47 protein-coding genes and 2 pseudogenes (1 of these 49 running past the window's edge) are annotated in these 55,946 nt (G+C 71.8%); 21 read left to right on the top strand and 28 right to left on the bottom strand.

What is annotated here, in order from left to right; genetic code table 11:
- A protein-coding gene (locus tag ACIPSJ_RS39910) for a YceI family protein (protein ID WP_355725662.1) crosses the window boundary here: on the top strand, positions 1–694 show its 3' portion. 221 nt of this gene lie to the left of the window's left edge; 694 of the gene's 915 nt are visible here — the last part of the coding sequence; its start codon lies beyond the left edge, outside the window; its stop codon occupies positions 692–694.
- A gap of 223 nt (positions 695–917) precedes the next feature.
- A complete protein-coding gene (locus tag ACIPSJ_RS39905) occupies positions 918–3,203 on the top strand; it encodes a nitrate- and nitrite sensing domain-containing protein (protein WP_401353190.1) in 2,286 nt (761 codons plus the stop codon).
- 40 nt (positions 3,204–3,243) lie between these two features.
- On the opposite strand, the gene ACIPSJ_RS39900 is transcribed toward ACIPSJ_RS39905, so the two are convergent.
- Together ACIPSJ_RS39900 and ACIPSJ_RS39895 are read right to left on the bottom strand one after the other, a co-directional pair.
- Complete coding sequence (locus tag ACIPSJ_RS39900; protein ID WP_401353188.1) at positions 3,244–4,416, bottom strand: AI-2E family transporter; 1,173 nt, start codon at positions 4,414–4,416, stop codon at positions 3,244–3,246.
- 87 nt (positions 4,417–4,503) lie between these two features.
- The gene (locus ACIPSJ_RS39895; RefSeq protein ID WP_401353186.1) at positions 4,504–5,307 is read right to left on the bottom strand and encodes a serine hydrolase; all 804 of its coding nucleotides are present in this window, start codon (positions 5,305–5,307) and stop codon (positions 4,504–4,506) included.
- Positions 5,308–5,566: 259 nt separating this feature from the next.
- Between ACIPSJ_RS39895 and ACIPSJ_RS39890 the strand changes: the two genes are divergently transcribed.
- The gene (locus ACIPSJ_RS39890; protein WP_359226050.1) at positions 5,567–7,021 is read left to right on the top strand and encodes a cytosine permease; all 1,455 of its coding nucleotides are present in this window, start codon (positions 5,567–5,569) and stop codon (positions 7,019–7,021) included.
- A 16-nt stretch (positions 7,022–7,037) separates the two neighbouring features.
- Here the strand turns inward: ACIPSJ_RS39890 and ACIPSJ_RS39885 are convergent, their stop codons facing one another.
- Positions 7,038–7,607: a chloramphenicol phosphotransferase CPT family protein gene (locus ACIPSJ_RS39885; protein ID WP_401353184.1), complete on the bottom strand. Its 570-nt coding sequence runs from the start codon at positions 7,605–7,607 to the stop codon at positions 7,038–7,040.
- A gap of 91 nt (positions 7,608–7,698) precedes the next feature.
- Here ACIPSJ_RS39885 and ACIPSJ_RS39880 point away from each other — a divergent pair, with 91 nt between their 5' ends.
- The 3 genes from ACIPSJ_RS39880 (at position 7,699) to ACIPSJ_RS39870 (ending at position 11,382) form a co-directional block, all read left to right on the top strand.
- The gene (locus tag ACIPSJ_RS39880) at positions 7,699–8,424 is read left to right on the top strand and encodes a response regulator transcription factor (RefSeq protein ID WP_359226046.1); all 726 of its coding nucleotides are present in this window, start codon (positions 7,699–7,701) and stop codon (positions 8,422–8,424) included.
- Positions 8,421–9,914: a sensor histidine kinase gene (locus ACIPSJ_RS39875; RefSeq protein ID WP_401353181.1), complete on the top strand. Its 1,494-nt coding sequence runs from the start codon at positions 8,421–8,423 to the stop codon at positions 9,912–9,914. Before ACIPSJ_RS39880 ends, ACIPSJ_RS39875 begins: the two co-directional genes overlap by 4 nt.
- A gap of 145 nt (positions 9,915–10,059) precedes the next feature.
- Positions 10,060–11,382 (top strand): DUF3500 domain-containing protein, encoded by a 1,323-nt coding sequence (locus ACIPSJ_RS39870; RefSeq protein ID WP_401353179.1) that lies wholly within the window; start codon positions 10,060–10,062, stop codon positions 11,380–11,382.
- Here the strand turns inward: ACIPSJ_RS39870 and ACIPSJ_RS39865 are convergent.
- Genes ACIPSJ_RS39865 through ACIPSJ_RS39850 form a run of 4 tightly spaced genes read right to left on the bottom strand, consistent with a single transcriptional unit; the run spans position 11,365 to position 16,853 of the window.
- A complete protein-coding gene (locus ACIPSJ_RS39865; protein WP_401353177.1) occupies positions 11,365–13,749 on the bottom strand; it encodes a bifunctional salicylyl-CoA 5-hydroxylase/oxidoreductase in 2,385 nt (794 codons plus the stop codon). The genes ACIPSJ_RS39870 and ACIPSJ_RS39865 overlap by 18 nt on opposite strands.
- A gap of 11 nt (positions 13,750–13,760) precedes the next feature.
- Positions 13,761–15,401 carry an AMP-binding protein gene (locus ACIPSJ_RS39860; RefSeq protein WP_401353175.1) on the bottom strand — a complete coding sequence of 547 codons (1,641 nt, stop codon included), beginning with the start codon at positions 15,399–15,401 and terminating at the stop codon, positions 13,761–13,763.
- Positions 15,402–15,447: 46 nt separating this feature from the next.
- Positions 15,448–16,347 (bottom strand): acyl-CoA thioesterase, encoded by a 900-nt coding sequence (locus tag ACIPSJ_RS39855; RefSeq protein ID WP_401353174.1) that lies wholly within the window; start codon positions 16,345–16,347, stop codon positions 15,448–15,450.
- Positions 16,344–16,853, bottom strand: a complete 510-nt coding sequence (locus ACIPSJ_RS39850) for a cupin domain-containing protein (RefSeq protein WP_401353172.1) — start codon at positions 16,851–16,853, stop codon at positions 16,344–16,346. The genes ACIPSJ_RS39855 and ACIPSJ_RS39850 overlap by 4 nt, the downstream gene beginning before the upstream one ends.
- A 156-nt stretch (positions 16,854–17,009) precedes the next feature.
- On the opposite strand from ACIPSJ_RS39850, the gene ACIPSJ_RS39845 reads away from it, so the two are divergent.
- The gene (locus tag ACIPSJ_RS39845; RefSeq protein ID WP_359226035.1) at positions 17,010–17,423 is read left to right on the top strand and encodes a RidA family protein; all 414 of its coding nucleotides are present in this window, start codon (positions 17,010–17,012) and stop codon (positions 17,421–17,423) included.
- On the opposite strand, the gene ACIPSJ_RS39840 is transcribed toward ACIPSJ_RS39845, so the two are convergent.
- On the bottom strand, positions 17,420–18,280 hold the full coding sequence (locus ACIPSJ_RS39840; protein WP_401353169.1) for a PaaX family transcriptional regulator C-terminal domain-containing protein: 861 nt from the start codon (positions 18,278–18,280) through the stop codon (positions 17,420–17,422). The two genes, ACIPSJ_RS39845 and ACIPSJ_RS39840, sit on opposite strands and share 4 nt — an antisense overlap.
- A gap of 274 nt (positions 18,281–18,554) precedes the next feature.
- Between ACIPSJ_RS39840 and ACIPSJ_RS39835 the strand changes: the two genes are divergently transcribed.
- The gene (locus tag ACIPSJ_RS39835) at positions 18,555–19,160 is read left to right on the top strand and encodes a GPP34 family phosphoprotein (protein WP_401353167.1); all 606 of its coding nucleotides are present in this window, start codon (positions 18,555–18,557) and stop codon (positions 19,158–19,160) included.
- A gap of 58 nt (positions 19,161–19,218) precedes the next feature.
- On the opposite strand, the gene ACIPSJ_RS39830 is transcribed toward ACIPSJ_RS39835, so the two are convergent.
- On the bottom strand, positions 19,219–19,887 hold the full coding sequence (locus ACIPSJ_RS39830) for a hypothetical protein (RefSeq protein ID WP_359226030.1): 669 nt from the start codon (positions 19,885–19,887) through the stop codon (positions 19,219–19,221).
- Positions 19,888–20,041: 154 nt separating this feature from the next.
- Between ACIPSJ_RS39830 and ACIPSJ_RS39825 the strand changes: the two genes are divergently transcribed.
- Positions 20,042–20,335: a hypothetical protein gene (locus ACIPSJ_RS39825; RefSeq protein WP_401353165.1), complete on the top strand. Its 294-nt coding sequence runs from the start codon at positions 20,042–20,044 to the stop codon at positions 20,333–20,335.
- Between the two features lie 58 nt (positions 20,336–20,393).
- On the top strand, positions 20,394–21,041 hold the full coding sequence (locus ACIPSJ_RS39820) for a hypothetical protein (protein ID WP_359226028.1): 648 nt from the start codon (positions 20,394–20,396) through the stop codon (positions 21,039–21,041).
- Between the two features lie 210 nt (positions 21,042–21,251).
- Here ACIPSJ_RS39820 and ACIPSJ_RS39815 read toward each other — a convergent pair whose 3' ends face one another.
- The 3 genes from ACIPSJ_RS39815 to ACIPSJ_RS39805 all read right to left on the bottom strand — a co-directional run bounded on the left by ACIPSJ_RS39815 (position 21,252) and on the right by ACIPSJ_RS39805 (position 28,003).
- The gene (locus ACIPSJ_RS39815; protein ID WP_401354036.1) at positions 21,252–25,655 is read right to left on the bottom strand and encodes an FtsK/SpoIIIE domain-containing protein; all 4,404 of its coding nucleotides are present in this window, start codon (positions 25,653–25,655) and stop codon (positions 21,252–21,254) included.
- A 75-nt stretch (positions 25,656–25,730) separates the two neighbouring features.
- Positions 25,731–26,024 carry a WXG100 family type VII secretion target gene (locus tag ACIPSJ_RS39810; RefSeq protein WP_359214592.1) on the bottom strand — a complete coding sequence of 98 codons (294 nt, stop codon included), beginning with the start codon at positions 26,022–26,024 and terminating at the stop codon, positions 25,731–25,733.
- 80 nt (positions 26,025–26,104) lie between these two features.
- The gene (locus ACIPSJ_RS39805; protein ID WP_401353162.1) at positions 26,105–28,003 is read right to left on the bottom strand and encodes a putative T7SS-secreted protein; all 1,899 of its coding nucleotides are present in this window, start codon (positions 28,001–28,003) and stop codon (positions 26,105–26,107) included.
- A gap of 163 nt (positions 28,004–28,166) precedes the next feature.
- On the opposite strand from ACIPSJ_RS39805, the gene ACIPSJ_RS39800 reads away from it, so the two are divergent.
- Positions 28,167–29,576 (top strand): hypothetical protein, encoded by a 1,410-nt coding sequence (locus tag ACIPSJ_RS39800; protein WP_401353160.1) that lies wholly within the window; start codon positions 28,167–28,169, stop codon positions 29,574–29,576.
- Here ACIPSJ_RS39800 and ACIPSJ_RS39795 read toward each other — a convergent pair.
- The 3 genes and pseudogenes from ACIPSJ_RS39795 to ACIPSJ_RS39785 all read right to left on the bottom strand — a co-directional run.
- A complete protein-coding gene (locus ACIPSJ_RS39795) occupies positions 29,560–30,123 on the bottom strand; it encodes a sigma-70 family RNA polymerase sigma factor (protein ID WP_401353158.1) in 564 nt (187 codons plus the stop codon). The two genes, ACIPSJ_RS39800 and ACIPSJ_RS39795, sit on opposite strands and share 17 nt — an antisense overlap.
- Positions 30,124–30,219: 96 nt before the next feature.
- The gene (locus tag ACIPSJ_RS39790; protein WP_401354034.1) at positions 30,220–33,102 is read right to left on the bottom strand and encodes an AfsR/SARP family transcriptional regulator; all 2,883 of its coding nucleotides are present in this window, start codon (positions 33,100–33,102) and stop codon (positions 30,220–30,222) included.
- Positions 33,103–33,354: 252 nt separating this feature from the next.
- A pseudogene (locus ACIPSJ_RS39785) lies at positions 33,355–33,591 on the bottom strand (SDR family oxidoreductase); the annotation flags it as partial.
- Positions 33,592–33,836: 245 nt separating this feature from the next.
- Between ACIPSJ_RS39785 and ACIPSJ_RS39780 the strand changes: the two are divergent.
- Positions 33,837–34,778: a D-2-hydroxyacid dehydrogenase family protein gene (locus tag ACIPSJ_RS39780; RefSeq protein ID WP_401353156.1), complete on the top strand. Its 942-nt coding sequence runs from the start codon at positions 33,837–33,839 to the stop codon at positions 34,776–34,778.
- An 84-nt stretch (positions 34,779–34,862) separates the two neighbouring features.
- Here ACIPSJ_RS39780 and ACIPSJ_RS39775 read toward each other — a convergent pair whose 3' ends face one another.
- The 6 genes from ACIPSJ_RS39775 to ACIPSJ_RS39750 form a co-directional block, all read right to left on the bottom strand.
- Positions 34,863–36,107, bottom strand: coding sequence for a ThuA domain-containing protein (locus tag ACIPSJ_RS39775; RefSeq protein ID WP_401353154.1), 1,245 nt, complete (start codon positions 36,105–36,107; stop codon positions 34,863–34,865).
- 119 nt (positions 36,108–36,226) lie between these two features.
- Positions 36,227–37,096, bottom strand: coding sequence for a carbohydrate ABC transporter permease (locus ACIPSJ_RS39770; protein WP_401353152.1), 870 nt, complete (start codon positions 37,094–37,096; stop codon positions 36,227–36,229).
- Complete coding sequence (locus ACIPSJ_RS39765) at positions 37,093–38,052, bottom strand: carbohydrate ABC transporter permease (protein ID WP_401353150.1); 960 nt, start codon at positions 38,050–38,052, stop codon at positions 37,093–37,095. The genes ACIPSJ_RS39770 and ACIPSJ_RS39765 overlap by 4 nt, the downstream gene beginning before the upstream one ends.
- Positions 38,046–39,449: an extracellular solute-binding protein gene (locus ACIPSJ_RS39760; protein ID WP_401353148.1), complete on the bottom strand. Its 1,404-nt coding sequence runs from the start codon at positions 39,447–39,449 to the stop codon at positions 38,046–38,048. The genes ACIPSJ_RS39765 and ACIPSJ_RS39760 overlap by 7 nt, the downstream gene beginning before the upstream one ends.
- A complete protein-coding gene (locus ACIPSJ_RS39755; protein WP_401353146.1) occupies positions 39,446–40,435 on the bottom strand; it encodes a GNAT family N-acetyltransferase in 990 nt (329 codons plus the stop codon). Before ACIPSJ_RS39755 ends, ACIPSJ_RS39760 begins: the two co-directional genes overlap by 4 nt.
- A 32-nt stretch (positions 40,436–40,467) precedes the next feature.
- Positions 40,468–41,664: an exo-beta-N-acetylmuramidase NamZ domain-containing protein gene (locus tag ACIPSJ_RS39750; RefSeq protein ID WP_401353144.1), complete on the bottom strand. Its 1,197-nt coding sequence runs from the start codon at positions 41,662–41,664 to the stop codon at positions 40,468–40,470.
- A gap of 251 nt (positions 41,665–41,915) precedes the next feature.
- Here ACIPSJ_RS39750 and ACIPSJ_RS39745 point away from each other — a divergent pair, with 251 nt between their 5' ends.
- From ACIPSJ_RS39745 to ACIPSJ_RS39730, 4 genes are all read left to right on the top strand, one after another.
- The gene (locus ACIPSJ_RS39745; protein WP_355722011.1) at positions 41,916–42,104 is read left to right on the top strand and encodes a hypothetical protein; all 189 of its coding nucleotides are present in this window, start codon (positions 41,916–41,918) and stop codon (positions 42,102–42,104) included.
- Positions 42,105–42,280: 176 nt separating this feature from the next.
- Positions 42,281–42,595, top strand: coding sequence for a hypothetical protein (locus tag ACIPSJ_RS39740; RefSeq protein ID WP_401353142.1), 315 nt, complete (start codon positions 42,281–42,283; stop codon positions 42,593–42,595).
- Positions 42,596–42,686: 91 nt separating this feature from the next.
- Positions 42,687–43,289, top strand: a complete 603-nt coding sequence (locus ACIPSJ_RS39735; RefSeq protein ID WP_401353140.1) for a cupin domain-containing protein — start codon at positions 42,687–42,689, stop codon at positions 43,287–43,289.
- A 126-nt stretch (positions 43,290–43,415) separates the two neighbouring features.
- Positions 43,416–43,844 (top strand): VOC family protein, encoded by a 429-nt coding sequence (locus ACIPSJ_RS39730; protein ID WP_401353138.1) that lies wholly within the window; start codon positions 43,416–43,418, stop codon positions 43,842–43,844.
- Positions 43,845–43,862: 18 nt separating this feature from the next.
- Here ACIPSJ_RS39730 and ACIPSJ_RS39725 read toward each other — a convergent pair whose 3' ends face one another.
- Entirely contained in the window at positions 43,863–44,840 is a 978-nt protein-coding gene (locus ACIPSJ_RS39725; protein WP_401353136.1) for a zinc-binding alcohol dehydrogenase family protein, read from the bottom strand.
- Positions 44,841–44,931: 91 nt separating this feature from the next.
- Between ACIPSJ_RS39725 and ACIPSJ_RS39720 the strand changes: the two genes are divergently transcribed.
- The gene (locus ACIPSJ_RS39720; RefSeq protein WP_355722026.1) at positions 44,932–45,276 is read left to right on the top strand and encodes a helix-turn-helix transcriptional regulator; all 345 of its coding nucleotides are present in this window, start codon (positions 44,932–44,934) and stop codon (positions 45,274–45,276) included.
- A gap of 200 nt (positions 45,277–45,476) precedes the next feature.
- Positions 45,477–45,776, top strand: coding sequence for a hypothetical protein (locus ACIPSJ_RS39715; RefSeq protein WP_401353134.1), 300 nt, complete (start codon positions 45,477–45,479; stop codon positions 45,774–45,776).
- Between the two features lie 126 nt (positions 45,777–45,902).
- Here ACIPSJ_RS39715 and ACIPSJ_RS39710 read toward each other — a convergent pair whose 3' ends face one another.
- The 4 genes from ACIPSJ_RS39710 to ACIPSJ_RS39695 are packed head-to-tail and all read right to left on the bottom strand — an operon-like array spanning position 45,903 to position 49,883.
- Positions 45,903–46,562 (bottom strand): hypothetical protein, encoded by a 660-nt coding sequence (locus ACIPSJ_RS39710; RefSeq protein ID WP_401353132.1) that lies wholly within the window; start codon positions 46,560–46,562, stop codon positions 45,903–45,905.
- Complete coding sequence (locus ACIPSJ_RS39705; RefSeq protein ID WP_401353130.1) at positions 46,559–47,773, bottom strand: hypothetical protein; 1,215 nt, start codon at positions 47,771–47,773, stop codon at positions 46,559–46,561. The genes ACIPSJ_RS39710 and ACIPSJ_RS39705 overlap by 4 nt, the downstream gene beginning before the upstream one ends.
- Before the next feature lie 20 nt (positions 47,774–47,793).
- Positions 47,794–48,222, bottom strand: a complete 429-nt coding sequence (locus tag ACIPSJ_RS39700) for a hypothetical protein (RefSeq protein ID WP_401353128.1) — start codon at positions 48,220–48,222, stop codon at positions 47,794–47,796.
- Between the two features lie 38 nt (positions 48,223–48,260).
- Entirely contained in the window at positions 48,261–49,883 is a 1,623-nt protein-coding gene (locus ACIPSJ_RS39695; protein ID WP_401353126.1) for a hypothetical protein, read from the bottom strand.
- Between the two features lie 145 nt (positions 49,884–50,028).
- Here ACIPSJ_RS39695 and ACIPSJ_RS39690 point away from each other — a divergent pair, with 145 nt between their 5' ends.
- Positions 50,029–51,264 (top strand): sensor histidine kinase, encoded by a 1,236-nt coding sequence (locus ACIPSJ_RS39690; RefSeq protein WP_401353124.1) that lies wholly within the window; start codon positions 50,029–50,031, stop codon positions 51,262–51,264.
- Positions 51,261–51,992 carry a response regulator gene (locus tag ACIPSJ_RS39685; protein ID WP_401353122.1) on the top strand — a complete coding sequence of 244 codons (732 nt, stop codon included), beginning with the start codon at positions 51,261–51,263 and terminating at the stop codon, positions 51,990–51,992. The genes ACIPSJ_RS39690 and ACIPSJ_RS39685 overlap by 4 nt, the downstream gene beginning before the upstream one ends.
- On the opposite strand, the gene ACIPSJ_RS39680 is transcribed toward ACIPSJ_RS39685, so the two are convergent.
- Together ACIPSJ_RS39680 and ACIPSJ_RS39675 are read right to left on the bottom strand one after the other, a co-directional pair.
- Entirely contained in the window at positions 51,881–53,038 is a 1,158-nt protein-coding gene (locus tag ACIPSJ_RS39680) for a hypothetical protein (protein WP_401353120.1), read from the bottom strand. The genes ACIPSJ_RS39685 and ACIPSJ_RS39680 overlap by 112 nt on opposite strands.
- Before the next feature lie 285 nt (positions 53,039–53,323).
- Positions 53,324–53,809, bottom strand: coding sequence for a DUF4265 domain-containing protein (locus ACIPSJ_RS39675; RefSeq protein WP_401353118.1), 486 nt, complete (start codon positions 53,807–53,809; stop codon positions 53,324–53,326).
- Positions 53,810–54,878: 1,069 nt separating this feature from the next.
- On the opposite strand from ACIPSJ_RS39675, the pseudogene ACIPSJ_RS39670 reads away from it, so the two are divergent.
- Positions 54,879–55,199: pseudogene (locus ACIPSJ_RS39670) on the top strand (hypothetical protein); the annotation flags it as partial.
- Positions 55,200–55,946: the final 747 nt, after the last annotated feature.

Here is a 55,946-nt window from a genome sequence, read left to right as displayed (position 1 = left end):
GCTGCCGCCCGGGCGTTACAGCATGCTGATCATCGCCGAGGGGCTGGACCCGCACCGGGAGACGGTCGAGATCGTCGCCGACAGCTGCCCGGCGCCCGCGGGGATCCGGCTGCAGCCGGCCCGGCAGCTGCCGCTGCCGCCGACCGGCGGCTGGGTCTTCGATCCGCCGCACACCGCGATCCGGTTCATCGCCAAGCATGTCGGCATGGCCCATGTGCACGGCCGTTTCGAGCGGTTCGACGGTGCGATCGACGTCGCCCCGGACATGAGCCGGTCGACGGTCCGGGTGCGCATCGACGCGTCGAGCATCACCACCGGGAACACCACCCGCGACAACCACCTGCGGTCCGGCGACTTCCTGGACGTCGAGCGGTACCCGTACATCGACTTCGTCAGCACGCGCTTCGCCTACCGGGGCGGCAGCAAGTGGACGCTGCTGGGCACCCTGACGATGCACGGCGTCAGCCGCTCGGTGTCGCTCGACACCACCTATCTGGGCACGGTCAACGGCGGGTACGGCGAGGAGCTGCGCTGTGCCGCGCTCGCCACGGCGGAGCTGCACCGGGAGGACTACACCCTCAACTGGCGGTCGATGCTGGCCCGCGGCATCGCGGTGGTGGGCCCGACGGTGCAGCTGGAGCTGGACGTCCAGGCGATGTACCGCTCGTCGGACACGCCGACGCCGCCGGAGTAAGCGCTGACCGTTCGTCCCGTCGGACGCGTCACCAGGTATCGGTCTTCCGCCCGATGGTCCGTGCGTTGACCACCGATGGTTTTCGTTGAGATTTGCACCACTTGAGAGAAACCGCTTCACTCAAACACCAGCCGAAATCGATCGCTGGGTGTTAGAACTTGGCCACTGAACGTCGGGCTGCGCACAGCCCTGCACACCATTCCTGTTGTGAAATGGGACGATCTTGTCCAAGCTCAGACCCCTGACCGGCAATTGGCGCGTCGCACGACGCCTCCAGGCCATTCTGCTCATCCCCGTGCTCGTCGCCCTCGCCCTGGGCGGCGTCCGGGTGAAGAACTCGATCGACACCCTGCGCGACGCCAACGACGCCGTGCACGTCGCGGAGTTGGTGCAGGCGGCCAACGCCTACGCCAGTGACGCGATCAACGAGCGGGACGTGTCGGTCATCCCGCTGCTGGAGGGCAAGCGCGACGCGCCGGCCGTGCTGGCGGCACGCAAGGTCACCGACGCGGACGCGGCGGCCTTCGACCGGGCGGTGGAGCGCGCGCCCAGAACGGCGGGCCTGACCAGGCGGATCGAGCTGGTGCGGGCGGGCGAGAAGCAGTTGCCCGCGGTGCGGGCCGACGCGTTCTCGTCCAAGCTCACGGGCGTGCAGACGGAGGAGAGCTACCATGCCGTCCAGCACCCGCTGATGGAGATCTCCAACGAGCTGGGCTTCGGCAGCAGCAACCAGGCGAGCTTCGGGCGCACCCTGTACGCCATGTCCCTGACCCAGGCCGCCGAGTCCCTGGTGCGTTCCATCGGCACGCATCTGCTGGTCGAGGACCGCGCCGCCCTCTCGGAGGGCGAGCTGCAGAACCAGCTGGGCTCGTTCAGCTCCTACGCCTACCTGGAGCAGGTGGGACTGCAGGAGTACGCGGGCGCCGGCACCGCCGGTGACATGACCCGGCTGCGGGCGGCGCTGACGGCCGCCCAGAAGAAGGGCGTGGAGCAGACGACCAAGGCCGCCGAGCAGGCCAAGGCGGCGGGCGCGACGTTCGTGGTCCCGCCGAGCCGCGCCAAGATGATCAGCGAGATCGCCAGTGGGAAGTCGACCGAGGAGCTGGCGGCCGAGGGCATCACGCCCGAGTCGTTCTTCGCCGCGCACGCGCTGGTCTTCGACGCCTACCGGAGTATCGAGGTCCGCCTCACCGACACGGCGCTCGCCGACGCCCGGAAGGTCGCCGACGACGCCCGCCGGGACGCGATCGTCAACGGCTCGCTCGCCCTCGGCGCGGTCCTGGTGGCGGTGCTGCTCGCGGCCTGGGTGGCCCGCTCGATGAGCCGGGGCATGCGCCGGCTGAGCGCCTCGGCGATCGCGATCGCCGAGCAGCGGCTGCCGGCCGTGATCACCCAGCTGTCCCAGGCCGTGCCCGGCCAGGTGGACACCAAGGTCGCGCCGATCCCGATCACCACCACCGACGAGATCGGGGAGGTGGCCCGCGCCTTCGACCATGTGCACCGGGAGGCGGTCCGGCTGGCGGCCGAACAGGCCCTGCTGCGCGGCAACATCAACACGATCTTCACCAACCTGTCCCGCCGCAACCAGTCGCTGATCGAGCGTCAGCTCGCCCTGATCACCGACCTGGAGGAGCGCGAGGCCGACCCCGAGCAGCTGTCGAACCTGTTCCGGCTGGACCACCTCGCCACCCGTGTGCGCCGCAACGGCGAGAACCTCCTGGTGCTCGGCGGTGAACGGCCCACCCAGCAGTGGGACCGTCCGCTGCCCCTCGTCGACGTGCTGCGGGCGGCGGCCTCCGAGGTGGAGCAGTACGAGCGGATCGAGATGGCGGGCATCCCGGAGGCCGAGATCCACGGCCGTGCCGTCACCGACCTGGTACATCTGCTCGCCGAGCTCCTGGAGAACGCGACAGCCTTCTCCTCGCCGCGCTCGGCGGTCCGGGTCACCGCGACCCGGCTGCCCGACACCCGGATCATGATCGAGATCCACGACAAGGGCATCGGCCTGGCGCCCGAGGACTTCGCCCTGATCAACCACAAGCTGGCGAACCCGCCGACCGCCGATGCCGACGTCTACCAGCACATGGGCCTGTTCGTGGTGGGCCGGCTGGCCGACCGGCACGGCGTCCGGGTCCAGCTGCGCCCCGCCGCCGGGGAGTCCGGGACGACCTCGCTGGTGATGCTCCCCGGCACCATCACCTGGCACAGCGACACCGAGGCGGACGCCGACACGCTGGCCCTGGCGACGCTCAAGGCGCGCGGCGCGCCCGGGCTCGCGGACCTGCTCGCGAGCGGGCCGACCGACCCGTTCGGCGCGCACGAGGCCTGGGACGACGGATTCACGACGACCGGCTCCCGCCCACCGTCGCCGTCCGACTTCCCCGCGCCCTCGCCCTCCGGCTCCGCCGCGCCGTCCGGCTTTCCTCCCGTGCAGCCGGGTCCGCCCCAGGCATCCCCTCTGCCCCGTCGCACTCCGCGGCGCGGTCGTCGCCCGGCCAAGGACGGCTGAGCCCGGGATCGCCGGAGCGCGGGAGCCAGAGAGTCCTGGATCACGGCGGTGGCGCCGGGCGCAGGGCCCGCACCACCGCCCAGATGACGGAGATGAACGGTACGGCCACCACGGCGCCGATCACCCCCGCGACGATGCTGCCCGCGATGACGGAGACGGCGACGACGAGGGGGTGCAGGCGGACCGCCCAGCTCATCACGAGGGGGTGCAGCACATGCCCCTCGAGCTGGCCGATGACGACGATGAGCACCAGGACGGCGGCGGCCGTGAGCGGGCCCCGCCCGGCCAGCGCCACCACGGTGGCCACGCCCAGCGCCACCGGCGAGCCCACCAGCGGGACGAAGGCCGCGAAGAACTCCAGCAGGGTCAGCGGCAGCGCGAGCGGCACCCGCAGCACCACCAGGGCGATGCCGACCAGCACGGCGTTGGCGGCGGCCACGATGATGATCCCGCGGGTGTAGCCGGCGAAGGTCCGCCAGGCGGCGTGCCCCGCCCGGTCCCACGCGGACCGGGCGCCGGCGGGCAGCAGCTCGCGGCTCGTCCAGGCCCACAGCCGTTCCCCGGAGTTGATGAAGAAGACCGAGGCGAAGAGCGCGAGCGCGCCCCCGGTGATCAGCTCGACGAGTGTGCCGAAGCCGCTGAGCGCCCTGCTGGCCAGGTTGGAGCGGTGGGACTGGATGTAGTCGACGATCTGCTGCTGGAGGTGCGACAGGGCGCCCGGGCCGAGCCGGAAGGGCGGGCGCTGGAGCCAGACCTCGATGCGATGGATGCCGCCGCGGAACTCGTCGGCCAGGGTGGCGGACTCCTGGGCGACCGCGTTGCCCACCAGGGCCAGCAGCCCGAAGAACAGGCAGATGCTGCCGACCAGGCTCACCGCCACGGACACCGGCCTCGGCAGCCACCGGCCCAGCAGGTCGGCCGGGGGACGCAGCACCGAGGTGATCACCAGGGCCAGGAACAGGGCGACGGCGATCAGCTGGAAGCGGCCGAGGACGATGAAGACGCCGTAGACGACGATGCCGACGGCGAGCAGCCGCCAGGCGTAGGCGGCGGCGATCCGCAGGGCGGGGACGACGACCGCGGAGGCGGTGGCGCGCGGGGCGCTGGCCCGCTTCGGGATCCGTCCCGCGCGTGCGCTCCGGGTGCCGGGCGCCGTGTCACGCGTCCGGTGCGCCCGGCCCCGCCCGGCCGCCGGACCGCCCGCACCCGCCACTCTGCCTCCCGCTGCCGGCCTCCGTCGCCCTTGAGAGCACGTTAGGGGCAATTCGGGCAGCGGGCGGGGTGCACTGCGCCAAGGGGGTCAGTGGGCCGCCGTCGCGGAGACGGCCGTACGGGCGGCCCGTTCCACCAGCTGCACGCCGTCCGGCATGGTCGTGCTGCCGTTGGAGAGGACCGCGACGAGGTAGTGGTGGCCGCCGGCCGTGACGCGTCCGACGCTGTTGACGTCCCAGCGCTTGGTGGTGGTGCGCATGAGCCAGCCGTTCTTCAGCGCCCATCCGGAGTCGGCGGCGGCCGAGACGCCCCAGGACTGGTCGGCGGAGATCTCGGTCATCAGGGTGGTGATACGGGTGCGGGCGGCCGTGTCGAGGGGCGTGCCGCCGGTGCCGAAGACCGCGCTCAGCAGCCGTATCTGATCGGCCGCGGTGGTCCGGGTGAGCCCCCAGCGGCCGCCGAGGCCGCCCGTGGTCTCGGTGAGTCCGAGTCGCTTGTTGGCCGACTCCAGGCCGGACGCCTGGCCGATGGCCTCCCACAGGGCGCTGGCCGCGTCGTTGTCGCTGTCGCGGATCATCACCTCGGCCTGGGCGCTCTCCCGCGCGGTGAGCGCGCGGTGGTGGTCGTGCGCGTGCAGCAGCAGCGCGGCGAGGATGTCGACCTTGACGATGCTGGCCGTGTCGTACGGCGCGTCGTCGCCGTAGACGACGGGCTCCTTGCCGGTGCCGTCGAGGTCGAGCACGGCGGCGGTCACGCGCGCGGCGTCCGGCGCCTGCACGGTGGTGCGGAAGTCCGCGGCGGCCGGGCCGGTGCCGGCCGCCAGGGCCGCCGGCGCGGCTCCGGCGAGCAGGGACACCACCGCGGCCACGACGGAGAGAGTGCGGTTGAGCATGCCAGGGGGCCTCGGCAGTTCTACTGGAAGGGACAAGGGACACGGAGGGGACACAGAACTGCGAACGTAGACAAAACGCGCGCCCGGCGACATGACGACCGCCACGAAGGGCCCGCTTTGTGAGCAGGGCAACAGAGACGGACACGGTCCGGTGGCCGGAACCTTCCGCTGTCCGGAAGCAGAATTCCGCATGCCTCATCGGGGCCCGTACGGGGGAAGAATGTGACCAGAGTGGCGGGACCGGCCCCTGGGAGGTGCCATGAGCACATCGGCGGAACCGCGGGTGAGCGGTCTGGAGGTCCGGTCCATCGACTACGTGCCGCTGGACGAGCGGCACGGCAAGCTGTGGCACCTGGGCCCGCTGTGGTTCATGTCCAACGCGCAGATCGCCACCCTGGCCGTGGGACTGATCAGCATCACGGAGGGCGGCAATCTGATCTGGTCGCTGCTGGCGATCGTGGCGGGCACGCTGATCGGCACGTTCTTCATGGCGTTCCACTCGGCGCAGGGGCCGCAGCTGGGCCTGCCGCAGATGATCCAGTCGCGCCCCCAGTTCGGTTACGTCGGGGCGCTGCTGGTGTGGCTGTTCGCGTATGTGCAGTACGCCGGCTTCAACGTGTTCAACACCATCCTGGCCGGTGAGGCCCTGAACACCACGATCCACGGCGGCGTGAAGCTGTGGGTGGTCGTGGTCACCGCGATCGCGCTGGTCGTGGCGCTGGTCGGCTACGACATCATCCACAAGGCCGAGCGGTACCTGACCTACACCTTCCTGGTCGTCTTCGGGATCTTCACCGTCGGCGTACTGCTCACCCTGCACTACCCGGCGGGCTCCTTCGATCTCGGCGCCTTCAGGGCCACCCCGTTCCTGGCCCAGTTCGGCGTGGTCGCCGGCTACCAGATCAGCTGGGCCATCTACGTCTCGGACTACTCGCGCTACCTGCCGCCGGACGTCACGGTCCGCAAGACCTTCTACTGGACCTACTTCGGCTCGGCGCTCGGCGGTATCTGGCTGATGGTGCTGGGCACCCTGCTGGCGGGGTGGGCGGGCGACAGCTTCGACACGATCCCGTCGATCAACGCCGCCGGCGACAAGGTCTTCGACGGTTTCGGCGCGATCGTCCTGCTGTTCTCGGCCCTGGGCCTGATCTCCGTCACCGCGCTGAACATGTACGGCGGCTCGCTCACGCTGATCAGCGCCATCGACTCGTTCAAACGGGTACGGCCGACGCTGGGCGTGCGGCTGGTCACCCTCGGCGTGACCGCGGCCCTCTCCCTCATCGGCGCGCTGGCGGCGACGTCGAACTTCCTGACGAACTTCAACAACTTCCTGCTGCTGGTCCTCTACCTGTTCATCCCGTGGACCTCGGTGAACCTGATGGACTACTACGTGGTACGCCGAGGCCACTACGCCATCGCCGAGATCTTCAAACCGAACGGCATCTACGGCCGCTGGGGCTGGCAGGGGATCGTCTCCTACCTGGTCGGCTTCGTCGTCATGATCCCGTTCTTCTCCGTCGGCACGCTCTTCGTCGGCCCCGCCGCGAAGGCCCTGGACGGCGCCGACATCTCGCTGTTCATCGGTCTGCCGGTGTCGGCGCTGCTGTACTGGTGGCTGACCCGCTCGATCGACGTCGAGGCGGAGACCCGCATCGCCGAGGCGGAGGCCGCGGCCCTGGAGCAGGCGGCGCACGAGCACCGCGAGCCCGAGTGAGCGGCCGGACAGCCCTCTAGCGCAGCGTGCGGCGGAGCGTCTCGAAGGCCGTGGGCCGGGGTGCGGCGTGCAGGGCCCGGCGTATCAGGGCGGCGCACTCGGCGGGGCTGTGCGCGCTGGTGTCGACGTCGATGTCGTGCGGGCCGTGTGCGTGGACGGTGTCGAACTGCAGGGCGGCCAGGCCCGTCTGCCGGTCGCCGCGCGCCTGCTCGCGCCGCCGCAGTTCGGGGAGCGGGCAGCGCACCGCGACCAGGAGGGTCCGCTCGGACGGGAGCAGGTCCAGCAGGTCGAGCAGCCGCCAGCGGCGGCTGAGCGGATGGTCGACGACGACGTTGTTGCCGGCCGCGGCCATACCGGCGACGGCCCGGTGGAAGCCCTTGGCGGTGCGGTCGATCTCGGCCTGGAGATCATCGGGGGCGATCTCGCCGCCGCGCATCGCGTGGAAGGCGTCGACGGGCAGATGGAACCAGGTGCCGTCCAGGATGCGCAGCAGTTCGGCGGCGATGCTGGACTTGCCGGAGCTGGAGGTGCCGTTCAGCAGGATGACGGTGCCGGGTCCGCCGGTGTCCGGGATCTCGTCGTCCATCTGGCCCCCTGGTCTCGGTCGCGGGTCCGTCATGATCGCAGAGCCGACCGCTCCACAGCTGATGTACAGCCCGTTGCGAGAGCATCCGCTCATGTCTGACACCCCCACATCGGCGCCGGACGCGATCCGGGTGCTGATCGTCGACGACGAACCCGAACTGACCGAGTTGCTGTCGGTGGCCGTCACCGCGGCGGGCTGGCGACCGTTCGTCGCGCGGGACGGGTACGGCGCGCTGCGCACCGCCCGCCGCTGGAGCCCGCACGCCGTGGTCCTGGACGGCATGCTGCCGGACCTGGACGGGATCCAGGTGCTGCGCCGGCTGCGGTACGAGAACGCCAGGCTGCCCGTGCTGATGCTGACCGCCCGGGACGCGGTGGAGCACCGGCTCGACGGGTTGTCCTCGGGCGCCGACGACTATGTGACCAAGCCGTTCTCCCTGGAGGAGGTGATGCTCCGGCTGAGCGGGCTGCTGCGCCGCTCCGGGGCCGGTGACATCGCCGAGGAGGAGGGGGTGCGGGTGCTCGGCGATCTGGTGCTGGGCGAGAAGACCCGCGAGGTGCGCCGGGGCGGCACGCCGATCTCGCTGACCGCGAAGGAGTTCGACCTGCTGCGGTTCCTGATGAGCCACCCCCGCCAGGTGCTCAGCAAGACGCAGATTCTCAACCACGTCTGGAACAGCTCGTTCGACGGCGGCGGAAATCTGGTGGAGGTGTACGTCTACGGCCTGCGCGCGAAGATCGACAAGGAGCGGCGGCCGATGATCCATACCGTGCGGGGCGCCGGGTACGTCCTCAGACCGGCGGACGACAAGGCATGACGGCGCTCCGGCGGGCCCTGGCCCGGCTGCGCGGGCGCTCCCTGCGGGCCCGTATGGTTCTCGTGCACTCGCTCACCCTCGCCGCCGTCTGCACGGCGATGGCCCTCGCCACCGTGGTGGTCCAGCGTTACTACCTGATCAGGGACCTGGACCAGCGGGTGACCGACGCCGCCGAGCACAGCCAGGGCGGCCGGCGGCACGGACCGGCCGGCGCCTCCCTAGGCTTCCTCAACGAGCGGGGCCAGCACACCGGCACCCTGGCCGCCCTCATGAGCGGGGACGAGATCACCACGGCCGAGGTGGTGACCGGCGACGGGCCGCGCACCCTCACCGCCGGCCAGCGCGCCGCCCTGGACGGCATCCCGGCGGACGGCACCCTGCACACCCGTACCATCCCGGGCCTGGGCAGCTACCGGCTGACGGCGGTCACCGAGGACGGCACCGCGATGCTGGCCGGGCTGCCCGTGGGCAGTGTGCAGCACATGATCGACTCCCTGGTGCTGGTCGAGGCCGGCATCGCCGGGGTCGGGCTGGTGCTCGCCGGGTCGGTGTCGGCCGTGGCGGTCCGGCGGCAGCTGCGGCCGCTGCGCCGGGTCGCCACCACCGCCGTCGAGGTGTCGCACGCGCCGCTGGACCGGGGCGAGGTCAGCGGGCTGACCCGGGTGCCCGCGCCGGACACCGATCCACGGACCGAGGTCGGCCAGGTCGGCGTCGCCCTCAACCGGCTGATCGACCACGTGGAGTGGTCCCTCACCGAGCGCCAGCGCGCCGAGGAGCACATGCGGCGCTTCCTCGCCGACGCCAGCCACGAGCTGCGCACCCCGCTCGCCTCCATCGCCGGATACGCCGAACTGATGCTCATGGGCGTGGACACGCAGAAGATCGAACCGGAGCTGGCCTGGCGCCGGGTCTCCGCCCAGTCGGCGCGGATGACGGGACTGGTCGAGGACCTGCTGCTGCTCGCCCGCCTGGAGGAGGGCCGACCGCTGGAGTCCGCCGAGGTGAACCTGGCGACCCTGGTCGGGGACGCGGTCTGGGACGCGCGGGCGGCGGGGTCGGGCCACCACTGGCAGCTGGTGCTGCGTCTGGACGCGCCCGCGACCGTCGTCGGCGATCCGTCCCGGCTGCACCAGGTGGTGGCCAACCTGCTGGCCAACGCCCGGGTGCACACGCCCGTCGGGACGCGGATCACCGTCACCGTGGAGGCGGCGGACGGGCGGTGCGCGATCCGGGTGCACGACGACGGCCCGGGCATCCCCGGCGACCTCCTGCCGACGGTCTTCGAGCGCTTCACCCGGGGGGACGCCTCCCGTTCCCGTGCCCCCGGCACACCGGGCGGGGCGGGCCTCGGGCTGGCCATCGCGGCCGCGATCACCCAGGCGCACGGCGGCCGGGTCGAGGTGGACAGCGCGCCCGGCGGCACCGAGTTCACCGTCACCCTGCCGCTCGCCGACGCGGTCGGCGCCCAGCTCTCCCTGAAGCTTTCCTGAATCCTCAGCCTCCTCACATAACCCCAGGTCAACCACCTTCTCAGCACTCTGGTGGGCAACTCGGTTCAGCCCAGCCTCAGTTGGCCGGACCAGGCTGATGGTCCGGTGGCCGTCCAGGAGGGACGCCCATGACGAAGGGAGCCGCATGCCCGAGATCGACGCCGGTGAGGGCCCCGTGCAGGGACCGGAGCGGACCGAGGCGAGCCGCCGCAACTTCATGCGCAAGGTGTTCTTCGCGTCCGGGGCCACCGCCCTGGTGACGATGGGCAGCGCCGGGGCCTGGACGGCGCTCGCGGACGACAGCGCGGGCACCGCCGACGCCTCGGCGAGCCCCTCCCCCAGCGGCGCGCCGAGCGGCGGCCCGGGCGGCGGCACCGGTGGTCCGGGCAACCAGTCGCTGACCGAGGAGTTCTTCGGTCTGACCACGGACGGCAAGCGGATCGACGACCTGTTCACGATCCACTCCACCAGGGTCGACACGGCGCCCGTCATCACCGCCGCGAACGCCTTCCTGGCCGGGCTCACCGACACCCAGAAGACCTCGACCCAGTTCACGGTCCACTCCACCGAGTGGCGGCTGTGGAGCAACATCGACTCCTACAGCCGGCAGGGCGTGTCGCTCGCGGACCTCACCGACACGCAGAAGGACCTGGGCACGGCCCTGCTGAAGGCCGCGCTCAGCGCGGACGGCCTGGAGACCACGGAGAAGATCCGCAAGATCAACCAGGCGGCCGGCGAGGCGATCGGCAACACCGCCTCCTTCAACGAGGACGCCTACTACTGGACCCTGATGGGCACCCCCTCGGACAGCGAGCCCTGGGGCTTCCAGTTCGACGGCCACCACTGCGTCGTCAACTACTTCGTCCTCGGCGACCAGGTCGTCATGAGCCCCTGCTTCTGGGGGTCGGAGCCGACCTCCATGGAGATCGACGGCGAGACCGTCACCGTCTGCCACGAGGAGGTGCTGGCGAGCCTCGCCTTCGTCAACTCGCTCACCACCGACCAGCAGGCGGTCGCGATCGTCTCCGCCACCAAGAGCAGCGAGTCGATGAAGGCGGGCGCCTTCTCCGACAACGCGGTCCAGGCGTACGAGGGCCTGCGCGGCAACGCCCTCACCCGCGCCCAGAAGCAGAAGCTCCTCGGCATCGTCGAGGCGTTCGTCGACCGCGCGAAGGCGGACGCGGCGAAGGTGCGGATGGCCGAGGTGCGGGCGCATCTCGACGACACGTACGTGACCTGGGCCGGTGGCACGGGCGCGGACGACGCGTTCTACGTCCGGGTGCACAGCCCGGTGGTCTGGGTCGAGGTCGACTGCCAGGCGCCCGGCCCGCTGCGCGGGGCGTACGGCGGCACCGAGGGCGTCCCGACCCAGATGCACGTGCACTCCATCATCCGTACGCCCAACGGCAACGACTACGGAAAGGAACTGCTCCGCCAGCACTACCTGACGTCACCGCACCACCGGTAGGCCCTCCCCCGCGGGCTTCCACCGCAGGTGCACGCTCTCCCCCGCCCGGTCCGCCCGGAGCAGCGACAGGCGGGGGCGGACGGCGTCGGTGCGTGCGGTGGGCGGCTTGCGCCGGCCGGCCCGGAACTGCACGGGCCATTCGGCCGCCGGGCCCCGGTACTCCTGGTCGGCGGCCGCGTGCAGGGTCCAGTGCGGGTCGTACAGGTGCGTCCGTCCTACGGCGCACAGGTCGGCGCGGCCCGCCAGGAGGATGGAGTTGACGTCGTCGTAGGAGGCGATCGCGCCGACGGCGATGACGGCGGCGCCGGTCGCGGCGGCCACCTCGTGGCGGATGCGGTCGGCGAAGGGGGTCTGGTAGGAGCGGCCGTAGGCGGGCTGTTCGCCCTTGGTGACCTGGCCGGTGGAGACGTCGATGGCGTCGGCGCCGTGGGCGACGAAGGCGCGGGCGATCTCGACGGCGTCGTGTTCGGTGGTGCCGTCGGGGGCCCAGTCGGTGGCGGAGATCCGCACGATCACGGGCCGTTCGGCGGGCCAGGCGGCGCGGACGGCGTCGAAGACCTCCAGCGGGTAGCGCAGCCGGTTCTCCAGCGGACCGCCGTACTCGTCCGTGCGGTGGTTGGCGACCGGGGACAGGAACGAGGACAGCAGGTAGCCGTGCGCGCAGTGGAGTTCTAGGAGGTCGAAGCCGGCGTCCGCGCCCCGGCGGGCCGCGGCCACGAACTCGGCGGTGATCCGGTCCAGGTCGGCGCGGGTGACCTCGCGGGGAACCGCGCAGCCGGGGCCGTACGGCAGTGCGGAGGGGCCCACGACCTCCCAGTTCCCGTCGGGCAGCGGCTCGTCCATGCCCTCCCACATCAGGCGGGTCGAGCCCTTGCGGCCGGAGTGGCCGAGCTGGAGGCCGACGCGGGCGGTGCTGTGCGCGTGGACGAAGTCGACCACCCGCGTCCAGGAGTCGCGCTGCGTGTCGTTCCAGAGTCCGGTGCAGCCGGGGGTGATACGGCCCTCGGGCGACACGCAGACCATCTCCGTCATCACCAGGCCCGCTCCGCCCATCGCCTTGGACCCGAGGTGGACGAGGTGGAAGTCGCCGGGGACGCCGTCGACGGCGGAGTACATGTCCATCGGGGAGACGATCACCCGGTTCTTCAGCTCCAGTCCACCGACGCGGAACGGCTGGAACATCGCGGGGGCACCGGTGTCCAGGCCCTGGGCCGCCGCGAAGGCGCCGTCGACGCGGTCGGCGAACTCCGGGTCGCGGGTGCGCAGGTTGTCGTAGGTGATCCGGCGTGAGCGGGTGAGGAGGTTGAAGCAGAACTGGGTGGGCTCCTGGCGGGCGTACCTGCCGATGTTCTCGAACCACTCCAGGGAGGCCTGGGCGGCCCGCTGGGTGGACTCCACGACCGGGCGCCGCTCGGCCTCGTACGCGCTCAGCGCGCTCTCCGCGTCGGGGTGTTCGTGCAGGCAGGCGGCGAGGGCGAGGGCGTCCTCCATGGCGAGTTTGGTGCCGGAGCCGATGGAGAAGTGGGCGGTGTGGGCGGCATCGCCGATGAGGACGAGGTTGCCGTGGTGCCAGTGCCGGTTGCGGACGGTGGTGAAGCTCAGCCACTTGGAGTTGTTGGCGAAGACCTGGTGGCCTGCGAGTTCCTCGGCGAACAGCTCGCGGACGCGGTCGACGGACTGCTCGTCGGAGGCGCCCGGCGCGAACACGGCGTCCTCGGTGGCGTCGAAGCCCGCCCGGCGCCAGACGTCCTCGTGCATCTCCACGATGAAGGTCGAGCCGGCGTCGGAGTAGGGGTAGCCGTGCACCTGGACGACGCCCCACTCGGTCTCCTTGACGAAGAACTGGAAGGCCTCGAAGACCCGGTCGGTACCGAGCCACATGTACTTGCTGTGCCGCCGGTCCAGGGACGGTTCGAAGAGTTCCGCGTGGGCCGTGCGGACACCGGAGTTGACGCCGTCCGCGCCGACCACCAGGTCGTGCGAGGCGCGCAGCCCGGCCACGTCGGGTGCGGGGGTCGAGAAGCGCAGGGTGACGCCCAGGTCCACGCAGCGCTCCTGGAGCAGCCGCAGCAGTTCCTTGCGGCTCATCGCGGCGAAGCCCTGGCCGCCGACGGTGTGGCTCTCGCCCCGGTAGTGGATGTCGATGTCCGTCCAGCGGGCGAAGCCGCGGGACATGGCCTCGGCGAAGACGGTGTCGGCGTTGTCGATGCCGCCGAGCGTCTCGTCGGAGAAGACGACGCCGAACCCGAAGGTGTCGTCGGGGGCGTTGCGTTCCCAGACGGTGATCTCGTGGGCGGGGTCCAGCTGCTTCATCAGGGCCGCGAGGTAGAGACCTCCCGGGCCGCCGCCGATGATCGCGATCTTCAAGGGGGTTCCTCTCACTGCCCGGCGGCCTGCTCGGCCTCGACGATCCGCCGGAGCGCGAACCGCTGGAGTTTTCCGCTGGTGTTGCGCGGCAGGGTCTCGCAAAAGCGCACGTCACGGGGGTACTTGTAGGGCGCCAGGACCTGCTTGACGTGGTCCTGGATCTCCTTGGCCTTGGCCGTGTCGCCCGGGACGCCGTCCCGCAGCACGACGAACGCGCAGACGACCGAGCCGCGTTCGGGGTCGGGGCGGGCCACGACGGCCGACTCGACGACGTCCGGGTGGGTGTCGATGGCGGCCTCCACCTCCGGTCCGCCGATGTTGTAGCCGGAGGAGACGATCATGTTGTCGCTGCGGGCGTGGTAGTGGAAGTAGCCGTCCTCGTCGCGGTGGAAGATGTCACCGGTGACGTTCCAGCCGTTGACGACGTAGTCCTGCTGCCGTCTGTCGTCCAGGTAGCGGCAGCCGACCGGGCCGATCACGCCGAGCCGGCCGGGCTCCCCGGGGCCGAGTTCCTCGCCGTCGAAGCCGAGGATCGTGGCCCGGTAGCCGGGTACGGGACGCCCGGTGGCGCCGGGTTTGATGTCGTCGCCGGCGGCGGAGATGAAGATGTGCAGCAGTTCGGTGGCGCCGATGCCGTCGATGACCCGCAGGCCGATGCGGTCCCGGAGTTCCTGCCAGGTGCCGACCGGTATGTGCTCCCCGGCCGAGACGCCGGCCCGCAGCCCGGCCAGTCGGTGTTCCCTGCCGTCGCGGACGATCGCCTTGTAGGCCGTGGGCGCGGTCGCGAGGACGGTGACACCGTGCTTCTCGACGAGGTCGGCGAGCTGGGCCGGGGTCGCCGTCTCGGTGAGCAGGGCGCAGGCGCCGGCCCGCAGCGGGAAGACGACGAGCATGCCGAGGCCGAAGGTGAAGGCGAACGGCGCGGTACAGGCGACCAGGTCGTCCGGGCGCAGCCGCAGGACGTGCCGGCCGAAGGTGTTGTCGATGGACAGGATGTCCCGGTGGAAGTGCATGGTGATCTTGGGGACTCCGGTGCTGCCGGAGGTGGGGCCGAGGAGCGCCACGTCGTCGGCGGCGGTGTCGACGTTCGTGAACTCGCCGGACTTGGCGGCGCACCGGGCCACCAGGTCGTCGGCGCCGGTCCCGCCGTACTCGACCACCCGCAGGCCGGGCAGGACGGTGCGGATCTCGTCGGTGAAGCGGTGGTCGACCAGGGCGATCGCGGGCCGGGTGCGCTCGGCGATCGGGGTGATCTCGCGGGCGCGCAGCGCTGCCATGGTGGTGACCAGCACTCCGCCGGCCTTGAGGACGCCGAGCCAGCAGGCCACCGTCCAGGGGGTGTTGGGCGCGCGCAGCAGGACGCGCTGCCCGGGCACCAGGTCCAGGTCCTCGGTCAGCACCTGGGCGACCTGGGCGGCCCGGGTGCGCAGTTCGCCGTACGTCCACTGCTCGCCGGCCGGGGTGCGCAGGGCGGGGCGGTCGGGGCCGTACCGTTCGACGGCCGCGTCGATCAGCTCGCCGGCCGCGTTGAGGCGGTCGGGGTAGGTCAGTTCGGGAGTGGTGAACTCGATCGTGGGCCACAGTGCGGCGGGCGGCAGGTGGTCCCGGGCGAAGGTGTCCAGGTGCGCGGTGCGTGGGAGCGGAAGAGCCAACGTGAGGTTCCTTCCGGGAGCCCGCCGGTGGCGTACGGCGGGCGGCTCAGGTGGGGCGGATCATGCCCTCCTGGACCACGGTGGCCAGGTGGCGGTGGTCGCGGGTGAAGAAGCGGCCGGTCCCCAGTCCGCGGCCCGCGTCGGCGGCCACCGCTTCCTGGACGTAGAGCAGCCAGTCGCCGACCGGTGCCGGGCGGTGGAACCACATGGCGTGGTCGAGGCTGGCGGTGACCAGGCCGGGGTCGGCCCAGGCCAGGTCGAGGACCCGCAGGACGGGTTCGAGGATGGTGTAGTCGCAGACGTAGGCGAGGGCGGCGAGGTCGCGCTGGGCGTCGGTGAGTCCCTCGACGGGGCGCAGTTCGTCGAACGGCCTCACCCAGACGGCCTGGTGGGGCAGTCGCTCGCCGTCGACGGTGAGGTAGACGGGGCCGGGGACATGGCGCATGTCGAAGCCCCGGCCGCCGCGCCAGTAGGCCTTGGACTCGGCGGTCATGGTGCCGCCGGCGCGGTCGGCGAGGTACTCGGCCGAGCTCGGGAGGTGCTCCGGGGCCGGGACCTCCTCGGTGAACTCGGCCTGGAAGGAGGCGCCGGGCTCCCCCGCCGCGAAGTTGGCGAGGCAGACGTAGAGCACCTTGCCGTTCTGGTAGGCGCGCACCTGGCGGGTGCTGTAGCCGCGGCCGTCGCGCAGGATCTCGACCTCGTAGCGGACCTCTGCGCCGATGTCGGCCGGGCGCAGGAAGTAACTGTGCGTCGAGTGCAGGGACTTGCCGTCGGTGACCGAGCGGATCGCCGCGGCGGCGGCCTGGGCGACGAGGTCGCCGCCGTAGGCCTTGGGCCAGGGGCAGGGCTGGGTGGTGGCGGTGAAGGCGAGGTCGAAGTGCTCGGGCGGGGCGGGCTTCAGGGTGAGGGCCGCGGTGACGATCGCGGAGGTCGGGGCCGCGGTCATAGGTTCAGCCAGTCGCGCAGTTCGGCGTCGGCGACGTCGGGGAGGTTGACCACGATGTTCTCCGGGGTCCGGGTGGTCATCCACACCAGCGGTTTGGTCCGGGAGAGGTTGCACTCGACGTGGGGCATGAAGGGCGGGACGAAGACCCAGTCGCCCTCCGCCATGTCGACGTAGTCCTCGAACTTCTCGCCGAAGTAGATCCGGGCCCGACCCGACAGGACGTATCCGCCGGTCTCGGCCTCGCCGTGGTGGTGGGTGACCGAGCGGTAGCCGGGTTCGTTGCTGACCTTGCCGTACCAGAGGCGGCGTGCCGGGGTGTGCTGGGCGCTGACGCCGGACACCCGGACGGCGCCGCCGGAGTCGGCGGTGTTCACGTCCTCCAGACCGGCCCGGGTCACGACGGGCGCGACGATGCCGCTGGGCAGTCGGTACATCGCGTTGTCGCCGTCGAGCTCGTACTTGCTGCTGTGCTCAATACGCGGCTGCCGCCGCGGGGCGGGCTCCATGGAATCGGCTCCGTTTCCGTGGGCTTGCTCGGGTCGGTGGGCCTGCTCGGGTCCGGAACAGGACCACGCTCTATCTCGTATTTTTCACGGTCGTCATTTATTGTCAATACGCCTGGCCGAGTGGCCGGCGCCGGACACCACCGAACCGGAGGCCTCATGACTCCCGTCGCCGTGAACCCGCCCGAACTGCCCGCCCCGAGCGGCTACTCGCACGGAACGCTCGCGGGAAACACGCTCCACCTGGGCGGCCAGACCGCACTCGACGCCGACATGAAGATCGTTCCGGGCGGGATCGTGGAGCAGTTCCGCCAGGCGTTCGGCAATGTGCTCACCACGCTCCGCGCGGCCGGCGGTGAGCCGCAGGACCTGGTGAGCGTGACGATCTACCTCACCGACATCCCCGACTACCAGGCCCACGGCAAGGAGATCGGCCGGGTCTGGCGGGAGCTCGCGGGGCCGGTCTACCCGGCGATGGCGGGCATCGGCTGCACGGCCCTCTGGCAGCCGGAGGCGCTGATCGAGATCCTCGGGGTGGCGGTGATCCCGGAGGAACGGCTGGTCAGGCCCTAGCCGGCCTGGTGGATGACCGCCTGCGCATGGGCGTGCGCGGGTTCGCGCAGGGTCCGGTCCAGTGCTTCGAAGAGCGCCCCGGCACTCTCGCCGTTCCAGCCCGCCGGCAGCAGCGAGAGCGGCAGGCCGGGGTCGCGGTAGGGCAGCCGGCGCCACTCCGTGAGCATCGGCAGATAGCTGCCGAACGCCTCCTGCGGGGCGATGCCGCCCGCCGCGACGCGCTCGCCGAGCGGACGGTAGCGCGCCAGGAAGTCCGCGTAGAGCGCGGTGAGCTCGTCGAGGTCCCACCACTCGCGGACCTTCGCCGACAGGTCGCCGAAGGCGAAGTGGTCGCCGGTGAAGATGTCCACGTACGGCGTCAGGCCGAGGCGCTGCAGGGTGCGACGGGTCTCGTCGGCGAGGATGCCGGGGGCCACCCACACGCCGGGGGCCGCGGTGCCGAAGCCCAGGCGGGTCAGAGCGGCGCGCAGGGCGTGGCGCTTGTCGCGCTCGGACTCGGGCACGGAGAAGACGACGACCAGCCAGCCGTCGCCGGACTCGGCCCGGTGCCGCTCGAAGATGCGTATGTCGCCCTCCGCGAGCACCTCCAGCGTGCCGTCGGCGACGGCGTACCCGGCGGCGCCTTCGTGCCGTTCACCGCGCAGCACCCCGCGCCGCTTCAGCCGGGACACCGCCGAGCGCACGGCCTGTCCCTCCACCCCGAGGTCGGCCATCAGCCGTATCACGGAGGCCACGGAGAGCCAGTTGCGCTCACCGCGCGCGTACAGCCCGAAGAGGGTGATGATCAGCGGGCCCAGCCGGCTCTCCCGCCCGCCCGCGCCGACGGCGGACGACGAGGACTCGACTTCCGCGGTCATGCCCGCCACCTCCGGCCCATGTCACCCTTCTGATCACCGATCAGCCTATCGCGCGTGCCCCCGCTCCACCGGTGGTGCCGATCTCCGCTCCGGCTTCCGGTCCGGACCCCCGGCCCGGACGGGAAGGGTGACCTGTGCGGGTGAAGGGCGGGAGACTGTCCGGCGGCCGACGGGGCATCGTTCTCCTGCATGCCGCTGTTGCCCTGATACCTCTGGTACTTCTGATACCCCTGGTATCTCTGGTGCCGCCGCCGTCTTCGTTGGGGAGTCCGACATGACCACACCCCGGGACCTGTTCATCGTCGCCGTGTACGACGCCGCCGGCCGGCCCGTCGAGCAGGGGGACCTCTCGCTGGCGCTGGCGGGAGCCGAACTGGTCGACCTCGCCGGTACCGGGGCCGTCGCCCTGGACGGCGACCTCATCGTGCCCGCCTCCCGGGGCGAGGCGGGTGACCGGCTGCTCGACGAGGCGGTGGCGGCGCTGAAGCGGGAGACCCCGCACGAGTCGGTCGAGGACTGGCTGTGGCGCCGGGGCCGCGGCCTGGCCGCCGCCTACCTCACCGAGCTGGAGACGGCGGGCACGGTGGCCCGGGAGCGGCGGCGCTGGCTGCCGCTGCCGACCGAGCGGACGACGCTGGCCGACTCGCCGGAGCGGGCCCGGGCGCACGAACGCTGGACGTCGGGCGAGCCGGTGCTCGCCGCGCTGGCCGCCGCCGTGGGCATCCAGGACGAGGCGGCCAAGGACCTGGCGAGCGCCGCCTCCGACGCGACCGTGACGGTGGTGGCCGCCGTCAGCGACGCCGTGACCGAGCTGGCCGCCGTGCGGCAGCGCCGGGAGATCGAGGACGCGGCCTTCGACAACGTCTGGCGCGGGCTGTAGCGGACCCCGCGGTGCGGGCACCGGCCCGGGGCGGGCGACGCCGTGCGGGGCACGCCCGCTACCGGGTCGCCTTCTCCCCGGTCGGGCCGACCGCGAACCACTTGCCGTCCACGCCCTGGCCGTTGAGGTCGCCGGGCCTGCTGTCGCCCGAGAAGCGGTACACGGGCCGGCCACCCACGGTGATCTGGACCTGGCCGTCCGGGCGGCGGATGGCTCCGACCTGCTTGGGGTTCACGCCCGCCAGATAGACGTTGCCGCCCTCCTGGATGGTCACGGGCGGCCACTTCGCCGCGCAGGCGCCGGTGCAGTTCGACTGCGACGGGGCGGCGGTGTCGTCGTCGAAGCGGTACAGCGCGGCCTGGTTGATGTTGATGAGGTGCGCCGCGGACAGGTCGGCCGAGGTCACCGCGGACAACTGCACCCACTTGGGCGGCGCTTCCTGCACCGCCGCTCCGACCACCGTGCCGCCGTTGCCGCTGAGTCCGGCGTCCTGCGCGGTGGAGTCGACCACCTGCAGCGCCGAGTTGCCCGCGCCCGAGGCGGACTGGGTGGCCGACGGGGAGGCCGCCGCGGCGGACGAGGTGGCCGGGGGCGAACTGTCGCCGATGGAGATCGTCTTGCCGCAGGCCGTCAGGCTCGCCGCGCCGCACAGGGCGAGTACGGAGGCGACGACGGCACGGCGCGCGGCACCGCCGGGCAGCGGCGGCCGGGTGAAGAGCGAGGTCATGCCTGCAACACGAGACGGACCCCCGGAAGGGTTCAGCGCCGTGCGGGAGCCGTGCCGGAGCCGTGCGGACGCCCGCCGGGGTGAACGTTTTCCGCCGCCGCCATCGTGTTCCCGGCAGAGACGAATCCTCACCGCACAGGAACGGGGGCCCGCAGTGGCGTCGGACGTCAACATCCCCGGGAGTGAGCTCAAGGAGGCCCAGGACATGCTGGGCTTCGTGCACGACTTCATCGACATCGGACACCACACGTTCGACTTCGATGCCGCGTTCGGGCCCGAGCTCTCCCACGGCTCCGCACAGAACTTCGAGAACAAGTGGGAGGACGGCAAGCACCAGCTGCAGAAGCAGGTGCAGGGCATCAAGGACGCCATCGGCACCATCCTGGACTCCTTCGAGAAGACCGACCGGGACGCGGTGTCCAACCTCGACGACGGCAGCGGCCGGTGAAGTCCCCGGCGCATCCCCCGACTTGTCCACCACTTCCCCCGAAGGCGACGGCCGACCGATGAGCACCGCACAACGATTTCTGCTGGACATCCCGGACCAGTGGCAGCAGGTGGACCTGAGCGGCGAGGAACTCGCCAGGACCCGCGCCCAGGCGCTCGCCTCGACCGAGGACCCGCGGGAGAAGGCACGGATCAACGACATGTTCCGGCAGGGCCGGGAGGTGACCCGGGCGGCCCGCCGGTACGGGGCGCTGCTGGCCGCGGGCACGGCGACGATGTACACGGAGGGCCTGTTCATGGCCTACGGCATGGTCTTCGCCGTGAGCACGCCCGAGGGCGAGGAGCTCACGCTGCCCGTGCTGTCCGCCCGGCTCGGGGTCTCCTCGGCGACCGGCGTGGCGCCCAGGGACCGGGTCATCGCCTCGGCCCGCGTGCCGCACGTGGGCACGGTGGCCCGGGTGACCGGCACCGAGGTGACCCGGCTGACCGGGGACATCGACGTCAAGCTGCTGACCATGCACACGATGATGCCGGTGCCGGGCAGCGCCGAGGACTTCCTCGTGGTCACCCTCGCCAGCCCCAACCTGCCGCTGAAGAGCGAGGTGTACGACCTCTTCGACGCCATCACCAGCACGTTCCGGTTCGTCACGGACGACGGTGTCCAGGTCCCCCCGGACGGCGACCGGACCGACGGCGTGGCCGCCTGACCCGCCGCACGAAAGCCCGAAGGGCGGCCGGACCCCCACGGTCCGGCCGCCCTTCTCCGCTCCCCGGGTCCGGCCGCCGTGCCGGACCCGGGGAGCGGACGGGAGGCACACCCCGACGGGGGCGGGGTGCGCCTCCCTGTCTCAGAAGCCCCGTCTCACAGGCCCCGTCTCACAGGCCCCGTCTCACGGGCCCGGTCTCAAAGCCGGGCCTCACCGGCCCGCCGCGTCGGTCTCCAGGGTTTCCAGGAGCGGCACCTGGACCGCCCGCAGGGTGCCGTCGCCCAGGTGCAGCAGGCCCCGGCCGGGCTGCGGGGCCTGTCCGACGACGCCCCGGCTCAGCTTCACGCCGATGACCTCGCCGTCGCTCAGCCCCTGCGGGGAGAGCAGCATGCCGGTGCGGTTGCGCTTCACCTGGCCCATCCAGCCGGCCAGGCTGAGCGACAGCGACTCGGCGTTGCCGGCCGCGAGGACGCCCCAGCCGGTTCCGGCGCCGCCCCGGGCGAGCAGCGCGAGGTCGGGGTCGATCTCGGATCCCATGAACAGTTCGGCGTCGTCCACGACGATCACCCCGTTCTCCTCGGGCACGTTGCCCAGCGCCTGCCGGAACTCCTGCGCGGGCACCTCGGCGTCGGTGATGACGACGGCCACCCCGGGCCTGCCCCGCAGCTGCCGCAGCGGCGAGCGGCGGGGCGCCAGCACGATGAGGCCGGTCCCGGCGGCGAGGAGCGACTCCGCGGCAGCGAGCAGCGCGGTGCTGCGGCCGGTGCGCGGCGGACCGGCGATCACGAAGGTCGGTACGTCCGCCAGGTCGGGGCCGAGCGAGGTGAGGGTGTCCCCGCCGACGGCGACCAGCGGACGCATCGGCCCGCCGCGGGTGTGCAGGGCGAGCGCGTCGGCGTAGGCGATCCGGTCGGGCAGGACGTCGAGCCGGATCGGGCGCCGGGCGGCGGGCACCGCGGCCTCGCGTTCGGTCAGCTCCTGTCCCAGGGTGACCAGGATCCCGGCCTGCGCGCTGCCGGCGAGGTCCTCGCCGAGGACCGCGATCTGGGCCTCGCTGAGGTCCTGGGTGCGGATGCCGCGCCCCGGCGCGGGGTCGGTGGGCGCGGACTTGGAGGGGATGCCGACGCTGGAGTAGTCCTGGCGGTCGTTGAGCCTGAGGACGATCTTGTCCTCGGTGGTGCCGGAGAACCGGCTGCTGCCGAGCACCCGGTCACCGGCGAGGACGACATGGATGCCGACGCCCGCTCCGTCGCGCAGCAGCCGGATCATGCGTTCCATGTAGCTGCCGTTGTCGTAGGCGGTGAACTCGCGCTCGAAGACCTCGAAGCGGTCCACCATCAGCACGATGTGGGCGAGCCGTTCCTCGGCGGGCTGGGCCCGGCGCAGTTCGGTCAGGTCGGCCGTGCCGCGTGCGCCCAGGATACTCTGGCGGGCGGTGAGTTCGGCGCCGAGGCGGTCCAGGAGCCGGCCGAGTCGCTCGATCTGGTTGCGGTCGACGACGGCTCCGCAGTGCGGCAGCGCGGTCAGGGCGTTGAGCGCGCCGTTGCCGCAGTCGATGCCGTACAGGTGGACGTCGTCGGCGCCGTGGGCCTGGCCGAGGGCGGCGGCCAGGGTGCGCAGGGTCTGCGAGCGGCCGCTGCGGGGCGAGCCGACGATGTGCAGATGACCGGCCCGATCGAGGTCGAGGACCAGGGGGACGCGGGTCTGCTGGGCGGGCAGGTCGACCAGTCCGTACTCGACGGCGGGCAGGGCCGCCTCCCGCTCGGCGGCGGGCTTGGGCGCGGGCGGCGGGGTCCACGGCAGCAGGCCGGGCAGCGGCGGCAGCCAGGGGCTGGGCTGGCGGGGGACGTCGGCGAGGCGGGACGCCTGGGCGACGGCTCCCGCGAGCACCGCGAGGTCGGTGACGGCCTCGGTCCGCGCCCCGCCCGAGCCGCCTCGGGAGCGGGCGGCCGGCAGCGGCCCGCCGAGGTTCTGCCAGGTCACCGGTTCGGCGCGGACGGCCACCTCGGTGCCCTCGGCGGCCTGGCCGCCGGGACGACGGCCGCCGACCCGGCCCGCCTGGAACGGCAGCAGGGCCGAGGGCCCGAGCCGGGCGTAGGCGCGGCCGGGGTTGGCCGGGGAGATGTCCCCTGAGTCGGGGGCGTCGATGATGTCGCGGCTCTCGCTGGTGTCGGTGGTGCGCAGCGCGATCCGCAGGTTGGTGTTGGCGCGGATGTCCGGGGTGACCGCGCCGCCGGGCCGCTGGGTGGCCAGCACCAGGTGGATGCCGAGCGAGCGGCCGCGCTGCGCGATGTTGACCAACCCGGAGATGAACTCGGGCAGTTCGCGGGCCATGGAGGCGAACTCGTCGATGACCAGCAGCAGTCGGGGCAGCGGGGGCAGCACGTTGCCGCCGCGGGCGCGCTTGTCGAGGTAGTCCTCGATGTCCTTGGCGCTCGCCTGCGCCAACTGGGTTTCCCGGCGGCGCAGTTCGGCGCCGAGGGAGACCAGCGCCCGCTCCACGAGCCGGGTGTCGAGGTCGGTGACCAGACCGACGGTGTGCGGCAGGTCGGCGCATTCGGCGAAGGCGCTGCCGCCCTTGTAGTCGACGAGCACGAACGTCATCTCGTCGGGCCGGTTGACCACGGCGAGGGTGGCGACGAGGGTCTGCAGCAGCTCGGACTTGCCGGCGCCGGTGGTGCCGGCGATGAGGGCGTGCGGGCCGTCGCGGACCAGGTCGACGGCGAACTCGCCGTCGTAGCCGACGCCGAGCAGCGCCCGGGTGCTGCGGCCGCCGAGCGACCAGCCGGCCACCACGGCCTCGGCGGTGGGCGGTTCGATGTGCAGCAGGTCCAGCAGGCGTACGGAGCCGGGCAGCGCGCTCTCGTCGCTGTCGCCGACACCGCGCAGCGGGGCCAGGGCGCGGGCGAAGTGCTCGTACCAGTCGGCCTCCGGCGAGTCGCTGCGCACGTTCTCCAGGGCGGCGCCGGAGCCGGTGCGCACCCGGGAGGTGGTGGCGCCCGGTTCGGTGACGACGACGGCGCCGCACTCCTCGGGCAGCAGCCGCTCCTCGCGGTCGATGCAGAGGGTGTGGACGCCGACGGAGGGGCCGTCCCGCAGGAGGGCGATCACGCCGGGCAGCGAGCGGGCCCGGCGGGCCTGTTCGAGGACGACCAGGATGTCGGGGTAGCCGTTCGCCCCGCCGCGGGTGACGTCGGGTCCGGCGGCCGTGCGGGCGGCGACGAGCTGGCCGAGTTCGCCGATGCGCCGGGCGAGGGACTCGGCGGTGCTGCCGATGAGGGCGTAGGCGTCCTCGCCCTGGGCCTGGCTGTGGGGCAGCCAGCGGGTCCAGGACCAGTCGTGTTCGCCGTCGGGTCCGGCGAGGACGACGATCCGCAGGTCGGCGGGGCTGTGCAGGGCGGCGGCCTGGGCGGTCAGCCAGCCGGCGAGCCGGGTGGCGCCCGGTCCGGCGACACCCGCGACACCGGCCCGGCGCAGCGCCACGGAGACCGGCACCTGGTTCAGCCAGGGCACGGTGCCGCGCCGGTGCTCGTCCTGCTCCGGGTCGTCGACGCTCACCGACGAGGGCAGGTCGGTGGTGCCGACCCGCATCGCGAGGAAGTCGGGGTCCTGCCAACGGCGTTCCCACAGCCGCTCCGAGGGCTGGACGGCCATCTGGAGGAGCGTCGCCGGATCGGGCAGCGACAGCCGCAGGTTGTGCTGTTCCTCCAGCACGGCCGCGTCGATGTCCGCGCGGACCCGGGCCAGCGTCCCGTCGTACTCCTCCTTCTTCTCCAGGTACTTGAGCATCGCCTGCTTCCGGCCGCCGAACTGGGTGACCAGGGCCGCGATCGGGGAGAGCAGGGCGATGAAGACGAAGGACCAGCGGTGGGTGACGAAGATGGCGATCGCCGCGCTGCCCGCGGGCAGCAGCAGGATCGGCAGCAGCGGGATGGGCCGCTTGTCGGGCTTGACCGGCGGGGCGGGCAGCCGGAACTTGGCGCCGGCGGCGGGCGGCAGGAACCTCGGCGGCCGGTTGAACTCCAGGCCGAGACCGTCCTGGGCCGGGGTCAGCGGGGCGCGGGCCGTCGGGCGTGAGGTCAGCTCCAGCAGGATGTCGCCGACGGCGAGCTGGCTGCCCTCCCGCCACGGGGCGGGCCCCTGAGCGGGCTTGCCGTCGACCAACGCACCGTTCGCCATGAGGAGTTCGGCGCCGCCGTCGAGACGGACCCGGACCCGGGCGGCGAGCGGCGGGGCGCCGTCGGCGAGCCGGATCCGGCACAGCGGGCCGCTGCCGATGTCGTAGTCGCCGGGGACGAGCCGGAAGACGGTTCCGGCGCCGGGGCCCGACACCAGCCGGACCTCGGTGCGGCCCTCGGGCTCGGGCTCCCTCGGCAGAGGGGCGCCGAGCCCGAGGTCCATGCCGTCCCGCACCCCGGCGCCCTGGAGGGTGGTGTGCGGGTCGACGGGGGTCGCGCCGATGTACAGGGGCGGCTCCCCCGCGGCCGCTCCGGCATACCCGACGGCCCGTGCCAGCTCGGCCGCGAACCTGCCCGTCTGCGCGGACGGTTCGGTTTCCACGGCGACGGTGGCGGACACCCCCTCGACCTCAGGGTCACGCACGCTGACGGTCAATCGCACTGCTCATCGTCCTTCTCGTGTGGAGGTGGGTGCGGCACCGCCCGCCGTGGCGGCGGCCGGGCCGGTGGGTCAGGACAGGTTGGAGCCGAGCTGGCTGTCGGTCTGGTCGAAGGCCTCACCGACGGACTTCACGTACTGGCCGATCCCCTGGAGACCCTGGTTGACCTGGTCGAAGCCCTTGGCGAACTCGTCGAAGAACGGCGAGAACTTCTGCTGGGCGGCCGGCGTGCTGTAGCCGTCGGCGAGCAGGTTGGAGATCTTGCCCTTGACCTCGTTGAGCTTGTCCTGGAGCTGGGAGAAGTCGGCGAGCAGGGCCTGCGAAGTGGACGAGGTGGTGTCGGAGTTGACGGCGTAGTTGGGCATGGGAGTACTCCTTGCTGGTTGTCGGTGCGATCCGTCCCGGTCGGGGACGGAGGACTGGGTGTGCGGACGGCCGGCGGCGGTCAGCCGCCGCCGGTGCCCGGACTGTCCACGGGGCTCGTCGGCGCGGTGACGAACCCGTCGCCGGACGAGGACGATGACGAGGCCGAGGACGGGGACGGCGACTCGCTGCCGGCGTTCGACTGCGAGCCGGACGTGTCGATGGGCGCGAGCGTCGGGCGCCCCGGGGAGGAACCGCTGTCCGGGGTGGTGGGCGAGGGCGGCGTCGCGTCGCCGGAGTTCGGTGACGACGGGTGCGCGGAGGTCGGGGTGGACGGCAGCGGCACACTCACGGGATCCACCGGGGCCGGAGTGGACGGCCGCGAACCCGTCGGAGACGCCGGAACCGGCACACTCGCCGGATCCGCCGGAGCCACCGGAGCCGGGTGGGCACCGGCAGGCGTGTGTGCGGGGTCCGGCACCGACGGCTGCGCCCCGGCCGGCCCGTGCCCGGAGTCCGGCGCGGGGGCCGGTGTGTTCGCGGGTCCGGTCGACGGCCTGGGGCTGCCCTTGATGGGGATCTTGTCGGCGATGCCGTCGATCGAGCGGCCGAGGCCGGCCTTTCCGACCGGGCCCGCGCCGAGCTTCGGGGCGGAGTTGGCGATCTCGCCGGCCGCGACCTCGTTGAGGTCGCCGCCCTGGGCGACGCCCACGCCGATCTTGGTGCCGAGGGTGGCGCCCTCCTCGACGAAGCCGCCGACCTGGTCCGCGGCCCGCTTGCCCACGGTGTCCCCGGCCGCCGGTGCCGTGGTGTCGCCGAACCGGCCGCCCTTGCCCTCCTCGACCGGCGGATTGCCGCGCCTCTTCCCGATGCTGCCGATGCCGCCCTTGAAGGCGGCGCCGGCCACCGCTCCGGCCGCGGCCCCCGCGAACACGCCCGCAGGGGTGATCTGGTCGTGGTTGGCCGCCTTGGCGCCCGCCTCCAGCGCCGAGTTCTTCAGGAAGTTGCCGATGACCTCCGCGCCCACCTTGCCGACGGGGTTGGCGAGGACACCGCTCACGATCTTGCTGTTGGTGACGGACTCCCCGATCTTGGTGATCGAGCCGGTGCTCTTGGCGATGAACCCGGAGTTCTTCACCGCGGCCACCGCGGCGGGGGCGATCGCCTCGACCGCCCGGCCGCCGAGCTTGAGCAGGGAGCCGCCGGGGACGATCCCGAGCAGACCCACGATGAAGTCACCGGCTTTGATACCGCCGGTCTGACTGGCTATCACTTGATTGAAGACGAACAGCGCGCCCGCCAGCAGCGCACCCACCACCGGGAAGAACACCGCCACGACGGCGACGAGCGCGGCCAGCAGGATCTGGACGAACGGGAAGTCCTTGAAGAAGTCGGCGATCTTCTGGAAGATGTTCCGCTCCGGAATCGCCTCCTGCGCGGCCCGGTCCAGCACGTCGGCGCACTGGCGCTGCGCGCTCTCCCGCATCGACTTCGCCTGTTCGGCCAGGCTCTTGGCCGCGTTCAGCTCGGACTTGCCGGTGTCGATGGCGTCCTGGGTGCTGCGTGCCTCGGACTTCTCCTGGTCCGTGGGGTTCGCGCTGAGCTGCTTGGGCGCCTGGTTCGCCTGCGGTGCGGCGGACCGCGCCTGGTCCACCGCCCGGTCGAAGGTGTCCTGCGCCTCGCGCAGCTTCGGCATGTAGTCGCTGTAGGCCTGGGCCGCGTCGTGGTAGGAGGTCATGGTCTTGGTCAGCTTGTCGGGGAGATCGTCGCCGATCTTCTCCTTCAGCTGGTCCATCGCCGAACCGCGGCCCTGCGAGATCGTGCCGTCCTTCTTCAGGACGTTCAGCGCCTTCTCCGCGGCGTCCCCGATGTCCCGGTACCGCGTCATCACACCCTGGATCAGGTCGGGGTCGCCGGGCGTCGGGTCCGAGTCCATGCCGACGAGCTGGAAGTCCTCGGGACTCGCGTGCCGACGTGCCATTGGGGTCCCCCGGTCCGGTGCCTGTGAGTGCGGTTCGCCAGGTACACGGGGTCGGTGTCACGAAGGGTTCAACCCGATGCGCGCCCGGTCCGCTTCGAACTCTTTCACCGGGCGGCTCCGTGTAGTCGGTGCAACGGAACCAGAGAGGGCATGGGTGGACAGGATGAGCAGCAGCACGGACCACGGGTCCGGGCCCGGGCCGGCGACCCCCGCGGTACGCACACTTCTGCGCGCCCTGGTGGCGCTGCTGGCGGCGTGCCTCGTGGCGCTGGGCGGTGCCGCCGCCGCGCACGCGGCCCCCGACGACGATCTGATCAAGGTGTTCGTGGTCCCGGACCCGGCGCGGACGGGCGGTCAGCTCGCCACCCTGCAGTCGATCGCCGGCGCCACGCTGGGCGACGCCTCGCGGTCCGGTGAGATCCTCGCCCTCAACCGCGGTCAGGCGCAGAAGGACGGCGGGGCCCTGAACAGCCCGGACGACCAGCTGCACCCCGGCTGGATCCTGCGGCTGCCGCAGGACGCCTCGGGACCCGATGTGCAACTGGCCCGGGACACCGGGGCCCAGGGCGGCGCCACCTCCGCTCCCCCGGCGTCCGGACAGCGGTCCTCCGCGACGTTCACCTTTCCGCTGGCCGCGGCCGTCGCGGTGCTCGGCACGATCCTGCTGGCGCTGATCACCGCCGGAATCGTCGGCAGGCGCAAGGTGCGGACCGCGTACGCCGCCGTCCGCCGCGCCGTGCGCCGGCTCGGCGAACCGATGCGGCGCAGGCGCCGGCTGACGCAGCGCCAGGCGACGGGCCGCCGGTTCGCCACCGACGCGGATTCGGTACGACGGGCCTACGGCACCCTCGGCGAGTTCGGGCCCACCCGGCAGCAGCCGGAACGGCCGGTGCACGCGCTGCGGGTGGACGGCACGGGGGTCACGGTGTGGCTGACGGCCGCCGACACGGCCGACGCCCCGTGGACGAACCTCGACGGCACCCGCTGGCGCCGTCCCGCGGCCGCCACCGGCTGGCTGACCCGCGGCGAGGACACCGGGGCGACGTCCCAGGCCTCGATCGGCGCGGCCTGCCTGGTGCGGGCGGGCACGGATGCCGACGGCGAGCCGGTGTTCGTGGACCTCAGCCGGCTGGACGGGGTGCTCAGCGTGAGCGGGGACCGGGCGGTGGCCCGGGACGTCGTACAGAACCTGCTGGCCGAGATCGCGCGGACCCGCCCCGACACTCCGGTGACCGTGCTGCGCGGGGCGGACGGTGCCCTGCCGGTCGCGGTGCCGACGGGGCTGCGTCAGCTGCCCCGGGTCGACACCCCGGCCCCGGCGGCGCCCGCCGAGGGGCGGGGGACGGTGCGCGCCGGTGCCTCGCGCAGGCCGGTACGGGGGCTGGTCGTGGTGGCCGGGAGCCCGGACGGGCCGGCGTCGGCCGAGCTGGCCGCCCTGTGCGGACCGGGCGGTGCGGGCTGGACCGGACTGGTCTGCGGCGAGGCGAACGGCGCGCACTGGCGCTGGCACACCGACGCCGACGGCCATGTCGACATCCCGGTGCTGGATGTCCGGCTCACCGTTCCGGCGTGAGGTCCGGGGTGAGATCCGGGGCGCGGTCTTGGCCGGCCTTGGCGCGCAGGGTGCTGAGGGCGTAGTGCCGGCGGGACTTGACGGTCCCGGCCGGTATGCCGAGGAAGGCCGCCGTCTCCTGGGCGGTCCGGCCGCACAGGTAGGTGTGCAGCAGGACCTCCCGGTGCTCGGGGGACAGCTGCCGCAGCAGGTCCCTCGCCTCGACCGAGGCCAGCACGGCACCGGAGTGGTCGGGCAGCGGCACGTCCCGGTCGTCGGCGCCGATGGTCTCGTGCCGGGCGGCGGCGCTGCGCATCCGGTCGACGACGAGGTTGCGGGTGACCTTGAGGAGCCAGCCGCGCACCGACCCCTCCGTGCTGTAGAGGCGTTCCGCGTGCGGCCAGGCGCGGATGAGGGTCTCCTGGACGATGTCCTCCGCCGTGTGACGGTCGTTCAGGAGCTTCTCCGCGTAGGCGAGCAGGGCCTTCGCGTGGTCGGTCATCATCGTGTGCAGCAACTGGTCCCGCTGCGCGCCCGACGCGGGGCGCGCGTGCGTGGTCGTGGTCATCTTCGGGTTCCTGACGGGAATGCCGTACGCACCTCCCGCTCCGGTCGGAGCGGAACGGGGAGCGTAGGCAGGGCCCGCTTCCGGAACTCTGACGGTTTACTGACGGACCGCCGGATCCGCTGTTCCGAGTTCGTTCAGTCGCGCGCGGAGGTCCGCGGCCTCCGGATGGTCGATCTCTTCGAGGATGCCGAGTGCCTCGCGCCAGGCGAGCGCGGCCCGGGTGTCGTCGCGGGCCGCGCGGTGGGTGTCGCCGATGTGCACCAGGGTGTCGGCCTCCAGGTAGCGGTCGCGGCTCTCCCGGTACAGCAGCAGGGCCTGTTCGTAGCATTCGAGCGCCCGGGCGTGTGCGTGCAGGTGGTGGTGGGCGTAGCCGAGGCTGTCCCAGGCGGAGGCGGCGCCGTTGCGGTCACCGGACACCTGGTGGGCCGCGAGCGCCCGGGCGCACTCCTTGAGGGCGTCCTCGTAGGCGCCGGTCAGGATGTGCGTCCAGCCCACCTCGTTGGCGACGTACGCCTCGCCGCTGTGCCAGCCGACGGCACGGTAGAGGCTGCTCGCGTCGGCGTAGTGGCGGAGGGCCTCCGTGTGCCGTCCGCGCCGGTTGGCCAGGTAGGCGAAGTGGCGGTGGACCCGGCCCTGGCCCATCGCGTCGCCGGTCTCGCCGAACAGTTCGAGGGCGCGGGCGAGGTGGGCGTCCGCCTCGTCCCACCGGTCCAGGCGGCCGTTGGCGAACCCCAGCGCCTTGTGCCCGTGCGCCTGGCCGCGGATGTCGCCCAGCCGCTGGGCGGCGCCCAGGGCCGTGGCCTGCGCGGAGAGTTGCTCCTGCCAGCGGCCCGCGCGGTCCAGGTACAGGTCCAGGGTCGCGGCCAGCTGCCAGCTGAACTCACCGCTGCCGTCCCGCGCGTCCTGCTCGATCGCGGCGAGCACGACGGACCGGTTCGTCTCCAGCCAGCCGTTCGCGGCCGCCCGGTCGGGCAGGCGTGGGACGGTCACCCCGGTGGCGTGCGGGCGCAGCCGGAGGCGTTCCCGGGTGGGGGCGATGACGGTGTCGGCCGCGTGCACGGTGTGCAGGTAGTGGCCGAGCAGGCGGCGCCGGGCCGTGTCCAGGTCCTGCGCGCCGTCCTGGGCCCGGCCCAGTTCGCCGGCGTAGGCGCGGAGCAGTTCGTGGCAGCCGTAGCGGCCGGGTACGGGCTCGGTGAGCAGGTGGGCGCGGACCAACTCGGCGAGCAGCGGCCGTACCTGGCCGATCCGCTGCCCGGCCAGGCTGGCGACGGCGGCCACCGAGCAGTCGGGGCCCGGGTGCAGGGCCAGCAGCCGGAAGACGCGGGCGGCGGCGGGCGTGAGCAGTTGGTACGACCAGGAGAACGCGCTGCGTGCGTCCGCGACGGGCGCCTCCCCGGCGAACGCGTCGAGGCTGTCCTCGCTGTCGCGGAGTTCCTCGGCGACGGACGCGAGCGGGAACGTCGGGTTGACGACCGCGCGGGCGCCGACCACGGCCAGTGCCAGCGGGAGGCGGCCGCACAGGGCGATGATCTCCGCGACGGCGTCGGGTTCACGGGCGACGCGTTCGGCGCCGAGGCGGCGGGACAGGAACGCGTGCGCGTCCGCCTCGCTGAGCACGTCCAGGCTCAGGAAGTGCGCGCCCTCGCCGGCCACCAGGCCGTAGAGCTGGTTGCGGCTGGTGACGACGACCATGCAGCCGGGCGCGCCGGGCAGCAGGGGGCGGACGTGCTCGGTGTCCCGGGCGTTGTCGAGGACGATGAGGACGCGCCGGTCGGCGAGGAGGCTGCGGTACAGCGCGGCCTGGGCGTCCAGGCCCGCGGGGAGGCGTTGCGCGGGGACGCCGAACGCGTCGAGGAAGGACCGGATCGCCTCCGCCGCGCTCATGAGGGAGCCGGTGGGGTGGAAGCCGCGGAGATTGACGTAAAGCTGCCCGTCGGGGAAACGGTCGGCGACGCTGTGCGCCCAGTGCACGGCCAGGGTGGTCTTGCCGACGCCGGCCATGCCGCCGATGGCGCTGATCACCACCGTCGACGGCTGTTCGTCGCCGCTGGGCAACAGGTCCCGGACGCGCGCGAGTTCGCTGCGCCGGCCGGTGAAGGCAGCGAGGTCCACGGGCAGTTGGGCGGGGCGCACGGTGACAGCGACGGCGAGGGCCGGCGCTGCCGCCGCGGCCTCGGCCGGGCCGGCCGCGCCCGCGGCGGACCCGGCCGGTTCGGTGCCCTCGGACCGGGTGGCGGTACGGCCGAGGACGCGCTGGTGGGCGGCCTGGAGTTCGGGGCCCGGCTGGACGCCCAACTCGTCGGCGAGCCGGGTGCGTACGGTGCGGTGGACGTCCAGTGCCTCGGCCTGGTGCCCGGTGGCCGCGAGCACCAGGATGAGCCTGGCCTGGAGTCCTTCGTCCAGCGGGTGCTGGGCCGCGGCCTGCCTCAGGGTCACCAGGACCCGTGCGCCCAGCCCGCCGCCGGCCTCCAGGGCGAGTTCGGCGGCCTCCTTGACGGCGGCCAGGTGCTCGTCGTCGAGCGCGGTGAAGGAGGGGTGGGACCGCACCTCGGCCGATGTCCCGGAGGCCGCGGGCCCGCGCCACAGCGCCAGCGCCTCCATCAACAGCTCGGTGGCGGCGGCCGGTTGCCCGTCCTGTGCCGCCTCGTCGGCCTGGCGCCGCAGGGCCCGGAAGCGCAGCAGGTCGAGGGAGTCGGCGTCGACGTCGAGGCGGTACCCGCCCGAGCCACGCACCAGCCACCGGGACTCGCCCCTGGCCGGGAGGTCGGGTTCGAGCAGCCGGCGCAGCGCGCCGATGTGCCGCTGGACGACGTTCACGGCGGTGTCCGGCGGGTCCTGTCCCCAGAGCGCGTCGACTATCTCGTGGACGGCCACCGGATGCCCGGCCGCGGTCAGCAGCAGCGCGAGCAGCGCACGCTCCTTGGGCGGTCCCAGCACCAGTTCCGTGTCGCCGCGCCAGGCCCGGACGGGTCCGAGCACGGCGAATCGTGTACGCAACGAGTCCCCTGTACCGACGGTGACGACATGAACGGCCGCCGCGTCCGGCCTTCGGGGCCGCGCGGCTCCGGACGAGCATAAAGTCCGTACGGACCCGCCCGCGCACGGTCGCGCCGCCACGGAGCGTCGCCCGCACCGAACCGGCCACGCGGCGGGCTCGTCCGACCGGCGAAGTCCCCGCGACCCCGGTCCCGGTGCCCGGACCGGCTGGACGGCGACCCGGCCTCCGTCGACCGGCAGGATCGCTCCGTGGTCGTAGCTGGACCGGCCGGTGACGAGGAACATGATGGCCTCGGCGATCTCCTCGGCCGTGCCCGGGCGGCGTCCGGCCGCCGTGGTCTCGCCCAGCTGTCTCAGGGCATCTCCCCGGGCGGCGGTGCCCTCGGTGTACATCGGGCCGAGGCGGACCGCGTGGACCCGGCCCCCCTCGGCCCGTACTCGGCGGCCCAGGCCTTCGTCAGCAGTCGACATCGCCGGGGGCTTCGTGGCCGCGCAGTACGTCGGCGACACCGAGGAAGCGGACGGAATCAGGTTCCCGACCAGGCGGCGGAGGCGGACATCGTGTTCCTCGCGGTGCCGTTCTTCGCCGTCCCGGACCTGACCGATCTCACCGCCCGGGCCCGGTCGGCTGACGCGTCGGCCGGTACCGTCCACGATCACGACCGTCGCGCATTCACTGTGCGAACGTGAAGGCACCGGCAGCGAGAGGAACCCCCATGAGGATCGCGATCCTGGACGACTACCAGAGCGTGGCGCTCGGCCTGGCCGACTGGGACTCGCTCGACGCCGAGGTGGAGGTCTTCACCGACCCCTTCGCGAACGAGGGGGAGGTCGTGGCGGCGCTCGCCGGGTACGACGTCGTGGTGGCGATGCGGGAGCGGACGCCGTTCCCGTCCTCGACCCTGAGCGCGTTGCCCCGTCTGAAGCTGCTGGTCACCACCGGGCCGGTCAACGCGGCGATCGACGTGGACGCCGCACGCCGAGCGGACGTCACCGTCTGCGGCACCGGGTATTTCTCCTACCCGACGGTCGAACTCACCTGGGGGCTGATCCTTTCCGCGGCCCGGCTGATCCCGCAGCAGGTGGACTCCGTCCGCCGGGGCGGCTGGCAGCAGGGCCTGGGGACGAGTCTGCGGGGCGCGACGCTGGGAGTGCTGGGCCTCGGCCGGCTGGGGACGGCGGTGGCGGAGATCGGGCGTGCCTTCGGCATGCGGACCATCGCCTGGAGCCAGAATCTGACGCCCGCGGACGCGGCGGCGAAAGGAGCGGAACACGTGGCGCGGGACGAGTTGTTCAGGCGCTCCGACGTGCTGAGCATTCACGTCGTGCTCAGCGGGCGGACCCGGGGGCTGGTCGGCCGGCGCGAACTGGACCTCATGAAATCGACGGCGATCCTGGTGAACACCTCGCGTGGCCCCGTGGTGGACGAGACGGCACTGATCACGGCGCTCACCGAGAAGCGGATCGCCTCGGCGGCGCTGGACGTCTTCGACCGCGAACCGCTGCCCGCCGATCACCCTCTGCGTTCGCTGCCGAACGCCGTGGTCACCCCGCACATCGGCTATGTGAGCCGGGATCTGTACGAGGTGTTCTACCGGGACGCGGTCGAGGACATCGCCGCGTGGAGCGCCGGAACACCGGTGCGAACCCTTACCTGACCGTCCGGAAGGGTCGCCGTCTCCCGTCGCCGGCGTGCTGCCGGGCAGCGGCACGCCGGCGTCGTACAGGACCCTGCCGGTGGCTCAGGACGGCAGCGTCCAGCTCTGGTTGGCGGCTGCGGAGCAGGTCCAGATCTGCAGCCGGGTGCCGTTGGCCGAACTGGGGCCGGTGGCGTCGAGGCACTTGCCCGACTGCGGGTTGACCAGGGAGCCGTTCGAGCCCGCCTGCCAGACCTGCGAGCGGGAGCCGTTGCAGTCGTACAGCTGGACCTTGGTGCCGTTGGCGGTGCCGGCCCCGGTGACGTCCATGCACTTGCCGAGCGCGGTGAGCGTCCCGGTACTGGAGACCGTCCAGTTCTGCGCGGCGGTGCCGTTGCAGTCGTAGAGCTGCACCGCGGTGCCGTTGGCGGTGGCCGCGCCCGCGATGTCCACGCATTTGCCGCCGTAGCCGTGGATCGGGCCGGTGGTGGTCGTGGGCGGGGTGACCGGGCCGGACTGGCCGGCGGCCCACTTGATCTCCTGCAGCAGGAGCTGGTTCTGCTGGGCGCTCGCGAACGTGGACGACAGGGTGGTGTTGGTCGCGTAGTCCATCGCGTTGTGGCCGAAGTTGTTGTAGACCATCCTGTAGGTGCGGTTGGACCAGACGATCGGGTAATAGCCGCTGTACCAGGTCTGGTTGGGGTCGGTGCCGATCGGGAAGGTCGAGGGGGCCATCGAGGCGAGGATGTCGATGGCCGGGTTCTGCCGCAGGTCGTTCTGCCAGCTGTACCACTCGCTGACCGAGGACGTGATGGTGGACGGGAGGTTCGCGGTCGCCGGGTGCGAGGGGTCGTCGATCTGCAGTGTCTCCTGCGTCGGCCCCCAGGTGTTGCTCCTGAAGGTGCCGGTGCCGAGGAACGTGTTGTGGTACCAGGGCCAGTCACTGGTGTCGTCGTTGTACGCCGACACGTGGAAGCCGATGAAACCGCCGCCGCCCGCCATGTACGTCTGGAAGGCCGCCTGCTGGGAGGCGGTGTGCGGGTAGTCGTCGAGGAACATGACGACCTGGTAGCCGGCGAGGGTCGCGGCGTTGAGCCGGCTCCAGTCCGTGGTCGCCGTGTAGGTGAAGCCGTTGGCCGCACCGGCCTGCGGGAACCAGGTGTTGGCCTCGTGGTCGAAGCTGATGTGTGCCGCGTCGTAGGTGCCGTCGTAGAAGGCGATCACGTTGACGGTGGTGGCGGCGCGGGCGCTGGATACGGGCCCCGCCTGGACGCCCAGCACCACGGCGACCAGCGCGAACAGTCTCAGCAGGGTACGGGGCCAGGATATGTGCGAGTGGGGGGTGATCATGCGAGGACCTTCCTCGGGCGTGACCGCAGATTGACATGTGCACGTGTTCTGCATTGAAGGCCCCGGTTCACGTACATGTCAATGGTTCAGACCAACAGTCGGCGCCTGCTCCTCGACGCCTACTTGAGGCCGCTCAGCATCACGCCCCGGATGTAGTACTTCTGCAGCAGCAGGAAGAGGACCAGCACCGGCAGGATGCTCAGGACGAGACCGGCCATGACGATCGGCAGCGTGCGGGTCGGGTCGACGTAGTCCTGCAGGAGCTGGATGCCGACGGGCAGGGTCATCACACCAGGGTTGGCGGTCGAGACGAGCAGCGCCCAGATGTACTCGTTCCAGGCGTCGACGAAGGTCAGCAGGCCGAGGGTGACCAGGACCGGCTTGGTCTGCGGGAGGACGATCCGCCACCACACGGTGAACTCGCCGGCGCCGTCGATGCGCGCCGCCTCCAGGACCTCGTCCGGGATCGACACCATGAACTGCCGCATCAGGAAGATCCCGAAGCTGCTGACGAGGAACGGCATGGCGAGCGCCACGATGCTGACGGTCAGCCCCGCGCCGCCGCGCCCGAGCAGGTCGTTGCCGCCCGCCAGCGGCCAGTGCACCAGGATCAGGAAGTGCGGGATGAAGAAGAGGAACGGCGGGAACATCATCGTCGACAGCACGAGCCGGAAGACCAGGTCCCGGCCCGGGAAGCGGAGTTTGGCGAGCGCGTAGCCGGCCAGCGACGAGGTGAACAGCACCGACCCGGTGATCAGGCCCGTGGCGACGACGCTGTTGCGGAAGAGCACCGGGAGATCGAGCTGGTGGATCGCCGCCCGGTAGTTGGACAGGTCGAACACCTCGGGCAGGAACCGGTACGGCAGGGTGCCGGCCTCGCCCGGTCCCTTGAAGGACGTCATCAGCATGTCGGCGAACGGCACCACGGTGAGCACCGCGCCGGTGACGACCAGCAGATACGACAGCCACGGGAAACGGCGGCGGATCACGCGTCCTCCCCCTTGCGCCGGAACAACCACAACTGGACCAGGGTGACCGCGAGGACCACCGTGAACAGCACGAAGGCGGCGGCGCTGGCGGTACCCCAGTCGCCGTAGGAGAAGGCCTGCCGGTACATCTCGAGGGCGGCCACGTTCGTCGCGTCCCCGGGGCCGCCCTTGGTCATCACGATGATCAGCGCGAACGACTGGAGTCCGGTGAGGAACTGGGTGACGCACACGAACAGCAGGGACGGCCGCAGCAGCGGCAGGGTGATCCGCCAGAAGACGGTGACGGGGCCGGCGCCATCGAGGGCGGCGGCCTCGTAGTACGACTCGGGGATGGACTTCAGCCCGGCGGTCAGCACGAGGATGGCCGAGCCGACGGAGGCCCAGGCCTGGACGACCACCACCGCGGGCAGCGCGGTGTCCGGGTCCTGGAGGAAGGCCGTCGAGCCGAGGCCGACGGCGTTGAGGACGCCGTTGACGAGGCCGCCCGGCTCGTACATGTACTTCCAGACGTTGCCGACGGCGACGACGGTCGTGACGATCGGCAGGAAGTACAGGGTGCGCCAGAGCCCCTGGAACCGCAGCTTGTCGATGCAGGTGGCGACGAGCACCGACCCGGTGAGCGCGAGCACCACGGTGCCCAGGGCGAACAGCAGGGTGTTGACGAGGATCGGCGTCAGGAACGTCGAACCGTCCGCGAAGAGGGCGGCGAAGTTGTCCAGGCCGGCCGGGTCGATGTCGCCCAGGTCGAAGCCCGCCCAGTGGGACGTGGACAGCAGCAGCGCGAAGCCGAGCGGCAGGAGCAGGAAGACGGCGTAGAACAGCAGGGTCGGCGCCAGGAAGAGGTAGGCGACGACGGCTTGGCGGCGCCGGTGCCGGTCGCGGGCGCGGAGGCCGACGGCGGGCTCGTCGCGCGTCGCCCGTTCGGTCGTCTCCGGTGCCAGGGTGGCGTTCACCATGACCGCGACACCTCCTGGTCGACCTGACGGCGGGTGGTGCGCAGGGCCTCGTCGACGGTCTGCTGACCGGTCCACAGGGCCTCGATGTTCTTGCGCAGCAGGGACTTGGCCTGCTGGGCGCCGGGCACGTTCGGCTCGGGCACGGCGTACGCCAGCGCGTCCAGGAACGGGTGCAGGTTCGGGTCGCCGCCCGCGCCGAGCAGGGTGCGCATGTCGTCGGCGCGCCCGGTCAGCGAGCCGACCGACGCCTGCAGGGCGCTCATCCGGGTCGCGCCGTTCACCTTCTCGGCGTTGAGCCAGCGCAGGAACTCCCAGGCCTGCTGCGGGTGTTCGCCGGCCGCGTTGACCCCGAGCATGAAGCCGGTGGAGAGCGTGGCCCGCTCGCCGCCCGCCGCCGGGAGGGGCACGGGGGCGACACCGACGTCCCGGTAGTCCCTGCCCATCAGGCCCTTCAGGTTCGTGGTCCACCACCCGGCGCTGATCACCATGGCCACCTGCCCCGAAGCGAACGCCTTGTAGACGTTGACGCCGGGGGCGCTCGCACCCCTCGCGACGAGCCGGTGCTCCAGATCGAACACGGCCCGCCCGGCCGGTGAGTCGATGGCGGTGCTCCGGCCGTCCGCGGAGACGAACCGTCCGCCGGCGGCGTTGAGCAGCGCGAGGGTCTGGCCCACGGTGGTCGAGTCGTCGAAGTCCGACAGCCCGAACCCCTGGACGAGCGTGTTGCCGTACCGGTCCTGCCGTGCGGTCCGGTAGGCGGTGTCCTCCAGCTCCCGCCAGGTGCGCGGCGGGCCCTGGACGCCGGCCTCGCGCAGCAGCCGCTTGTTGTAGTAGAGGGCGTAGGTCTGCATCTCGGTGGGGTAGCCGTAGACCTCGCCCGCCACGGAGGCGGCGCCCGCCGCGGCCTCGCCGTAACCGCGTCGGATCTCCTTCGCGTGCCCGGGCGGCGCGGGCCGCAGCACACCGGCCCGCACGAGCTGGCCGTTCCACAGGCAGTACGGGTGGAGGATGTCGGTGCCCTGGCCCGCCGCCTGCCGGACCATGATGGTGGTCAGCAGGTCGGTGAACTCGACGGCCTTGGTCACCACCTTGACTCGGTCGTGCGTGGCGTTCCACTCGTCCACCGGGCCCTGGAGTGCCTTCTTCAGCTCCCCGCTCGCGTAGTGGGAGAGCAGGGTGAGGACGATCGGGTCACCGGGCCGCCCGGTGCCCTGATGCGGCGCGGCGCAGCCGGCGGCCAGCAGCGCCGGGGGCAGCGCGAGCGCGAGGCGGCGACGGCTCAGGCGGTTGCGGCCGGTGCGCGGTGTCGGCTCAAGGCGGTCAAGGCGGTCAAGGCCGACCGGTCCGTCGGGTCCGTCCGGTCCGTCCGGTCCGTCCGGTAGGGGTGGCGGTGTCATGGGGTGGTGTCCTCCCGGCGCAGTACGCGGAACACCCGGGTCGTGGTGAAGCCGGTCTTGCGGTAGAGGTGGCCGGCCGGGGACTGGGCGCCGGTCCACAGGAACCACGCGGAGTGCGCCCGCAGGGCCCGCATCCGCTCCAGGACCAGGTGGAGGAGGACCTCGCCGAGTCCGGTGCCGCGCATCTCCTCCAGCACCCCGATCGGTCCGAACCGCTCGTCCACCGCGTCGAACGCGCCGTGCATCGCCCAGCCGACCATGCGGCCTCCGGGGTCCCGGGCGACGACGATCCGGTCGAGCGGGGTGCCCGCCGTCAGACACGCCCGGATCGTGCACGCCCAGTCAGGTCCGAAACGGGTCCCGGCGAGCGCGAGCAGATCCACCAGGTCGTCGTCGGCCGGGGTGGTGAACCGGAAGCCGCGCGCCGTCAGTTCGCCGACCCTGCGCGCGATCTCGTCCGGGAGGCGGTAGCCGACCAGGACCCGGTCCATCGCCGCCGCCTCGTACAGCGTGCGGAACCCCAGGGAGTCGAGGAGTCCGGCCGCCTCCGGATAGGCCTCGGCGTCCAGGCCGGGAAAGACGTAGTTCGGGGTGTACGAGGAGAAGTCCACCCGGGTACGGCCGTGACCGTGCAGCCAGTCGAGGGCTTCGGTGAGCAGCCGGCGGCCGAGGCCGCGCCCGCGGGCGGCCGGGTCGACGAAGAAGAACGGGATCCAGCCCTGGTCCGGCTCCAGGTCGGTGCCGGCCATCGGGGTCAGCCGGCGCACCGCGTAGGCGGCGCCGACGACCTGGTCGCCGTCGACGGCGACCCTGAGCCCCTCCGGATCGAAGTTGGGGTCGAGCAGCACCAGCGAGCGGAAGCGGTCCGGGGTGATGGGGTCGGCGGGCGCGCTCCTGCGCCATGCCTCCACCAGCCGCGGGCCGTCGCCCGCGCGAAAGCCCCGGATCCCGGCCCCGGCCCGGGTCGTCGTCGTGGTTTCGGTCATCGACGGGTGGTCCTTCCGAGCGCAGCGGCGGATCAGGGGTAGAGCAGTACGTCGTCGCCGGCCCACCGGCCGGGCGGCTCCGGTGGATCGCACAGCGGCAGCGGGTCCTCGTCCGCGTCGACGGCGCGGCGCAGCCGGTCGGACCCCCACAGCAGGTCGACGAAGTGCCGGTGCCCGGTCCCCTCCGCACCGCCGTCCGCGGTCTGCCAGGCGAAGTCGTCCGGGTACAGCCGGCGTAGCGCGGCGATCATCGCGACGGCGGTGCGGACGGGGGCGAACGCCGCGCGGTCGGTGATGTGCAGCTGGACTCCGCGCAGCGTCCGTCCGGCGTGCTTGTGGAAGGCCGGTACGAACCGCAGATCACGGAAGCGCACTCCGGGCAGGGCGAGTTCGGCGAGCGCGGGGGCGAACCGCGCGTCGATGTAGGGGGCTCCGACGATCTCGAAGGGCTGGGTGGTGCCCCGGCCCTCCGAGAGGTTCGTGCCCTCGAACAGACAGGTGCCGGGGTACACGAGGGCGGTGGCGGGCGTCGGGATGTTGGGCGACGGCGCGACCCACGGCAGTCCGCCGGCCACCGCGTCCATGGCGCGCCGCCAGCCCACGGTTTCCACGACCGTCAGGTCGGCGGCACGGCCGGCCGCTCGCGGGACGGCGCGGGCGTTGAGGTGTCCGGCGAGCTCACCGCAGGTGAGGCCGTGCCGGACGGGGACCGGGGCTCGCCCGACGAAGCTGGCCCACCCCGGGTCCAGCCGCGGGCCCTCGCTCACCAGTCCGCCGAGCGGGTTCGGCCGGTCGGCGACCACGAAGCGGACGCCCGTCCTGGCCGCCGAGACCATCAGGTCGAACATGGTCCACACATAGGTGTAGAACCTGGACCCGATGTCCTGGAGGTCGTAGACCAGGGCGTCGACGCCGCTGTCGATGAGCAGTTTGTCGAGCCGCTCGCCGTCGCACCGGTAGGTGTCGTACACGGGCAGTCCGGTGTCCGGGTCGACCCGGGCGGGCTCGCTCTCGCCGGCCTGGCCGGTCCCGTGCAGTCCGTGCTCGGGGCCGAAGAGGGCGACCAGGGGCGCGCCGGCCGCGAGCAGGGCCGGTGCGGCCGGGCGCAGATCGGGCAGGACACCGGTGTGGTTGGTCACCAGTCCGAACCGGCCCGGCCCCGCGAGCGCGGGCGACGCGTACAGCCGTGCGATCCCGGTCGTCACCGCGACGCGGTCGTCCGTGCTCATCCCTTGCCCCGTCCGCCGGTGACGCCCCGCCAACAATGTTCGGGAATTTACCCCTATGTCCGGCGCATCCCGCAATGAATCGCCGAGGGTCCGCGCACCCCGTCCGTCGCCCGTCCGCCACCCGCCCCTCCCCGGCCACGGCCCGCCCGACCGCCGCCACCCCGATCACACCCAGGGGACCCGATTGCCCCGAAGGTGTGATGCCGCCGGTCACTCCGACTCCCCTGCGCGTCAACGGCGTTGGAACAGGCATGGGCCTCAGCGACATCCCCTCCTTCGCCCAACTGTCCGACGCCTACTGGCTGGACAGTCCGCACCTGGGCGAACACACACCGGACCCGGCACCCCCGCAACCGCCTCCCGGCTCCCCGTGGCGGACGGCGATGGTCGGTCTGTCCGCCCTCACCATCGCGGTCGCGTTGATCGTGGCACTGGTGTGAACACCCCCCGGACCCGGCCCCGTCCGCCACAACACGCCGACGGGGGTCGCCCGGACGTGGGAAGTTTCCGTGTCGCCGGGACATCCGGGTGCGGTGACGGTGTGTGATGGCGCCTGGCTTCGGTCGTTCCGTGGCCCCCGTTGTCGCCGTCGTCATCGCTCACGAAGGACATCACGATGCGTCTCTGCCGTCCGCTCGCCGTCGCTCTCGGCGGGCTTGCCCTCGCCGTCATCACCATGGGTCCGGCGGCCGCCGCCGAAGGCTCCTTCGTCTGGGTGGGGCCGAAGGGCAAGGCGTACGCCATCCAGAACCCGCCGGACCGCAAGTGCCTGGAGATGGCCCAGGAGGCACGCGGACCGCAGAACGCCACGAAGAAGGCGCTGGTCGTCTACAGCAAGGCGAAGTGCAAGGGCACCGCGCGCCGCATCGCCTCCGGCCACTCCGCCTCCGGTAACGTGCACTTCGCCAGCGTGGTCTTCAACCCCCGCTAGACCGAAGCCCGTCCAGAGCCCGCCCGTGGCGCCGATCACGACACACCGATCGGCGCCACCGGTCCGTGTGCGCACGAATCAGGAAGCCGCCATGTCCTACCCAGAACCCCGCTACCTCGACGAGAAGGGTCAGGTCAGCGCACTGTTCCGCCCCGCGTCCGCGCAACCCGGCGCCGGCTCGGGCGGCACCGGCATCGACTACGTGGCCCAGCGGGACGACACCAACGGCGAGTTCGGCCTGTACAGGATCCGCATGGAGCCGAAGACCATGGGCGCCGCGGAACACTTCCACCGCACCATCTCCGAGTCCTTCTACGTCCTGTCGGGCGAGGTCCGGCTCTACAACGGCGAACAATGGGTCACCGGAGGCGAGGGAGACTTCCTGCACGTACCGCCCGGCGGGCTCCACGCCTTCCGGAACGACAGCGACGACCCGGTGTCGTTCCTGCTGCTCTTCACACCGGGAGCCGCCAGGGAGGAGTACTTCGAGAAGTTGGGCGAGTACGCCCAGCGCGGCCCCGAGGAGCTGAAAGCCTTCCGGATCAGGCACGACCAGTACAACACGACCGACCTGCTCGACGACCAGGACGCCGCCGGTCAGCCGCGAACCGCCGCGAGAAGCGCGGGCCCCGGACGGACCGCAGCTCCTGCCGCCGGCGAGTCGGCCCCCACCGACCAGGTGAAGCGCCGCTGAAGCCACGCGGGCATCCCAGCACCACACGCAGGCGGCGCGCCGGCGTGACCTCGCCTCGCCGGTTCGGCCGGCACCCCCGCACTCGCCGGACAACCTGCGCTCGCACGGCACTGTTATGGTGCGCCGATGTCATCGATCAAGCAGTTCCAGGTCACCTTCGACTGCGCGGAACCCGAGCGCCTCGCTCGGTTCTGGTGCGAGGTGTTGGGGTACGTCATACCGTCGCCGCCCAACGGGTTCACCACCTGGGACGAATTCACCCGCTCACAGCCCGCCGAGTCCCAGGGATCGTGGTTCGCCTGCGGTGATCCGTCAGGTGTCGGCCCCCGGCTGTTCTTCCAGCGCGTTCCCGAAGGCAAGGTCGTCAAGAACCGGGTGCATCTGTGCGTGCGGGTCGGCACCGGGCTGACGGGTGAGGTGCGCCTGGCCACTCTTGAAGCCGAGTGCGCACGGCTCCTCCCGCTCGGCGCGGTGCGCGTGCGGCTGCTGTACGACGGCAACGACTCGTGCATCGTGATGCAGGACATCGAGGGCAACGAGTTCTGTATCGACTGAGCGTCCGCCTCGCCGGGTTCACTCGGTGATGCGCAGCAGCAACTTGCCCGTGGATGCGCGGCCGCCGATGAGGTGATGTGCGCCGGCCGCGTCCGACAGGGGGAACTCGGCCGTGACGGGAAGGACGACCGTTCCGTCGCGGACGGTGCGCAGGGCGCGTTCGGTGAGCGCGCGCAGGGCGTCGGGGGCGGACTGGGCGAGGGCGAGCACGGAGAAGCCCCCGACGGAGCGGCCCCGCGCGTAGAGCTCGTTCTGCCCGGCCTGCCAGGGTTCGGCGCCGCCGGCGTTGCCGAACGACACCAGGCGTCCGAAGACGGCCAGCGCCTCCAGGCCGCGGCGCAGCGTGTCGCCGCCCACCGGGTCCAGGACCAGGTCGACGCCTCTGCCGCCGGTCGCCCGCCGGACGTCCGTCTCGAAGGTGTCGGGCCGGAACACCGCGTCGTAGCCGTACTTGAGCGCGTAGTCGGCCTTGGCGTCGCTCGATGCCACCCCGTACACCGCTCCGGCGCCCGCCGCCCGGGCCAACTGCCCGACCGCCGTGCCGACGCCTCCCGCCGCACCGTGCACCAGCACGCTCTCCCCGGCCCGCAACCGCCCCACCTCGTGGACCAGGGCGTGCGCGGTCGGCAGCACCGTCGGCAGCGTGGCCGCGGTCCGCAGGTCCAGCCCGTCGGGCAACGGGAAGACCCGCGCGGCCTCCGCGAGCACGACCTCGGCGTAGCCACCGCCGTCGACGAGCGCGGCGACCTCCTGCCCCGCTCGCAGACCCTCGACCCCGTCCCCGACCGCCCGGATGCGCCCGGAGACCTCCAGGCCCGGACGGTAGGGCAGCGACGCCACCCGGTACCCGTCGGCGCGCGCCTTCACGTCCGCGAAGTTCACCCCTGCCCAGACGGTCTCGACGGTCACCTGGCCGGGACCCGGCTCGGGTGCCGCGGTCCGCACGACCCGCAGCACCTCGGGACCGCCGTACTCCTGGAACTCGACCGCACGCATACGCAGTACCACCCCTCCATGAGTGTTCAACCCGGATCGAACACTAGCAGTGTACGATGGCCATCGAACAGTGGTGGAGGAGGGCATCGGAATGTCAGACCGGTCCGAAGGGGCGAGTCACCGTCCGGCACCCGTGCACACGCACCCCGACGACGTCCCGCTTCTCACCGCCCTCGCCGCGCTCGCGGATCCCGTGCGCATCCAGCTCGTCCGCGACCTGGCCGGTCACCCCGACTGGGCGCTCAGCTGCAGCAACTTCGACGTGCCGGTCGGCCGGGCGGCAAAGAGCCACCACTTCTCGGTGCTGCGCGACGCCGGTCTGGTCGAACAGCGCGACCAGGGCCCGCGACGGCTCAACCGGCTGCGCCGCGAGGAGTTCGACGCCCGTTTCCCCGGCCTCCTCGACCTGACCCTCCGCGCCGACGACACCGAGTAGAGCGGCCGGGCCTCGACCGGAAGAGGCACGACGCTCCGCCCGAGGGGCGTGCGAGGCACGTACGGCGAGCGCTCGCACAGGCATCAGCTCCCGGCGCTCCGGCGAGCCGTGCCGTGCGCCGTTGCCGCCGCCTTCGGAACGGGGGGACCGTAGGGCGGCATCCGCTGAATCCAGCGGGTAACGGACAGGAGTGCCCGCCCATGGCCATCGTCGTCACCTTCGATCTCGACAACACGCCTGCCGCCCAGGAGTTGTACGACACCACCATCGACCGCGTCACCGAGGGCCGGGGCTTCGCGTCGCCGGCCGACCTGCCCGTACCCGGACTGCTCGCCCACATCGCCGGACCCGTCGGCGACCGCTGGCGGGTCACCGACGTGTGGGAGTCTCCCGAGTCCTTCGAGACCTTCGCCAAGATCCTCGGCCCCCTCCTCGCCGACCTCGGCCACGGCGACCTGGAACCGGACGTCTCGGCTCCCCACAACCTCGTCCTCCGCTGAGCCCGACGTCATGGGGACCGAACTCCTCACAGCCTCCAGCGACCGTGGAAGAACGACTGGCGAGGGTGCGGCCGCACCCTCGCCAGTCGTTCTTCCACACCCCTTGAGCGCTGCTCGTCAGGAGCGTCAGTAGCTCAGTGCCGCCGTGCGGCGGCCCGGGCGGTGACGGCGCCAGGCCACGGTCAGCAGGGCGATGAGACCGCCGACCGGCGGCAGCGTGCAGACGGTCCAGCTCACCGCGTACGGGGGGCCGGGCTGGGAGAGGACGGGGATGTTCTTCAGCGTGCCCGTTCCGGTGCCCTGGGTGCCCTTGATGGTGAAGGTGAAGTTCCATTTGCCGGCGGTGGACAGCGACTGGACGTCCAGACCCCAGACCGACAGCTTGCGCGGATGCCGGGCCAGTTGACCGCCCATGCCTCCGCCGCCCGCTCCCCCGCCTCCGCCGCCCGGGCCGCCCATACCGTTTTGCTGGCCGGCGAGGCTCATGGAGAGGGTGCCGGACCTGCCCTTGATGCCTCCGTCGGGGGCGAAGGTGAAGTCCAGGGACTGGTTGGCGCGCAGCGGCCACTTGGAGAAGCCGACCGTCAGGTCGTACGGGCCAACCTTCACCTTCTCGGTGTGGACGATGTCGACCGGCGCGTAGGCCTGGGCGGACGGGGCCGAGACGAAGAGCATGCCCGCCATCGCGCACAGGGCGAGGACGAGGGCGCGGGCACGGTGCAGTACCGTCCGGCGCTCGGTACGTGCCTGGCGCGGCCGTACCCGGAGCAGTGATCGCGTGTTCATCGGGTCAGGCTGTCTTCCTGGTCGGTGACGGTGGAGTTGAGCCGCAGAAGAACGGCGAAGCGGGAGCCGAGGTAGCCGGCCAGCGTGCCGATCGCCAGCCCGAGAACGGCGTCGGTGAGGAGGGTGCTCGCGGAGGTGCCGGACTGGCCCATCGGACCGCCGCCTCCCCCACCGCCGCCACCGCCGCCGCTGACCAGGGAGGTCTGGAGGAGCATGGAGAGGCTGACCAGTACGCCGCCGACGGCGCCGACGGCCTGCGGCATCCAGCGCCCCGACCAGTTCTGCTTGCGGCCGAGCAGGAGCAGGGCCTCGATCACCACGGCCACGCCGAGCATGAACATCGGGATGCCGGAGGGCAGCACGGGTGCCGCGTCCATGAGGTTGTCGCGCAGCGGCAGCCCGACGTAGCCGGCGTACCACTTGGCGGCCCACGGCGAGAACCACCACAGGAACAGCTGCATGACACCGAGCACGGCGGCAATGGAGAGCGCGATGCCCCGGCGGCGCAAGGTCAGCGCCCCCGTGATCAGCAGGCACACGGAGAAGAAGATGTTGCCCGCGAGCTGCGGGTCGATGGTCTGGGACACCCCCTGGAACGCGTAGGTGGTGAGGGGGCAGAAGGTGATCAGCACCGGGGTGCTGACGACCTGGCCGATCCGTCCCCACAACTGCTCCCGGGCGGCGGCGAAGACGGTGATGCTGCCGACCATGGTCAGGCTGATGGAGATGAACAGGGCGACGTGCGGCGGGGAGTTGAGCACGGCGTCGAAGCCGTACAGGGAGTGCCACCAGAGGTCGACCAGGCCGTACATCAGGAACAGTGCGGCGCCGGTGCCGGAGATGAGATAGCCGAGCGGTGCGGTGAACGTGCCACCGAAGACCCGGACCGGCGCCCCGCCCACGGACCGGCCGGTGGAGCGTCCGGCGCGCTGCGCGAAGGTGGAGCGCAGCACCATCACCAGGCTGGCGACACCGGCGAGGGCGCTGCCGGAGTACAGCAGCAGGTGGGAGAGGGTGAAGAAGGTGTCCGGGCCGACGTCGACATGCCACTCGATGTCCCAGCTGATGCCGATCAGCGAGGTCAGCGTGCCGGCCAGCACGGTGAAGGCGGCGACGGGACCGGCCCAGTCCGCCCGCGGCCGGGGCGGGTTGCCGGGTGGTGACGGTTCGTCGGGTGCGAGGGTGAGCGCGGATTCGGGGACGGCGTCCATCGGTACTGCCTTTCAGCGGGTCAGCGAGTGAGGGTGAGCGGGAAAACGAGGTGGTCGTCGCGGCCTTGGCCGTCGATGTCGACGAGGAACTCCCAGCGGCCGGTCATCATCAGGGGCAGGGAGGCGACCTGGTAGCGGTGGTTCGCGGTCCGCACGGCGGTGTAGTCGGGCAGCGCGTGGCCCGTCGTGGGCAGCACGGCCGAGACGGTCACGACCGTCGGCGATCCGGTCGTCCTGATCCCCTCGCGCGGTGTGAGCCGTACCTCGACCGCCGTCGTGCCGGTCTTCGGTGAGGCGATCGTCAGGGTCACCACGTCGTGGGCGGTACCGCCGGTGAGGGTCGTGCCGCCGGACGACGAGTCGGACGAGGAGCCGGTGGTACTCGACGACATCGTCAGGCGGAGCGCCAGCAGGGTGAACAGGACGGTGGCCAGAAGTACCGCGCCCATCCGGAGACGTCGGCGGCGGGACGGTGGCATGGGCCCGCTCATCGGGTCTTCTCCGTGGTGGCGTCGGTGACGTGCAAGAGGTAGGGAACGGTGATGATCGTGTTGTCGCGCTCGGCCTGGATCCAGATCCGGTAGTCGCCGGCGGTCGGGAAGGTGTAGACGAAGGAGACGTCGGGCCCGTAGGCGGCGACCGTCTCGTCGGCGGTGCTGTCCCCGTTGACGGAGGTCAGGCCACTCATCGAGCTCATGTCGCCGGAGCTCATGTCCATGCCCGGCATGTCGTCGGCGACGGAGCCCATGGAGTGGGAGTGCGCCCACACCTCGGCGTTCTGTGTCTCCGCGCCCACCGCCGCCGTCCTCGACCTGAGCGGGCCGACGACGATCATGTGACCGAGCATGCCGAGCCACGGCTGGAGGGTCGCCGAGTCCCCGATCCGGGCGGTCAGGACGGCCGCTTTGCCCGCGACGAGCGACGACGCGGTCGTGCGGACGCGGATCCCGTCGACCGTCCGGGTGCCGGTGCCTTCCCGCGTCGGCAAGGTGGTGGTGGCCGCCTTCGTCGAGCCGGTCGCGTCGATGCCGGTCGCGGAGCGCACCTCCTGGACGCCGCCGCCTCGACGGGCGAACTCGGCGGAGAGCGCGTAGTGGCCGGCCTCGGGCAGCGGCAGCCGTACCTCGAAGGTCCCGTACTCGGTCATGACCGGGTGCAGGTGGTACAGCTGCCCCGAGGGGCCGACGACCAGCAGGTGGACCAGTGCGCCGTCGTGGACGACGAGGTCGTCGACGGCCAGGCCCGTCGAGGCGTCGGTCAGCTTCAGCGTCAGGGTGTCGGTCCCGCCCGCGCGGGTCGTGGCGGAGCTGAGCAGCAGGGTGGCGGGCGGGCGCGAGTAGTCGGCGGCCTGCTGGACGACCGAGGTGTACGGGTTTCCGACGCCGTCGATCGTGGCGTCCACCTGGACTCCCTGGGACACCGGCAGCGGCAGACCGGAGGAGAGGACGGCGCCGGTGACCGCCACGGCGAGGCAGGCGAGCACGCCGCCGGACGGGACGAACGTCCACCAGCCGCGCCGCACCCGTACGGCCACGACGACGGTGACCAGCATGAGGGCCCCGGCGCCGATGAAACCGGCGTACACCGCCTTCTCCGCCGGTGAGGTGGTCGTCTTCGACACGACGAAGGGGATCTTCGCCGTGTGCCCGGCGCCGTCGTCGAGCCTCAGTTCCCAGGGGCCGACCTCGTCGACGTTCAGCTGGGCGGAGTAGGAGCCAGGAGTGCTGTCCAGCTTCACGACGGCCGAGTCCACGGTCGTACCGGATTCCTTGCCCTTCGACGCGGACGCCGAGACGCCGGTGGGTGTCACCGCGAGCCTGATCCGGCCGGCGGCCGTGCCCTTGTGCGTGATCACGTCCACGTGCAGGGGACCCGGTACTCCGGTGATCCGGCGCAGGACGACGGTCAGTTCCCGGTCGCCGAGCGTCTGGGCCACCTGTACGTCGTTGCCGGTGGACGCGGAGTCCGCGGTGGCGGCCGAGCTCGACGTCAGCAGCAGGAGCACGGCGCAGACCAGGACGGAGAGCGCGGTCCAGAGGCGGCGTCGGTGGGGGTGGGGCGTACGCGGGCGGGTGGGGCGCACCGTCGTACGAGAGGGCGTGTCGTTCATGGTCGGGCCAAGCTATGGCGGCCGCGCGCCGGTGTCGTCACGGTGACAGGGGAGGCTCCCTCCCCCGAGCGGGGGACTCGCGCGCGGCTGTGACCAGGCATCATGGGTCGTCGAAGCCGTGTGTAGGCCGGAGGAGAGGACTGCATTGCCCCAGAGCGAGGGAAGCGAGGCGCGCGGCGCGGGCCGAGCGGCGTCCGTCCGCGCCCGGGACGTCAGCGGATCACTGACCCGGCAGTCGCTCCTGGTCGCGGCGACCACTCTGGTCGTGGACTGCCTGGGCTTCCTCCTCGCCGACCAGTCCCACCCGCTGACGGCGTGGCACTGGGTGGTCCTCGCGGCGATCGTCGTGGTCGACGCGGCTCTGGCCACCCCGCCGCGGCTGTCGGGAGCCGTGGCCGTCGCCCAGGCGGTCGTCGCGGTCGGCGGCAGCGTCCTGCTGCCCGGTCACGGTCCGCTGCCCCAGCTCAACAACGCGGGCATGCTGGTCTCCGCGTACCGGGCGGGCGCCTGGCTGGACCGGGGGCCCGCCGTGGCGTCCCTGCTCTGCCTGGCGGCCGGGATCGTCGGGGGACAGCTGCTCGGCGGCGAGCACTTCGGGCACGGGGGAATCCTGCTCGGCGCCCTGGCCGATGCCCTGCTGCCCTGGCTGGTCGGGCGGTACACCACCGCACGCCGTGCCTACATCGCCGAACTGGAGCAACGCTCCGAGCGTGAGCGGCACGAGCGGCAGCAGGCCCTGGCCGAGGCCATCGCCGAGGAACGCAGCAGCATCGCCCGTGATCTGCACGACGTCATCTCCCACCACGTCAGCGCCATCAGCATGCACGCGGGGGTCGCCCGGCTGCGGGCGAGAGCGGCACCGGACGGCGTCGACGTCGCCGAGTCGCTGACCGCGGTGGAGACGTCCAGCCGGGCGGCCATGGTCGACCTGCGGCGCCTGCTGGACTTCCTGCACGGCGCCCCCGCAGGGGAGGACAGCCAGCCGGGCCTGGACAACCTCTCCGGGCTCCTCGACACGGTCCGTGCCGTAGGTCTGAAGACCCGGGTGACCGTGCACGGCGTGCCGCCCCGGCTGCCGGAGTCCCTGGACATCGCCGCGTACCGGGTGGTGCAGGAGATGCTCACCAACGCCCTGCGGCACGGGGCCGGCGGGGTCGCCGAGGTCGAGCTGCGCTACACCCCCGCCGCCCTCGCCGTCACCACGACCAACCCCCTCCCGGTCGGAACGCGCAGCGGGCCCGACTCCCCGCACCGCGGCCTGCAGGGCATCCGCAGCCGCGCCGCCCTCTTCCACGGCTCCGTCACCTACGGCCCCACGCCCGACGGCACCGCCTGGACCACCACCGTCACCTTCCCCCTCGACCCCCTGGATCCGTCATGACCTTGCGCGTCCTGGTCGCCGACGACCACGCCATGTTCCGCTCCGGCCTGCGCGCCGTCCTGGACAGCCAGCCCGACCTGGAGTGCGTGGCGGAGGCGTCGGACGGCCGCAGCGCGGTGAGCGAGGTGCGCCGGCTCCGCCCCGACGTCGCCATCCTCGACATCCGCATGCCCCTGCTGGACGGTCTGCGTGCCACCGAGACGATCCTGGCCGACCCGGAGAACACCACCAGGGTCATCCTGCTGACCACCTACGATCAGGACGCCTACGTCCACCGCGCCCTGCGCGCCGGAGCCAGCGGTTTCCTCCTCAAGAGCCTTCCCCCGGAGGAGCTGATCGCCGCCGTCCGGGTCGCCGCCCGCGGCGACGCCCTCATCGACCCCTCGGTCACCCGGCGTCTCCTGACCCGTCTCGCCGAAGGGGTCGCGCCGCCGGCCGTCCCCGTCGGCCTGGACGACCTCACCTCGCGGGAGCGCGACGTGCTGCTGCTGATCGCCGAGGCCTACTCCAACGCCGAGATCGCCGACCGGCTCGGCATCGGCGACGAGACCGTGAAGAGCCACGTCTCCCGCATCCTCACCAAACTCCACCTCCGCGACCGCGTCCAGGCCGTCGCCTACGCCCACCTCCACGGCCTCGTCAAACCCACCGCCACACCACTCGCCCCGCCTTCCGACCGCACGAGCAACACCCGCGACCGACACAGGCGCGGCCCCGGCGGACCGTAGAGCTGAACGCCGGAGCAGCCACGCCGGGGGCAACGGGCGTGACGGACGCTCTCCGCATCGAGGCGCCCTGCCGCTCGCACGGCATTCGGGAGCGCACGACGGACAACGCTCCGGGACGTCCAGGCGGAGTGCTTCGGTCCCACGGCCGTCGCCCGCCGTCGATGACGGACGTGCGACAACCACCCCGTCCACAGCGGCCCGGCCCGGTGGGACGGCGCGAAGCTGTGCGGTCCCACCGAGCTCAACGACATCGGGCCGCGTCGGCCGCTCGATGGTGTCAGGCGAAGCTGATCGCGCCGGTGAGGGCGGCGAACGCGACGTAAGCGATGGAGACCGGGACGCCCCAGCGCAGGGCGCGCTTCTGGAAGTCGCCGACTTCGGCCTTCATGAGGCCCAGGAGGACCCGCAGGGGTGCCGAGGTTGGACCCGGCGCTGGCGATCTCGTCGGCCTCGATGCCATAGTGCGCGGCGGATTCCGCGAGAACGGGGACCACGCCGAACCAGTAGGCGTCGTTGGACATGAAAAAGCCGGGCGGCAGCGCGAGGCCGACGGTGAATATCGGGATGGTGCCGCCCATGGAGTCCGGCACGACGGAGAGGGCGGCGCTCGCCACGACCCCGATCATGCCGGCGTCCGTCATGACGCCGGTGACGCCGGTGAAGACGCCGACGGCGAGGACAAGGACCATGACCGGGACGGCGTTGGCGGCCTGGCGCTTGATGAGGTCCTGCTGGTCACCGATCTTGCGGACATTGACGAGCAGTTCGGCGACTTCGAAGATCAGCAGCACCATCACCAGCAGGGTGAGAGCGGCGTTGAACCACATGCGCCAGTCCGACTTGATCGGTTCGAACGCCTTCTCTGAGGCGATGTCGAGCTTGTAGGCGTCGAGCCTGTAGGCGACGGCGATGATGGCCAGGCTGGTCAGGGCCATGGGGCCGATCATGTGAACGAAGTACTCAGTGGCGTCCAGGTGCAGCACGCTGACACCCCGGGTGGTGGCGCCGCTCCAAGAGGCGGTGCCGGAGATGGTGCCCAGCGCCATGGCGGCGAGCGTGGCGTGCCGGCAACGGTTGCGTAATCAAACGCGAACTGAACCTCGGCTGCGGTCCTGGCGGGTATCTCCCACGATGTCGTCGCAGCCTGGGTCATGGCGGTGGCCTCCTCAGCCGAGTCGCTGGGTCTTGCCGGGGATCTTGGCGACCTGCGTTTTCGCTGCTCAGCGCCGGTGGCCTCGCGCGTCTGATGGTCGTCGTCGGTCATCCTTGGCCGCTGTCGAGCGGCCTCGGACGGCCCAGGGACGGTCCAGCCGTGGATCACATGAACGGCGTCAGTCGGCAGAAGCGGCTCGCCACTGCGCGGTGACGCACCCTTCTTCCATGTCCCACCACTCCTTGGCCACGCCGTGACTGAGCAGCCTCTGCACCTTGGCGAGATCGGCGGTGGGCGGGACGTCCAGGGCGACCATGCCGAACCGTTCTATGCCCTCGCCGCAGACTCCGAGTCCGTGAAACGCGTTGATCACGCTCTGTCGTGCAGGTCCGGAGCCGCCGTCCCGGAACACGATGAGGCGGATGGTGCAGTTCTCCGAATGCCGTACCACCTCGCCGGCCCACCGCACGCCTTCCTCGTCGGGCTCGGTTGCCACGATGTCCCCGCAGGCGATGCCGCGAACGAACCAGGGGATGTTGTCGAGCCGTGCCGTTCCGTCGCCCAGCTCGACAGCCCAGAGACTCTCCACTGATACCGGGGGCCAGTCGTCTTCGATCTCCAGCCGGAAGTGCACCTTCACGTACGGTCCTTCGGGGTTCGCCATGAGGTCAGCGTGCACAGCCCCTCCGAGCTCGTCGCAGTTGGGGGCCAGGGCAACTGATCAGAGTTCGGTACGAACTCGTATGGGCCTCAGTCGACGAGAACCGGACACGACGGCGGAGGCGCCGGCCGACCAGGCGGCGTGTGTCTCGCCGCACCCCCACCGACTGCAGCCACGCTTCGGGATGCCGACCCGAGTAACCGCAGTCACCGGCCGGTTTTGACGCTGTGGGAGCCCCCAGCCTCGGAAGCTGAGGCATTTCGGGGCAGCTTGGGCACTGAACTGGGCAAACCGTTGGCTGGCCTCGTCGTCGAGCTGGGCCGCATTCCCCGTGATTCCCCGCTGTTCACCGCTCGATCTGGTGCGCTAGTGGTGCACGGCTTTGTCAGTGGCCACCCGTACGCTGCGGAGTGTTGGGTCGGTCTGCTGTCTCGGCAAGGAGAGCGCGCGACCAAGGGGGGTGGCTCAGAAGAGATCCCCGAGCCACGTCGGTCCGGGAGCTCGTGAAGTTTCGACACCATCCCCCTCCAACAGCCGCCGAGAGGTCTCGGACCGCGCACGGATCACTTCTTACGGCGCCTGCTCGCACGCTTCTTCAGCTCGGCCTGGCCGCGCTTCGTCCAGTGCCCCTGATGGAGGTAGCAACGCGCAGTGCCCTTCAGCGTCTTGTTCTGACAACGACCGCCGGCCGCCGTCGGCCACCCGCACTTCCCCTGCTTCCACTCACCCACGGTCTGTCCCCCTCCCGTTGGTTCGCTGCGCGTCCAGACATCCAGCGTGTGGCATGTGGCCGGCACGGGGCAGGGCGCACGATCGGCGGCGTCAGATGATGCAGGCGCACGCCGGTCAGTACGTCGGGAGTGCCCTTCTGGGTGCACGCTTTCCAACTGTGACGGTGTTCCGCTGGACCGTGTACAGGGCCGTTCAGCTGTGTTCATAGGCGGCCGGCCGCTGGAGCAGCTAAGGGCTTCGGTCTCGTCTGAACTGCCGTGAACGGCGCTGAATGCGATGGAAACTGAGACGGACGGCGGGGCCAGGCCCGCTAGCGTCTTCGCTGTCGAAGGGGAGAGTCATGGCACTGGTCCGCAAGGGCTCACGACGGATCGTTGTCGACGGCACGACTTACCGCTGGCGGCTGCGAGGTCGGCCGACGTACTCCCAGGGGCTGGCCTGGTCGTCGTGCACGTACGCGGTCGAGCATGCGGACACCCCGGGCATGACGCTCGTGGTCACCACCGACCAGCCGCATCCGAGCAACTGGATCGGTCGCGACGCCGAGCCTGTACGGCCGTCCGATGTCGCCTCGGCTGTTCGGCTTGCACTGCGTGAGGGCTGGAATCCGACCGCTCCGGGCCCCGCGTTCCCTATCGACCAATCCGCCGGCTTCACACCCTTGCGCGGTGCTGAGTTGGCTCCGAGAGTGTTGGTTGCTCAGCGGTATTGGGCTTTGGCCCATGGCGGCAACTTGGGACGGCATCCGCGCGCGACCGGCCCAGGACCAGTGTTCTGGACGCGGCAGCGAAGAGACAGACGATGATGCACTCATCAGGGAGTTGCGCTCCAGAGCGTGAGATCCGGGCCGGCGCTTCGATACCGCGCCGATTCCCACCGCTTGGGTGAACGAGCACTACGGCGTAGAACCGGTGGCTCACGACGGAAGGGTGGGTTCCAGCAGCGACGGGATGCTCATCTTCAATGCAAGAGCAGAGGCAGTGGCCGCCTACTACGCGAACCGTTGTTTCCCCCGGCCTCTATGACGGATTTCGAGATCGCCGAGAGCAGAGTTGGGCAGCGGTTGGTCAGGCGGCTGCCTTGTACGTCCGCCCGGTCGCGCTGTCCGGCCGGGTTGCTTCTTGCCCCGGTTGTTGCCGGGGATCTTGGTGAGCCGGGTTTTTGCTGGTCAGGGGTGATGGGTTCGGACGCCTGGTGGTCGTCGTTGGTCGCCCCTGGCCACTGTTGACTGGCCTCGGACGGCCCGGACACGGCCCAGCTTCGCGCGCTCGGCTGACAGCCGACATCCTCGATGCGACCCGTCTGAACCTCTAAGATGCCATTTCAGTTGGCGTGATCTTGCGGCAGTCTGGGGTGATGACTGCTGCGCTTGTCGAGCGGATGGCGCCGGAAGAGCTGTGGACGTTGT

Origin of the sequence: Streptomyces sp. NPDC090088 (assembly GCF_044747345.1) — a bacterium.
In the GTDB taxonomy this organism is placed as follows: Bacteria; Actinomycetota; Actinomycetes; order Streptomycetales; family Streptomycetaceae; genus Streptomyces.
This window is presented reverse-complemented; position numbering and strand designations above follow the sequence as displayed.

What these genes read in the sequence shown, in the direction of transcription:
- ACIPSJ_RS39895 (WP_401353186.1), bottom strand. Translation starts at nt 5,307, where the DNA reads ATGCTCAACCGCACTCTCTCCGTCGTGGCCGCGGTGGTGTCCCTGCTC.
- ACIPSJ_RS39890 (WP_359226050.1), top strand. Translation starts at nt 5,567, where the DNA reads ATGAGCACATCGGCGGAACCGCGGGTGAGCGGTCTGGAGGTCCGGTCC.
- ACIPSJ_RS39885 (WP_401353184.1), bottom strand. Translation starts at nt 7,607, where the DNA reads ATGGACGACGAGATCCCGGACACCGGCGGACCCGGCACCGTCATCCTG.
- ACIPSJ_RS39880 (WP_359226046.1), top strand. Translation starts at nt 7,699, where the DNA reads ATGTCTGACACCCCCACATCGGCGCCGGACGCGATCCGGGTGCTGATC.
- ACIPSJ_RS39875 (WP_401353181.1), top strand. Translation starts at nt 8,421, where the DNA reads ATGACGGCGCTCCGGCGGGCCCTGGCCCGGCTGCGCGGGCGCTCCCTG.
- ACIPSJ_RS39870 (WP_401353179.1), top strand. Translation starts at nt 10,060, where the DNA reads ATGCCCGAGATCGACGCCGGTGAGGGCCCCGTGCAGGGACCGGAGCGG.
- ACIPSJ_RS39855 (WP_401353174.1), bottom strand. Translation starts at nt 16,347, where the DNA reads ATGACCGCGGCCCCGACCTCCGCGATCGTCACCGCGGCCCTCACCCTG.
- ACIPSJ_RS39850 (WP_401353172.1), bottom strand. Translation starts at nt 16,853, where the DNA reads ATGGAGCCCGCCCCGCGGCGGCAGCCGCGTATTGAGCACAGCAGCAAG.
- ACIPSJ_RS39845 (WP_359226035.1), top strand. Translation starts at nt 17,010, where the DNA reads ATGACTCCCGTCGCCGTGAACCCGCCCGAACTGCCCGCCCCGAGCGGC.
- ACIPSJ_RS39840 (WP_401353169.1), bottom strand. Translation starts at nt 18,280, where the DNA reads ATGACCGCGGAAGTCGAGTCCTCGTCGTCCGCCGTCGGCGCGGGCGGG.
- ACIPSJ_RS39835 (WP_401353167.1), top strand. Translation starts at nt 18,555, where the DNA reads ATGACCACACCCCGGGACCTGTTCATCGTCGCCGTGTACGACGCCGCC.
- ACIPSJ_RS39830 (WP_359226030.1), bottom strand. Translation starts at nt 19,887, where the DNA reads ATGACCTCGCTCTTCACCCGGCCGCCGCTGCCCGGCGGTGCCGCGCGC.
- ACIPSJ_RS39820 (WP_359226028.1), top strand. Translation starts at nt 20,394, where the DNA reads ATGAGCACCGCACAACGATTTCTGCTGGACATCCCGGACCAGTGGCAG.
- ACIPSJ_RS39810 (WP_359214592.1), bottom strand. Translation starts at nt 26,024, where the DNA reads ATGCCCAACTACGCCGTCAACTCCGACACCACCTCGTCCACTTCGCAG.
- ACIPSJ_RS39805 (WP_401353162.1), bottom strand. Translation starts at nt 28,003, where the DNA reads ATGGCACGTCGGCACGCGAGTCCCGAGGACTTCCAGCTCGTCGGCATG.
- ACIPSJ_RS39800 (WP_401353160.1), top strand. Translation starts at nt 28,167, where the DNA reads ATGAGCAGCAGCACGGACCACGGGTCCGGGCCCGGGCCGGCGACCCCC.
- ACIPSJ_RS39795 (WP_401353158.1), bottom strand. Translation starts at nt 30,123, where the DNA reads ATGACCACGACCACGCACGCGCGCCCCGCGTCGGGCGCGCAGCGGGAC.
- ACIPSJ_RS39780 (WP_401353156.1), top strand. Translation starts at nt 33,837, where the DNA reads ATGAGGATCGCGATCCTGGACGACTACCAGAGCGTGGCGCTCGGCCTG.
- ACIPSJ_RS39775 (WP_401353154.1), bottom strand. Translation starts at nt 36,107, where the DNA reads ATGATCACCCCCCACTCGCACATATCCTGGCCCCGTACCCTGCTGAGA.
- ACIPSJ_RS39765 (WP_401353150.1), bottom strand. Translation starts at nt 38,052, where the DNA reads ATGGTGAACGCCACCCTGGCACCGGAGACGACCGAACGGGCGACGCGC.
- ACIPSJ_RS39760 (WP_401353148.1), bottom strand. Translation starts at nt 39,449, where the DNA reads ATGACACCGCCACCCCTACCGGACGGACCGGACGGACCGGACGGACCC.
- ACIPSJ_RS39755 (WP_401353146.1), bottom strand. Translation starts at nt 40,435, where the DNA reads ATGACCGAAACCACGACGACGACCCGGGCCGGGGCCGGGATCCGGGGC.
- ACIPSJ_RS39750 (WP_401353144.1), bottom strand. Translation starts at nt 41,664, where the DNA reads ATGAGCACGGACGACCGCGTCGCGGTGACGACCGGGATCGCACGGCTG.
- ACIPSJ_RS39745 (WP_355722011.1), top strand. Translation starts at nt 41,916, where the DNA reads ATGGGCCTCAGCGACATCCCCTCCTTCGCCCAACTGTCCGACGCCTAC.
- ACIPSJ_RS39740 (WP_401353142.1), top strand. Translation starts at nt 42,281, where the DNA reads ATGCGTCTCTGCCGTCCGCTCGCCGTCGCTCTCGGCGGGCTTGCCCTC.
- ACIPSJ_RS39735 (WP_401353140.1), top strand. Translation starts at nt 42,687, where the DNA reads ATGTCCTACCCAGAACCCCGCTACCTCGACGAGAAGGGTCAGGTCAGC.
- ACIPSJ_RS39730 (WP_401353138.1), top strand. Translation starts at nt 43,416, where the DNA reads ATGTCATCGATCAAGCAGTTCCAGGTCACCTTCGACTGCGCGGAACCC.
- ACIPSJ_RS39725 (WP_401353136.1), bottom strand. Translation starts at nt 44,840, where the DNA reads ATGCGTGCGGTCGAGTTCCAGGAGTACGGCGGTCCCGAGGTGCTGCGG.
- ACIPSJ_RS39720 (WP_355722026.1), top strand. Translation starts at nt 44,932, where the DNA reads ATGTCAGACCGGTCCGAAGGGGCGAGTCACCGTCCGGCACCCGTGCAC.
- ACIPSJ_RS39715 (WP_401353134.1), top strand. Translation starts at nt 45,477, where the DNA reads ATGGCCATCGTCGTCACCTTCGATCTCGACAACACGCCTGCCGCCCAG.
- ACIPSJ_RS39710 (WP_401353132.1), bottom strand. Translation starts at nt 46,562, where the DNA reads ATGAACACGCGATCACTGCTCCGGGTACGGCCGCGCCAGGCACGTACC.
- ACIPSJ_RS39705 (WP_401353130.1), bottom strand. Translation starts at nt 47,773, where the DNA reads ATGGACGCCGTCCCCGAATCCGCGCTCACCCTCGCACCCGACGAACCG.
- ACIPSJ_RS39700 (WP_401353128.1), bottom strand. Translation starts at nt 48,222, where the DNA reads ATGGGCGCGGTACTTCTGGCCACCGTCCTGTTCACCCTGCTGGCGCTC.
- ACIPSJ_RS39695 (WP_401353126.1), bottom strand. Translation starts at nt 49,883, where the DNA reads ATGAACGACACGCCCTCTCGTACGACGGTGCGCCCCACCCGCCCGCGT.
- ACIPSJ_RS39685 (WP_401353122.1), top strand. Translation starts at nt 51,261, where the DNA reads ATGACCTTGCGCGTCCTGGTCGCCGACGACCACGCCATGTTCCGCTCC.
- ACIPSJ_RS39680 (WP_401353120.1), bottom strand. Translation starts at nt 53,038, where the DNA reads ATGGCGCTGGGCACCATCTCCGGCACCGCCTCTTGGAGCGGCGCCACC.
- ACIPSJ_RS39675 (WP_401353118.1), bottom strand. Translation starts at nt 53,809, where the DNA reads ATGGCGAACCCCGAAGGACCGTACGTGAAGGTGCACTTCCGGCTGGAG.